We start from the raw sequence: 57,671 nt of genomic DNA, 5'->3' as shown, positions 1-57,671 counted from the left end.
TCTTCATGAATAGGAAGAGCATCCATATCGGCTCGAACCGCAACTGTTTTGCCCGGCTGTTTACCTACTAACTTTGCCATCACACTATATTTAGTCGGCCGTGACACTTCTAAATATGGGCATTTCCGAAGTATATCGAACACAAACTGCGATGTTTTTTCTTCTTGAAAAGATAACTCTGGATACTTATGAAAATGCCTTCTCCACTCAACTAACTGATTTTTTGACAAAACAAGTTCCTTTGCAACATCCATACCCCTTCACTCCTTCTTCACCAAGTTAAATGTTATTATAACGTGAATTGTTAACTTTTAAAAGAATCTTCTGAATTTTCAAATATGATAAACCAAAAAGAAAAAGCCATCCAAAAGATGACTTTTTCTTTATTATAAAATAGTAATCGCTTGTTTTCCCATTTGCTCCCAAGCTTTCTCAAATTCTGCTCGTGGAACAGCCAAACGTGGATTATTTTTCAGAGGATCATTTACATATACAAAGTTTTGATCATATCCAATTACTACTGCACTATGCTCATAATATGTAATTTTCACTTCGCCTGAACTCGTATTCCATGTTTCAAAACTACTTTCAGCTAGCGGCTTAAACGTCGTATTAATAATGACCCATACCGGGGAGCCAGAACTAATTACTTTATATATATCTTGCATGTCTCTACCTGTTAAATTAATTACTTTTTCAGGAACATATTTTTCTGCTAAATCAAAGATTGGTTTATTGTATACACCATATCCAGGCTTTGCCTTTGTATAAATATTTCCTACAAACCCCTCGTAAGGATTTCCACGCAAACCATTTTGTTCAAATGGAACACGATAAATTTCGCTAGCAAGTTGCATCTTATCTACTTGTACACCTTTATATTGCAGCAACATAGCTAAACTTGTCACTTCACATCCTCGAGGTAATTCTGGTAATTGTTTAATAAACGGAACATCTTCAATCATAGCTGCTTCTTTCATTTCAGATAGAAACTCTAAGCGTAAAACTTGCGCCTTTTGCATGATTTTATCTTTCCCTATAAAAAATGCAGCAGCAAGTATAATACCAAAAACAAAAAGATATTTTAACTTTTTCATTATAAACAAAACTCCATTAATTATTATTTTACAGACACAACTCTTATCATTGTACCCTTCTTCTTACTAGTTTACTAGAAAGATCATGTGAATTATCGCTCATAGAATTAATTATAAAAATTCTAATTATTTTTAATAAAAAGAAAAATAAATATACATTTCCAAAATTTTTTGCTAAAATCAAAATTGTTAACATGGTGAAGATATCACCATGTTAACAAACATTCTTAGAGTATTTAGTCATAGTTCATTTTTTACATACTCCATTCATTTCATAGCAAATAAACCGAGTGTGTGTTGCATCCCCCACTAATGATTAAAAACTCAGAATAAAATGAAGTTCACACATTCAAGAAAATACGGGGTGAGGGGCATATGAATCAACAAATTGAACAAACAAATTTAAAACGAACAATGAAAAGTAGACACCTATTTATGATTGCACTCGGTGGTGTTATCGGAACCGGGCTATTTATGGGATCTGGTCAAATCGTCCATAATGCCGGACCTGGTGGCGCTATTCTTGCATTTTTAGTCGGTGGATTTGTTATGTATTTAACGATGTTATGTCTTGGTGAATTATCTGTTGCTATGCCAGAAGCAGGTTCATTCCAAAGCTATGCAAGCAAATTCATTTCACCTGGTTTTGGATTTGTTGTCGGTTGGATGTATTGGTTAAATTGGGCTGTTACAGTTGGCGTAGAGTTAACAACTGTAAGTATTTTAATGAAACGCTGGTTTCCAGACGTTTCTTCATGGATTTGGTGCGTTACATTTGCAGCAGCGCTCTTCCTCGTAAACGCTTTATCAGCAAAAGCATATGCAGAAGCAGAGTTTTGGTTCGCAAGTGTAAAAGTTGCAACAATTGTTATTTTCATCGTACTTGGTGGCGCTGTTATGTTCGGTTTACTAGACTTTAACGGAAAGCCAGCTCCGATGCTTCATAATTTCACTGAAAATGGCGGGCTATTTCCAAACGGTGCATTAGCTGTTCTTCTTACGATGATTACAGTAAATTACTCCTTCCAAGGAACAGAATTAATCGGAATCGCTTCAGGAGAAAGTGAAAATCCTGAAAAAACAATTCCAAAAGCGATCAAAAATACAATTTGGCGAACTCTCTTCTTCTTCGTCTTAGCGATATCAGTTGTTGTAGGTTTACTCCCATGGCAAGAGGCTAATCTAGTCGAAAGTCCGTTTGTACTTGTTTTTGATGTAGCCGGTGTCCCATATGCAGCAGACATTATGAACTTTGTTATTATTACAGCTGTATTATCCGTTGCTAACTCTGGTCTATACGCAAATTCTCGTATGCTGTGGGCGATGGCAAAACAAGGAATGGCAAGCCCAGCATTTACGAAATTAACTAAAAAAGGTGTACCGCTAAATGCATTAATTTTCAGTCTGATTTTTGCTAGCCTTTCCTTATTAACAAGTGTATTTGCGGCAGATACTGTCTTTCTAGTTTTAACATCTATTGCAGCAATGGCTGCCGTTGTCGTTTGGATGTCAATTGCCGCTTCACAGTTTTTCTTCCGTAGAAATTTCGTAAAAAATGGTGGCGACATAAATGATTTAAAATATCGTACACCGCTCTATCCGCTAGTTCCAATCGTGGCGTTCTTACTCAATTTCATTACATTTGTTAGTTTGGCTTTCATTCCAGATCAAAGAATTGCTCTTTATTGTGGCATTCCATTTATGATTATTTGTTACATTTTATACCAATTTAAATATAAAAAAATTGTCACACTTGAACAGCCACGAACTATCACACAAAAAATAAACTAAATATACAAAATATTCAGCTATCTTTCTTATGATAAGATAGCTTTTTTCTATTTCTTGGATATCCTGGTATAACTTTATTTATCTTAAAATTTTCACAATCACGTTTTTCTCTGGAAAATAGTTTACAATGTAATCAAGTTACAAATGATATTCACCTTAAAAAGTGTGCATTTGTGTCTATTTTTTAACAATATATCAAAAACTATTGCCTTCTATAAATTAATAGGTTTATATTGTTTTATTGGCATAGTTTCAATCCAAGGAGAAAGGAGATTTTCAATCGTGCAACTAAAGAAAGCGTTTTGGAAGTTGGCTTCGCTTCTTCCGTTATCATTACTTCTGTTCCTCGGTGGCTGTGATAAAAAACTCGCAGTATTAAATCCGCAAGGACCTGTTGCAAAAGCACAGTATGATTTAATTGTTTGGTCATTCTTGCTTATGTCATTAATTATCGCAATTGTATTCATTCTGTTTACAGTCATCTTGATTCGTTATCGTGAAAAACCAGAGAATATGGACTATGAGCCACCTGAACAACACGGTAACACATTACTAGAAATTATTTGGACGCTTGTTCCTGTTATTATCGTTATCGCATTATCGATTCCAACAGTAAAAGCAACTTATGCTTCGGAAGAGGTTCCGAAAGAGTCCAAACATATTAAACCAGTTGAAATTTATGTTACATCTGCAAACTGGAAATGGTTATTCAGTTACCCAGAGGAAAAAATTGAAACCGTTAACTATTTAAATATCCCAGCTGGTGTACCAATTCAATTCAAACTGACTTCTGTCGGCCCAATGAATGCTTTCTGGGTACCAGAACTTGGTGGTATGAAGTACACAATGGATGGCATGATTATGGATCTTTATTTACAAGCTGATAAGCCAGGTTCTTACCTAGGCCGTAGTGCGAACTTCTCTGGTGAAGGATTCACACACATGGAGTTCGAAGTTGAAGCAAAAACTAAAGAGAAATATGACAAGTGGGTTAAAGAAGTACAAGAAAAGGCTGATAAGTTAACCGAAGAGAAGTACAACGAAATTATTAAACCTGGTGTAGTTGGACGCATGACGTTCTCTAGTCACCACTTAAGTTATGTAGATCCAAAATCACTTGAATATTGTGATTACAACTACTACAAAAACAAAAAATAATAGCTATTATTCCAACAGATTGGAGTGAACACAGTGAAGCTTGATGAATTCTTTGTCACAGGTGACCCGATTATTTACGGTGCAGACGCTTCTATCGTTCTTGTGACATTAGCAATCATTTTCGTACTAACAAAGTATAAAAAATGGAAATGGCTTTGGGACGAATGGTTGACAACTGTTGACCATAAAAAAATCGGAGCCATGTATATTATTTCTGCGGTTATCATGTTATTCCGCGGTGGTATGGATGGTTTAATGATCCGTGCACAGTTAACATTCCCAGAAACAACTTATTTAAACGCTGAACACTATAACGGAATCTTTACAACGCATGGTACAGTAATGATTCTTTTCATGGCAATGCCATTCGTTATGGGATTAATGAACCTTGTAGTACCATTACAAATTGGTGCTCGTGACGTTGCATATCCGTTCTTAAATGCTTTAAGTTTCTGGTTATTCTTTGTCGGAGCAATGTTATTCAACATCGCTTTCGTAATCGGTGGTTCTCCAGACGCTGGGTGGACTTCTTACTTCCCAATGGCAGGTACAGAGTTTACTTCAGGCGTAGGAAATAACTACTACGCAATTGCATTACAGATTTCAGGTCTCGGTACGCTAATGACCGGTATTAACTTCCTTGTTACTATCTTAAAAATGCGTACACCTGGTATGACTTTAATGAGAATGCCAATGTTTACTTGGTCAATCTTAATTACAACAATTATCATTATTTTCGCTTTCCCAGTATTAACAGTTGCTCTTGCATTAATGACATTTGACCGTCTATTCGATGCTCACTTCTTTACGATGGCGAGCGGCGGTATGCCGATGTTATGGGCCAACCTGTTCTGGGTATGGGGTCACCCTGAAGTATATATCGTTATTTTACCGGCATTCGGTATTTTCTCTGAAATCATTAGTACATTCTCACGTAAGCGTCTATTCGGTTACAGTGCGATGGTATACTCAATGGTTGCAATTTCTTTACTAAGTTTCGTCGTATGGCTTCACCACTTCTTCACGATGGGTGCAGGTCCAGCGGTTAACTCATTCTTCTCGATTTCGACAATGGCGATTTCGATTCCAACCGGGGTTAAGATCTTTAACTGGTTGTTTACACTGTATAAAGGACGTATTCGTTTTACAGTTCCAATGCTTTGGTCATTGGCATTTATTCCAAACTTCGTAGTCGGTGGGGTTACAGGGGTTATGCTTGGAATGGCAGCAGCTGATTATCAATACCATAACAGCTACTTCCTAATTGCTCACTTCCACTACGTATTAATCGCAGGTACAGTATTCGCTATGCTTGCTGGATTCACATTCTGGTATCCAAAAATGACTGGTCATATGTTAAATGAACGCCTAGGTAAATGGACATTCTGGATCTTTATGAGCGGATTTAACATCTGTTTCTTCCCAATGTACTTCTTAGGTTTAGACGGTATGACTCGTCGTATGTACACTTACTCTGAAAGTCTTGGATGGGGATGGCTAAACCAAATCGCATCTGTTGGTGCGGTAATGATGGGTATTGGCTTCCTACTTCTTTGCTACAACGTAATTTGGAGTGCACGTCACGGTGAACGTGACACAACTGGAGATCCATGGGATGGTCGTACACTTGAATGGGCAACTCAATCTCCTGTACAACATTACAACTTCGCAAAGCTTCCTGAAATTAAAGAAGCTGATGCTTTCTGGTACATGAAAAAACGCGGAGAAACAGTTACACCAGCAGCAGAAGATATCAAACCAATTCACATGCCAAGTAACTCTGGTGTGCCTATTATTGCGTCTTTATTCTTCGGTCTTGCAGGTTTCGCATTAGTATTTAGCTGGTTCTGGCTTGCAGCAATCGGTGGTATTGGTATTTTAGCTTGCTTAATCTATCGTTCATTCGATTATGACGATGGTTACTACGTAAGTGTTGATGAAATTAAAGAAACAGAACATATAGCATGAGAGGTGAAATGACATGGCGGCTTTAGATAAAAGCTTACCTTTGGAATATCAATCCGAACAAAGCAGATTGAATATCCTAGGATTCTGGATTTTTCTTGGGGCTGAAATTATGCTGTTCGCAACACTTTTCGCCTCTTATCTAGTCCTTGCTGGTCGTACGGCAGATGGCCCAACTCCAGCGCAACTGTTTGAACTTAAAACGCTTTTAATTCAAACATTACTACTTTTAACAAGTAGTTTCACATGTGGTATCGTAATTCACGAAATGCGTAAGCACAACCAAAAAGCGATGCTTGGATGGTTCGTCCTTACATTACTTTTAGGTGCAGGTTTCCTATTCTTCGAGATTGAAGAGTTCATTATGTATATTGGTGAAGGCGCAACAATTCAAACAAGTGCTTTCCTATCTGCATTCTTCGTTCTTCTTGGAACGCATGGAGCCCACGTAACAGGCGGTATCATTTGGGCAATTTGTGTTATTATCCAAATTTTAAAACGAGGTCTAACACCAGTTACAGCTCGTAAAGTATTCATTATCAGCTTATACTGGCATTTCCTTGACCTTGTTTGGGTCTTCATTTACACACTAGTTTACTTGAACGGGATGGTGGCGTAAATGGCTCAAAACAACAATCAAGCAAATGGGCATGCGCATAGCGGATTCCCTTGGTCACACGTTTTCGGATTTATTTTATCGCTTGCATTAACGTTTCTAGCGTTATACGTGGCACTTTACACAACATTGCCACTTTCAACAGTCTTAACAACTATTATCATCATGGCTGTTGCGCAAGCATTGTTACAATTAATTATGTTCATGCATTTAAAAGAAGGAGAAGGAAGAGTTCAAATTCTTACAATGATATACAGTTTCTTCGTTGCAACTGCAACAGTTGGTTTAACTGTATGGATCTTCTTCTCAATGTAATGTACATGAAAAAGACTGCTGAGATTCCTCAGCAGTCTTTTTTTATCCCCTCCCCTATTACATCCACATTACGGAATTAACAACAGAATCATGAAAAATATACTTATTATGACAAATGTTAAGAAAAGTCTTTCTTTATGAAATCGAATCCATATGCGTTGCTTTTCTACCTATTATATGGCTAAATAGGTACTATATTTATTTGAAGGGAGAGAACGCAATGGAACATCATACTTCTGTTCTATCACTTATGGTTGTCGTTGCAATCGCGTTTTTCGTTCCCCTTTTGTTACAACGCTTTAAATTAAAAGCACTTCCTGTTGTCGTTGCAGAAATTATTGCAGGAATCTTTGTAGGTAAAAGTGGGTTTAATATTATTGAGCCAGATATATGGCTTCAAGTTTTATCAACATTAGGATTTATCTTCCTCATGTTCTTAAGCGGTTTAGAAATTGATTTTTCTATCTTTAAACAAAAAGGGAAAAAAAATACGACAAACGAGCCAAATACATTTCAAGCAGCAAGCATTATCTTCTTATTTATTTTCATCTTATCTTATGCCCTATCATTACTATTCGTATGGCTAGGATTCGTAGATAATGCAATGTTCATGACTTTAATTATTTCAACTATTTCTTTAGGGGTTGTTGTACCAACATTAAAAGAGAACAACCTAGGAAAAACTGCAATCGGACAAATCATTTTATTAGTTGCTGTTATTGCAGACTTAGTTACAATGATTTTACTCGCTGTTTTCGTCGGATTAAATTCCGAAAGCGGCCAAAGTATGTGGCTCTTACTTCTTCTATTCGGTGCCGGTATTGTCATTTACTTTATTGCAAAACGCTTTAAAAACATTCCATACTTAGATAGTTTAAAAGCTGGTAGTGTACAAATTGATACACGGGCTGTTTTTGCACTCATTTTAATCTTAGTTGGTTTATCGGAATCTGTTGGAGCAGAAAATATTTTAGGTGCCTTCTTAGCAGGCGTACTTGTATCGTTATTATCACCAAATGAAGATATGGTTGAAAAACTTGATTCCATCGGCTATGGTTTCTTCATCCCTATTTTCTTCGTAATGGTTGGTGTAAATCTAGAGGTATGGTCTATTTTTAAAGAGCCTTCTAGCATGCTAATGATCCCAATCTTAATTGTAGGACTCTTTATTTCAAAACTCTTACCATCACTCGTCTTACGAAAATGGTATCCACGTAATATCGTACTTGGAAGTGCAATTTTATTAACATCGACACTTTCTTTAGTTATTGCGGCTGCACAAATTGGTGAAAAACTGGGGATTATCAGTCCAAGTTTATCTGCCTCTCTTATTTTAAGCGCAGTTATTACTTGTATTTTTGCACCTATATTATTTAAAAAAATGTTCCCAAAAGTAGAAACACCAAAACCAAAAGTAGCTATTATTGGCGCGAGCAGAATTACCCTTCCGTTATCACTAGATTTAAAACGAGAAGATTATGACGTAACGCTATATATGATGCGTCAAAACAAAATAAATGATGAAGAAGCGAAATCACATGACTTTCCTATCGTGAAATTAGATGACATCACAATTGCATCATTAACTGAACAAACAGCATTTGATGCAGATCGCGTCGTTGTTGCAACAAGCGATGATGAACAAAACTTATTATTGGCAGAACATGCAAAAGAGCTAGGTGTTGAACATGTTATTGCAAGTGTAGAAGATCCACTTCTACAAGAAAAAGCAACGCAAGAACATATCGCTGTATTCTCAACAATTAACTCTACACGTATTTTATTACGTGCACTTATTGATAAACCTAGTCTCGTTCGCTTAATTACAACAGCAAACGAAACAGTACGCGAAGTTGAACTGCGCAGCAATAAATATAACGGCATTGCGCTTCGCCGCCTCCCGTTTTTAGGTGATGTACTTGTCATTCAAATCTACCGCGTTAATAAAGCATTAATACCACATGGTGATACAAGACTACAACACGGTGATACATTACTTGTAACAGGTTCGAAAGAGCATATCGATACACTAAAAAACATATTAGAGTAAAAAAATGCCCCCCACATAATTGAGGGGCATTTTTTAATTTTTATATGGTAAAATGTTACTATCACATATTATGAGGATGGATTACATTATGTCTATTGTAACTTTAGCTCTCTTATTATTAGCAGAAGTACTCGTCGCCATTATTCTCATCGGTGTTAGCATTGAAATTTGCAGCTATGGTTGGAAAAAATCAAATGGAGTTAAATACTCATGCCTTTTTCTTTCACTCCTTCTAGGAACCGCTAGTATACTCGGCCTTCTCGCTGCACCTGCATACTTCTTTATACAACTTATAGAAAAAGGTTTATAAGAAAGGATGATAATATGATTACTGTGCAGTATATTGATGCATCCGAGACACACTTATTACGCCAAGCGGTGTTGCGTCCCAATCAGTCCCTAGCAGACTGTAAATACTCTTCTGACTACGAAAAAGACACATTCCACTTAGGTGCCTTTATAAACGATGAGTTAATTAGCATCGCTTCCTTCTCAAAAGAAATATATCCTGATTTGCAAAATGGTATCCATTATAGACTACGAGGAATGGCAACATTACCTAACTTTCGGAACAAAAGAGCTGGAAGCTCCTTAATTCAGAAGGCAGAACAAATTTTAAAAGAACGGAAAGCAAACATTCTATGGTGTAATAGCCGTATTACTGTAACTGACTATTACAAGCGATTAGACTTTCAAGAGCATGGTGAAATCTTTGAAATTGAACCGATTGGCCTTCATAAAGTTTTGTATAAAAAGATATAAGAAAAGCTTTCCTCAATACGGGAAAGCTTTTCTTATATTTCAATCTTCACTTTTTATCTTTTTCATATATATGTAGATAAATAAACTAGGAACTAAAAAACAAGCAAACATAATAAGTGCTGTTATATTTATTTCTTTTATCGAGATATCTGGTGTTACAATGATACAAACAGCTAATATCCCAATAATAATACCTACTGGAATTAATAATAATTTCATGAAATAGCTACGTGACACTCCGCCTGTGTGCTCATATACCTCTACAGAATGTTTTAAATTTAAGAAGTTAATAACTACGATCCCGCCAATAAATATCATTAATAAATCCGAAACACTTTCATATCCTGCCTCTTGCAAGACATAGCGGTAAAAGATGATAGCTAGTATGACGATATTTTGTAAGATGAAAGCCCATCTAATATGTTTTAACCCTTCAATCATTAAACGTTCATCTTTCACGATTTTCATCCTATCACTCCTTTTCCTCCCAAAACAACTCATTCAACGTTTTATCTACTGCATAACAAATTTTCAAACATAAATCTAAAGATGGATTGTATTTCCCCTTCTCAATTAAACTAATCGTTTGCCTTGTAACGCCTACTTTTTCTGCTAATTGTTGCTGTGTTAAATCTAACTGAACACGCGCGACTTTTATTTTACTTACAGCCATTCATGTTCCTCCTCTACCTTTATTGTAACATATATATTCCTTTAAGTGATTTATATTTTACAAAACCAATTAAGTTTTCACCTTATTCCAATTAGTGCGGGCTAATACACAGTGGGGATCCTCCCTACTGCCTATAGTCTCACTTTATTATACACAAAAAAGGAGCCTCTCATAAGAAGCTCCCTCTCCTATATCTATATTATAAGAATAAATGACATCCAAATAAAATTGTAAATAAGTATAGTAATGGATGTACTTCCTTTCCTTTACCCTTCACAATTTTCAAAACTGGATATACTAAAAACCCAATTGCGATTCCATTTGCAATACTAGATGTTAACGGAATACCTATAAAAATCAAAAATGCTGGTAACGCATCTTCAAATTCATTCCAATTAATATCTCGAATGCTTTGTGCCATTAAACTACCTACTATAATTAATGAAGGAGCTGTAATAGCGGCCACACTTGATAAAGAAGCAATAACAGGACTGAAAAATGCCGTTATAATTGTTAGACCAACAACTACAATCCCTGTTAATCCAGTTTTCCCACCTGCAGCAATACCTGCTGACGATTCAATCGTCGCTGCTGTTGGGCTTGTTCCAAAGATAGAACCTGTAGTCCCTCCAATTGCATCTGCAATAAACGCTTTACCAAAACGCTTCTCTGTATTGTCTGTAATTAAACCTGCTTGTTTAATTAAACCAAGTAATGCACCTGTTGTATCGAATAAAAGTACAAGTAAAAATGAAAATACAACACCATATAATCCGTATTCAATTACATCTGAAAATGCATTGGTTGGGTTTGAAACGATAATACCCTCTGGCAAATGAGGCATCGCCACAATTTTATCAGCAAACTTCAATTGCCCTGTAAAGAAGGCGATAATTCCTGTCACAATCATACTAATAAATAATGCACCACTCACACGTAATGCCATTAATACCGCCGCTAATATTAAACCAATTAAAGTTAAAATAACAGCTGGAGAATGAAAATCACCAATCGTAACTAAATTAGACGGATGATCTACGATAATTCCAGAAAGGCGCAATCCAATAAAAGCAATAAATAGTCCAATTCCACCTGCAATTGCATGCTTTAAACTATCAGGAATTGCTAAAATTAACTTTTGCCTAAACGAAGTAAAAGATAATAAAAGAAAAATAATCCCCGTTACAAATACAGCTGAAAAGGCAACTACATATGTAATCCCTTCTGCCTTCTGTACAACAGAATAAGCAAAATATGCATTCATTCCCATAGCTGGAGCAATAACAATCGGGTAATTCGCGAAAATTGCCATACCTACTGTTCCAACAACGGTGGCAATAATTGTTGCTGTAAACGCTTGGTCAAATGGTACACCTGCATCAGATAATATTTTTGGATTGATGACAAGAATATACGCAAATGTAAAAAAAGTTGTGATGCCAGCTAAAAACTCTTGCTTCACAGAAGTGTTATATTTTTGTAATTGAAACATGCTTATGTACCCTTCCTACACCTGAATTATTATCACACATTCTTTTCTTACTAGTATGTGAGAAAATATAATACTTAATCTTAACAATCAATAAAAAGAAGAGTCAATATATTCCCTAATAGTTCGAATTTTAAGTTTAAGTCTGACAAGTACAGATGTAGTACAGTTCATTATGATTATTTTTGTAGCATAACAGATAGAAATGTTTTATAATTTGAAATAGTTAAACATTTAACAAACGCATTCAAATATCGTTCACTCTACAAGGGGGATTCTTCTTATGCAGCACACAAACAAATCTGGAACTTTAAATCGTGGTTTAAAAGAACGACATATTACTTTAATGTCACTTGGCTCAGCTATTGGTGTTGGGCTATTTTTAGGATCCGCTTCCGCTATTAAACTAGCCGGTCCTTCTATTTTACTAGGCTATATGATTGCCGGACTCGTTATTTTTTTCATTATGCGAGCTCTCGGGGAAATGGCAATTGAACAACCTGTTGCCGGTTCTTTTAGTAAATATGCATATGATTATATCAGCCCACTCGCTGGTTATATTACTGGTTGGAATTACTGGTTCTTATGGGTTGTTACTTGTATGGCTGAAATTACAGCAGCTGGTATTTACATGCAGTACTGGTTCCCAGATATCCCGCGCTGGACTTGGGCATTACTTGCTCTATTGTTAATGAGCGCTTTTAACTTCTTATCAGTAAAAGTATTTGGAGAACTTGAGTTTTGGTTTGCTCTCATTAAAATTGTCACAATTATCTGTATGATAGTAGTCGGCGCTGGTATTATTTTATTCGGATTCGGAAACGGTGGTATCGCTACTGGTATTTCAAACCTTTGGTCACATGGTGGCTGGTTCCCAAATGGTTTTTCTGGGTTACTACTCTCCATGCAGATGGTACTATTCGCTTATTTAGGCGTTGAATTAATCGGTGTCACAGCTGGTGAAGCTCAAAATCCGAAGAAAACACTCGCAAAAGCAATTGATAACGTATTTTGGAGAATATTACTGTTCTACGTAGGAGCGCTATTCGTTATGATGGCAATTTATCCATGGAACGAACTTGGTGAGAAAGGAAGCCCATTCGTATTAACATTCCAGCAAATTGGTATCGCAAAAGCAGCAGGTATTATTAACTTTGTCGTATTAACAGCAGCTCTTTCTTCTTGTAACGGTGGTTTATTTAGTACAGGCCGTATGCTATTTACATTAGCTCAGCAGAAAAAAGCTCCTGAAAGATTTGGTCGTTTAAATAAAAACGGCATTCCAAGCCAAGGAATTGTAGCAACTGCTATCGTTTTACTCATTGGTGTTATATTAAACTATCTCGTACCTGCAAAGGTATTTACATGGCTTACTAGCATTTCAACTTTCGGCGCAATTTGGACTTGGGGAATTATATTAGTTGCTCAAATTAAATTCCGTAAAAGCTTACCTACTCAAAATAAACAAAAGTTATCATATAAAATGCCTTTATACCCATTAAGCTCATATTTCTCACTCGTTTTCCTTGTATTAGTACTAGGTATAATGGCGTATTCAGAAGATACACGAATTGCATTGATTGTCGGCCCAATTTGGCTTATCGGCTTAGCAATCGTATATTACATGAAAGGGTTTCATAAGATTGATGAAACACCTAACTCAAAAATTAGTTAAGCAAAGCACCCCTTCCTTATTACTTGGAAGGGGTGTTTTTATATCTATATAAATATTTCTCAACAAAATTCACGGTATTTTTACAATCTTTTAATATTTTTTATGTTTTCCGTCTTTATTTTTACAGAAAAATAAATTACATTATTAAAGCACATATATTTATTATTAGGGGGATTCTTCTATGAAGAATAAAAAATGGATTACATTTTCTTTAGCAACAGCAATTACACTAAGTATAGGGACCTCGTTCATACCGTCTACTTATGCCGAAAGCTCTGTAGACCCAGCTCCTGAAATTGCTGCAAAAGTTGTAAATCAAAACAATGGGAAGAAAGTATTATTCGATAATACACACGGTCAAACTGCTGGGACAGCTGACTGGGTTATTGACGGCGGCTTTTCTGACTTCGGAAACGGCATTGCAAAAAACGGATATCACGTAAAAGAACTTCGTAAATCAACACCTATTACGTACGAAGACCTAAATGGTTACAATGTATTTATCGTTCCAGAAGCTAATATTCCTTACAAAAAATCTGAGCAGGACGCTATGTTACAATATGTAAAAAATGGTGGTAGTATCTTCTTTATTGCCGATCATTACAATGCGGATCGTAATAAAAATCGCTGGGACTCTTCTGAAGTATTTAATGGATATAGACGCGGTGCTTGGGATAATCCAGCAAAAGGAATGTCTAATGAAGAAGCAAATTCACAAGCTATGCAAGGAGTAGAAAGCTCTGATTGGCTATCTGACAACTTCGGTATTCGCTTCCGCTACAATGCACTTGGTGATGTTTCAGCGAAAACAATTGTATCGCCTGAACAATCTTTCGGAATTACAAAAGGTGTTTCTTCTGTAGCAATGCATGCTGGTTCTACTCTAGCAATTACAAACCCAAAACTAGCAAAAGGACTTGTTTACCTTCCAGAAAATCCATCAAAATGGAATAACGCTGTTGATAGTGGCGTTTATAATGGCGGTGGTATTGCAGAAGGCCCATATGCTGCAATTGCAAAAATAGGACTTGGAAAAGCTGCCTTTATTGGTGACTCTTCTCCTGTTGAAGATGCAACGCCAAAGTACGTTCGTGAAGATTCTGGCCAAACAAAGAAAACTTACGATGGTTATAAAGAAGAAAACGATGCGATTTTATTAGAAAACATCGTAAATTGGTTATCGAATAAAGAGACATTTACAAGTTTAGATCAAGTAAATGGTTTACAACTTGATTCACCTACAGCTCTACAAACATTTGAACAGCCAAGCTTATCAACAGAACCACAACCTGAACCTTGGAGTGCACCAAATGCAGGTTATCAATGGTTTAATACAAATACTTTTAAACCAGGTTCATACGGTTATAACGGTGCGGTAACAACAAGCGACTACGTCGTTACACACCCTAGCATTCTACCAAACAATGAAATTTTCCAAATGAAGATTCAAGTAAACAACTTCCTACCTAATACAACTTATAACAACTATTCTTTAGGTATATTCACTACTGGTGGAACACAAGTAGCAAAAGTTCAAAATACAAACGGCACTTGGCCATCTGCTTTCGGATATAGTAGTGCATTCTCTTTCACAACAAACAGCTTAGGCTCTGCTGAAAAAGTTGTAAATGTACAGATTGATTCAAATACAACTGGACAAGCAACGCTTCGTCTACGTCAAAATACAACAGCGAAATATAATGAAACTGTAACGATTAATAAAAAATAATGAAAAAGGCAATCCATACATGGATTGCCTTCTTTTCACTTCTCTTCTTTTGAGAAAAACATTCTTGAAATAACGATACCTATACTACCGACGATTAGGAATAACACTGCCCTAATCATCATCGAAACCTCCGGTAAGTCAAGTAGGAATAACTTCCCTACCGTTACTACTAATACGATTAATCCAGCATATAATATTTCATTCATCTGTCTATAACGGCCAAACCAAACTGCAAATAACGCATATATCATCCATAATAACGATACAGATACGCTAATTATACTTCCATCTGTAGAAAGAACTTCACCAATTCTAGTGATTGTAATAAATACAATGACCATTAACCAGTAGAGCGCTATAGAGTACACATACTTACCAAAACTCGCTAACACTTCTTTCGCTTGTCTCATGCAATAATAGAATGTTCCTATTAAAATAATATGAGCAACAAAGCCTGCCGAAATAAATTGATCAAACGGACTAAAAATCGTTTGTATCATTCCAATCGCGTAAATCGTTGCACTAACATACAATTTTATCTGTTGTTTTCCTTTAATAGAAGTAACCATTCCAAGGAAACCTTGTAATAATAGTACGATCGCTGCATTCACTAAACTATACTCGTATAAAATCGCTAAACTAAATGCTCCCATTGTGAAACCAAATAAGAGATTTGTAAATGTAGAATGTCTATTCTTCCTATACTCAAGCACAAACATAGCAGCGTGCACAATTGCACTAATAATCAATCCCCATGTTGTAAAATCAGGTATTTTAGCAATAGCTAGTATAAAGAAAACTGCATTCGCACTAAATATCGCCAAACGCGGTTCTGGTATAAAACTTCTCTCCGTAAACATATGCCAAAATAATAGTAAATGAATCAAACCATATACAATCGTTAACTGTATTTGCAAGTTCTCTACTAACATTGACATAACAGCAAAGAAAACGAAAAGGACAATGGCAGCAACAGCATAAGAAATCATATATAAATATTTATAACGATTTTTCAACGCATACCATAATAAACTAAGTGTTAACACTGTCTCATATCCAAAGAAAATATAAGGATTAGGAGTCGTACTATTTAACAAAAATGGTACGAAGAACGCTCCGACCGCTACGAAAATAGTGAGATATTCCGATTGATATCTTTTCGCTAAATAAATGCCTAAAATAACCCATGCAATATTACAGAGAAACGCGACACTTGCCGGAATAAATCCGTATAAATAATGTGCTGCAAACGTTGTTAGAACAATCCCGGTAATACTTCCTCCAGCTAATACTAATCCTAACGCTTGCCGCTCTCTTTTAACTTGAATATCTCCTATATAATACAACCCGATAGATACTGCGATACCAAACACAATTCGTATCGCTGGTGTTAATAAACCAGCATCTACCCCTGCTTTAAATAACCAGATCACTCCAAGCAACATAATACCGACAAATACACGTGGTAACCACGTTTGACAAAACTTAATAATATTAAATGGCTCTGGTTTAAAAGCAGATATATCTACTTGTTTTACCTCACGTTCTTGCAAAGGCTCTTTTATCTTAACTATTTCTTCTTTTGGCTTTTCCTCCATTACCGTTTCAATATATTCTTTCTTATCCTTACTAACATGTTGCTGAGCGTTTTCTACTTCTATTTCCCTTTGCTTCACCTTTAATTCAGCAAGTGCTTCTTGAATCGTTTCAATTGCCGTTTCGAGTGCTTCTATTTTCTTATCCAAATCCTTCTTCATATGCTCCCCCCTTATTCGTAACTCTCATTAAACCTATATATTACCAATTACCTTTATCATACTCTTAGTCTATTCATTTTCAATAGTATTTTTCCAAAAAAAGAAAGGTGTCTTCCCAAAATAGGAAAACACCTTTTTACTCATTTATTCTTATTTAAAGCAATGCTAACGATGAAACCAAGACACATGCCTACAATAGCTGGAACAATCCATCCAACACCTTCTGTATAAAACGGAATGTATTTTAATACTGACGTCCACTGATTCATCATTACATTTTTATTTAAAATATCAATTGCACTAAATATTGCTACAATCCAAACAGTTACTGCATATACGTATGCATACTTCCCAATATACTTATGGAATAACCCTAGAATAATAAGCGTTAATGCAATTGGATAAATAAATCCAAGAATTGGTACTGATACTTTTAAAATTTGCGTTAATCCTAGCTAAGATCATACTAACAACGCTTACTATAAATGCCCACACTTTATAAGATACTTTCGGAAATGCACTCGAAAAAAATTGACTACAAGACGTAACAAGTCCAATTGAAACACATAAACATGAGATAGTAAAAATAAGACCTAATAAAACGACTCCACCCTGTCCAAATAATGTAGTCATAACTTGTGCTAACACTTTGGCACCGTTATCAAATGTTCCTAATGAGCCACTAATTGCCCCCACATATCCAAGGATGACATAAATAATCGATAATAATAGTCCTGCCCCGATTCCAGCAATACTCATATATTTCGCTAAACCTTTATCATCTTCAATACCCTTTGCACGTAATGCATTTGCAATAACAATTCCAAAGATTAAAGCAGCTAACGCATCCATTGTTAAATATCCATCTAAAAACCCTTGAAACATAGGAGCTTGGCCATAGTTCCCTATTGGTTCTTTCATATCTCCTACTGTTGTAAACATACTCTTTATAAAAATAAGTGCAATCATACATAATAATAACGGCGTCAAGACTTTTCCAAACAACCCCATTAGTTTAGATGGTGATAAACTTAACCAGTAAACAATACTAAAGAAAATAACTGTGTAAAACAATAATACTCCGCTTCCTGCTTCAGGGAATAACTGACCTGGCCCCATTTCAAAGGCTAAACTTCCCGCACGTGGTATACCAAGCCCAGGTCCAATAAATACATACACGATACATGGAAAAATAATTGCAAATGAAGAATGAACTCTACCCGCTAACGTTTGAAAACTTCCTGCTTTTGCAATAGAAATAACACCTAATATAGGAAGACCTGTTGCTGATATAATAAATCCTACTAACGAAATCCACACATGTTCTCCTGCTTCATATCCAAGAAAAGGTGGGAATATAAGATTCCCTGCTCCAAAGAACATCGAGAATAACATAAGACTAATAAGTAAAATTTCTTTTTTCTGTAACAATTTCATTTCTTTCTCCTTCTTTAATTTCATCTTTTATGAAATCAATTCCACATATAAAAAAAGTACAATAACCCGCTTCCTTACAAAGAAAACATAGTCCATAGTCTATCACAAAAGAAACACCCCTTCTATAGCTATTCCCTTTTTCCAATCTCTTCTGAAAAATCAACCTTTATTGACTTATAATAGTTAATAAGGTAAAATATTAAATGTACAAAATTATTAACTTTGTTTTTGTTTGTGTCAGGAGGAAAATAACATGGAATCAGCGATACAACTAGAAAGAGAACAACAAAGAAAAAAGAAACATCCTCCAGGTTTATACTTACTCTTCTTTACAGAAATGTGGGAAAGATTTAGTTACTATGGATTACGAGGATTATTAACATTATATTTAACGACAGCTTTAGTAAGCGGTGGTCTTGGGTTTAGTCCCGCATGGGCACTCTCTATTTACGGATTTTATACTGGAGCCTGTTATTTCACACCAATGATTGGTGGATACTTAACAGACCGTTTTCTAGGTAGAAGAAAAGCGATCACAATTGGTGGTATAACAATGGCAATCGGTAACCTTACACTATTTGCCTTGCAAAACCAATTAGGCCTATACCTCGGATTAGCGCTTATTATTATCGGTAACGGATTCTTCAAACCGAACATCTCTACACTGGTTGGAGAATTATACGAAGAGAACGATCCAAAACGTGATAGTGCATTTACCATTTTCTATATGGGTATTAACGTCGGGTCATTTTTAGCTCCACTCGTTTGCGGGTTTTTATCAGAAAATTTATTCAAAACAACAGTTGATGGCGTTGTACATTACGGATTCCGTTACGGTTTCTTAGCCGCTTCAATCGGAATGATTATTGGACAAATTTTATTTACAACATTATCAAATCGCTTCCTTGGTGATATCGGTAAAAAACCAACTCGCGATTTACAAACAACAGATGGACAACCATCAGTAGGAGATACACCGTTAACAAAAAAAGAAAAACAACGTACCGCAGTTATCGTCATTTTAACATGCTTCGTTGTCTTCTTCTGGGCTGGCTTTGAACAAGCTGGTAGCTCGTTAACATTATATACAAACAAATTTGTAGACCGCTCTGTGTTCGGATGGGAAGTTCCAACATCTTGGTTCCAATCGGTCAATCCATTATTTATTATTTTACTTGCTCCAGTCATTTCTGCATTATGGGCAAAACTTGCAACTCGCAAGCGCGGTGATTTAAAAATCCCAACTAAAATGGGACTTGGTATGATCTTGCTTGGTATCGGTTATATCATTCTCGTTATCGCTACATTAAAAACAGGTAGTGATGAACATAACATTACAGAAAAAGCAAACTTACTATTTATCGTCTTTACGTATCTTTTCCATACGTTAGGTGAGCTATTCTTATCACCTGTCGGACTATCAATGGTTAGTGCGCTTGCTCCGGTAAAATTAGCATCTTTACTAATGGGTGTATGGCTAGCAAGTTCAGGTATCGCCAACATTTTAGGCGGACAACTTGCAAGCTTTACAACCTCACTTGGATACGCTGAAGTATTCACAGTTATTGGCGCTGTGGCAATTATATTAGGTTGTGTTTTATTACTAATTTCTAAGAAATTAGTGAAATGGATGGATTAAAAAAGATGAGGAATTTCTCCTCATCTTTTTTTATGCCGTTTTACCTTTTTCTATTGCTTGTTCGTACAGCTCTTTATGTTCTTTATATTCACTTGGTACGAAACTCTTATAGAAGAATGAGAACCAGCTGTCTCCCTTTTTATACCCTTCTTCTCGAATTTCTGCTGCTTTTTTATTCAATTTAAACCCTTCAGTAAACCATTTCTTTAACAATTCATTTCTTTCATACTTAGCAGGAACTTTTAAATTATAGTTTTCAAATGCATACTTATAGCCAGCCTTTTCTACTGCCTTTTTTGTAGACTTATAGCCTTTTTCATACGCTGTTTCATATGCCTTCACGTATACTTCTTTCTCTCTATTTCCAGGATTCTTTTCAGCAAGTTCTTTCCCTGTCTTTTCTCCTAATTCAGCTTGTTCTTTTTCAATTTTTTCTGTTCTTTCTTTATTCCCTACTTTGAACCCGTCTACAAAGTTTACCTTAAACTCTGGAGCAACTTGACTATCGTCCATCGTCTCTTGTGCTAAACCTTGTTCTTTTCCTTTTTCAAAATGCGTTTTCTTCTGCTCTTCTAAAGACCATGCGGCTGCATAAGTCGCTTTAAACGCTTGTTTATATGCATCAGATTTTCCAGCTACATGCACTTCTGCATCATTTTTTCCTGCTTTAAAATCAGTTTCTCCATTCTTTTGACCTTCAAGTTGACCTTTTTCCATATCAGCTTGGCGCTGCGCTTCCTCTTGCTTACGTGCCTCTTCAGCTTTTCTTTGTTCTTCGGCTACACGTTGTCTCTCTTCTTCAGCTTTACGCTGTGCTTCTGCATTACGTTGTTTTTCAGCCTCAGCGTTGCGCTGTGCTTCTGCAGCACGTTGTTTTTCAGCCTCAGTATTGCGCTGTGCTTCTGCTTGTCTCTCAGCTTCTACAGCACTATTATTATTCTGGCTAGGAGCTGGGCTCGTTGCACCACTACTAGAAGCTGGTTTATTGTGATAATGATATTCCCCGTACTGTAATCCCCATTTCTCACAATTTGTACGACACGTATGTCCGCCGTTAGCATCTGTACGCCCTGGATGCCCATAAGCTGAAATTGGAGCTACCAATAACGCTATACTCGTTGTTAAAAGAAGTTTCTTCACCTGTTGTCTCACTCTTGTTCCTCCCAAAATATAGAATTATAACTTTATTATACATAAATAGAAGAATACTTAAATACAAACCAAAACATTCTATTTTTTCTCAACATTAGTAAAAAAGAAGGTGAACTCTTTAAAGAGTTCACCTTCTTTTTTACTTCTTCGCCTTCGTTCCTACTAAATCACCAGCAACAACATAACGCTTAGAATTATCCTTTACAGATACACATGTAATAAGCGTTATCTCATCTTTCCCATGATCCTCCACAACTTCCCACTTATCAGGAGTTACTTCAGATACACCAGTAACCGCATACTCATATTCATTTTCATTGTCATACAAATAAATTTTATCGCCTTTTTTCAAAGAAGCTATATCACTAAATAAAACACCTTTTTTAGACATGTTATGTCCTGCTAGTGCGTAATTTCCTTTTCCCATAACTTGATTCTCTTTTACTGTCGCTGCACCTGTTAATAAGTTTTTTTCAGTAGAAGCTTTCAAAACAGGCAGTTCTACTGAAACACTTGGAATCGAAATACGACCAATTACTTGTTTCTTATCTAATGATGCATTCGCTACTTCCGCCAAGTCTGGTTGATTAATTTTGGAAGCATCTACAAATTCCGTCTCATGCTTTTCATAATCCATCTTTTGAACAGCCTGCACATTTTCAGTCTGTTTCTTTTCAGCCTGATATCCATCATAAAATGGCTTTCCAATTAACACCCCACCTACAACAAATAGCAGGATTGCTACTATACTATAAATTCTTTGCTTATTCATATACAATTCCTTTCCCTTACAAAATCTTACTCTATATAAAATGATAAAATAATATCGCCATATGTACAAGTATTAGCTGAAAAGAAACCTTCTTGCCGGTGCAAGAAGGTTTCTTTTTAAGCTAATTTATTTCGGTATAGTGATACGTGAAAGATCGTCATCTGAATAAAGAAGATACTAAATGCAATATATATCGGATATGCAGGAACATATAGAATAACAATTGGAGAAAGAGTTAAAAAACCAACTGCACAAGGCAACACATACCATAATGACATAAATGTAGTACGACAAGCCTTTTCTGTAATTGCCTTTTCACGCTCATCTTCTTGAGGAAATAATAGTGGAAACATCCAATACGAGAGCTCTTTATATTTTTTCTTTTGAATTTTATAAATAACGGTCGATACAATACCAAATGTTAAAAGTAACCCGAGCGGTATTAAACTTATTGAAATTTCGAATGGTACTCTCTTCGTTTGAATAAAATTAGCGACTTCAATAGTAAAATAATATAACTCAATAAAAGCCCAGCCTGCTAATACCATTAAAAGTACATTTAGCATATAGGAAAATACGAGTCTATTCATCCTCTTCCCCCTCCTTATTTAAAACAAACACATCTTCCATCTTTAACTGGAACACATCACAAATCATAAGCGCTAATAACAACGAAGGAACGTAATCCCCTTTTTCAATTGCTGCAATTGTTTGTCTCGTTACTCCAACCTTTTCTGCTAATACACTTTGCGAAAAATTAAATCTTGCTCTTAATTCTTTTACTCTATTTAAAATGGTCAAATTTACCACATCTCACCATTATTGTATGCTTACCTTAACAAAATGTAAACTCAACTTAACATTAATATTATAAAAAAATCCAACTTTACATTGTAAAGTTGGATTTTATGTTAGTTTAAAATTGTCACTTTAACATTTTTTCTGCCCCAATTACTAGATGAAGCTTTATCTGGCATTAAAACATCGATTTTGTGACCTTTAATTGCGCCACCAGTATCTGCTGCAATTGCTTGCCCATAACCTTCAACATATACAATAGAACCTAATGGAATAACACTTGGATCTACAGCAATTAATTTCATTCCTGGGTTTGCAGTTAAATTATAAGGTTTACCACCTGGTCCCCATGCAGAGTATACTTGTTGACCTGATCCATAACCATTTTCAGATGGATCTGCTGTATAAGCTGTTGCGTGTACATAAAGTTCTTTCCCACCAGCAGCTGGTTTCGAAGGTTGTTCAGGCTCTACCTTCGAATTATTACTAACAACAGGTTCAGCTGGTTTAGCTGGTTTACTAGCTTTTTCTTGCTTTTGCTTTTCAGCAATTTCCGCTTGTGCTTTCGCTAAAGCTTCTTGCTCAGCCTTTGCAGCCGCTTCTGCTTTTGCACGCTCTTCCGCTGCGATTCTTGCTGCTTCTTGCTCACGAGCAATCGTTTCTTGTACTGCCTTCATATTTGACTCAATTTTAGCTTTCTCTTCCGTAGCTAAATTAAGTTGACTTGCAACCTCATTATATTTAGCTTGAACTGCTTGTAAGTTATCTTGACGTTTTTTCAAGTTATCTTGCAGTTCAGCTTGTGCTTTTGCTAATTTTTGTTTGTCTACTACTAAAGATGCTTCTTTTTCGTCAATTGTTTTCTTATCTTCTTCAATTTGACGAAGATCTTGTTCTTGTAGACGTAAAATTTCTTTATCAGCTTCTAGAATAGTAGAAACTGCATTCATACGTTGTAAGAAGTCTGCAAAGTTTTTTGACTCTACCACAACTTCTACTACTAAACTTGTATTTGAACTGTTTTGAACAGAAACCATACGTTTTCTCATAATATCTTTACGAGCAAGGACTTTATCCTCTAAAACGACAATTTCTTGCTTTTTTTGCTCAATCTGCTTATGTGTTTCATCGATTTTACGTTGAATAGCAGCTTGATCCTCTTTATTTTTTGCAATTGTATTATTTAAATTATGTAGTTCGTTTTCAATACCTTTAATTTCTTTACTAACAGCTTGCTTCTCTTGCTCTTTCTTTTGCATTTCTGCATCGTTTTGTTGCAATTGCTGTTGCATGTTGTTAAGTTTCTCGTCGTTTGACTCTGCTTTTACAGCGACTGTACTAGAAAGAACGATAATTCCTGCTAATACTAGACAGCTGATTCGCTTAAAATAGTTCATAATCCGACTCCCTTCTCATACAGTTATACATGATTTATTTTACAGTTTGTTTACAAAACGATTAAATACAGTTTATTTTTCGTGACGAAAAAAAGAGAATTATGAATAAAATGTAATAGATTCTTAAATATTTAACAATTCCTATATTTAAAAAATACAAAAGATGCTAAAATCCAAATATAGAGAAAATATAACTTTTGAAGGCGGTTGAAATAAATATATGTTTACTCAAAAGAAATCACTCCAACATACAATTGCTCAATTAGAAGAGCGTATACAAGAATTAGAAGCAGAATTGAAACAAAAAGATATTGAAAAACAAGAGACTATTTCGACTATCCACGATCGTGTACAAAGCGTTGTACAAGAGCATCAACTTGTAAATAACCAACACAATACACTCCAAAATTTAGTTCAACAATTAAGTTCATGTTTCGAAAATGTTTCAACACGTACGACACATTCCAATGAGTTAAATAATGAAATGTTGCAAAAGGAACAAAGCTTAATTCAGTCTATTGCAGAAATTATTGACTGCTCTAATGAAGGAAAAGAATCCGTTCACCGCTTACTTATTGTAATTAATAAATTAGGTGAACAATCTCAACGCACGTCTAATAGTATGAATCATCTAAGCGAACGCTCAAAGGAAATCGAGCAAATTGTAGAAGTCATTCAAAACATTGCAGCACAAACAAATTTACTTGCCTTAAATGCGAGTATTGAAGCCGCACGTGCTGGAGAGCACGGTAAAGGATTCGCTGTCGTTGCCAATGAAGTAAGAAAACTAGCGGAAAGTACAGCAGAAAGCACAAAAAACATCGGCAACTTAACGAAAAAAATTCAAGAAGAAATTGAAAAAGCATACGATAATACAAAAGATAATTTACATTTAGTTGATGAAGGTGTAGAAATGAGCGCCGATACAAACGCTAGAATTGAAAATATTTTAGTTATGATTCAAACGTTACAAAATGGCGCTACAAATGTTATTAAGGCTATTGAAAACCAAAAGTCTTGTAATGATGACATATTACGAGAATTCGCTAACACACAACAAATGTTCCAAAAATTAAATACTACTATTATGAATCATATTCATGATGCTGAAAAAGTCGATGTTCAATTGTCTAAAAGTCTTCAAGGAACAGTAACTTCTTAATTAAAAATAAAAATCCCTTATACTGCTATAAGGGATTTTTATTTTATTTCGAATATTTATTTCTTTTCAATATTCATCCATATCTTTGTTATAATGGAAAAGTTGTTTCTTTCAACTAATAAACAAGGAGGTTATTATGGAACAATTTTACTACGTTTTAAAATATTTAATTCTCGGTCTGTTCCAAGGACTAACAGAACCAATTCCGATTTCTTCAAGTGGTCACCTCGTTTTAGCACAACATTTGCTAGAACTAAAAATAGAAGGATTTAGCTTCGAACTACTTGTTAATTCAGCTTCATTATTAGCTGTATTACTTATTTATAGAAATGATTTAATTCGTCTGACGAAGAATGGTCTCTCTTATATATTTACAAGAGCAGAAGACGCGAAATCAGATTTCTTCTTTATTATTTATCTTGTTATTGCAACCATTCCAGCAGGTGTTATTGGTGTTTTATTTAAAGATTACATCGATCAGTACTTAAAAGGTGTGAAGATGGTTGGGATTTCCCTTCTTATTACTGCTGTCGGCCTTTGGATTATTAGAAATTTACGCGGTCGTAAAAATGATGGCGACCTTTCTATGAAAGATGCAATCATCGTCGGATTAGCACAAGCTTGCGCACTGATTCCTGGAATAAGCCGATCTGGTGCCACAATCGTAGCAGCAATGTTACTTGGTATGAAGCAAGAAACAGCTCTTCGCTTCTCATTCTTACTATACATTCCTGTTAGCTTAGGTGGCTTATTGTTAAGCATTACAGACATTGCAAATGATCCAAATCTAGACACATTATTCGTACCATATGTCGTTGCATTCATCGCAACATTTATCATGACGTATATTTCACTAAAATGGTTTATGAACATTATGGCAAAAGGAAATTTAAAGTATTTCTCTTTCTATTGTATTATCGTAGGTGTACTTACTCTTATTTTCTTATAAAGTGAAACTTACAAATCGAAAGCGAGTCATTCTATTACACTAGATGACTCGCTTTTTTATACCTTTATTAAGTTAAAACCTATCATTTACTTCGAATTTCCAGAATAGTATAATAACGATCAAGTTCACTATTATAGTAATTCTATCTTTCCTACTATTATCGTAAAAGAGGTGTTTATATGCTTATAGTTACTAAACTCATTCACATTAAGTACGGATATGAAAGTGAGCTACTTTGTGAGCTTAAACAATATTATCCTTCCCCTGGAACGAACGGTTTTATTAACATAGAGTTTTCACATGTTCATCGTACAAATGATAAGACAGAATATATGTTTCGTATGTTATGGAAAACACAACAAGATTACCATACATGGCTTTCTCAAAGAGAAGGCCATGTAACTTTGAAGTACAAAATACAAGGCTATATCCTTTCTTCCAAATCAAATGCTACCTATGTGCATTAACTCTTCTCTTTTTATTCCTTGCGAGGAGAAAAATGATAAAGTGAAACTTTAATCCTCACCAATCGTGCTTCCCACAAATAGCGGGATAAAGAGCCCTCTTACTTTTCATACTGTAAGAGGGCTTCTCTTATGCATACACTTTCTTTTCTTGACAATACAAACGAATAACATGTTTATTTTGTTGAAATACATCATGCGTCAGACGAATAATAATAAAGTTTCGTTTTGTTTGATCATCATGAACAAAAATCTGTTCTCCCTCCTGAAAACGCCATGCACTTTCAAAAGTCGTAATATGATCCCCACTTACAGAAAAAAGTTCATATCGCATCTCTTGTACCCTCTCTCAACTTACATAATCATAATATCCTTATATTAAATTTATTATAACTTAATTCCTATAAAATTAGTAATTATTTCTATTTCGAAAGATTTTAACTTTGTATTTAAATATTTTTAGCGCTATAATGATAAACGAATTTTTATTGAAAGGAGTTTCACTTTGACTGCATATTTATTTCCAGTAAAAACAGCATTTATTTTATTTCCTTTTTTAGCAATGTTTCTTTTAATCCCTTTTCTAATATTTAATTATCGAAAATACGGTTATTTAAATAAATGGCGCTCATTTATTTTATACTCATTATTACTTTACTTATTAAATGCCTATTTTCTTGTTATTTTGCCGTTGCCACAAACGTTTGATACTTGTAGCCTACAATCGGCTAATACACAACACATGCAACTCTCACCATTTTATTTCATACAAGAGATTAGTAGTCATACATCGGCAGTTTTAACGAAACCGGCTACTTATTTCTACTTATTAAAAGAGTCTGCTTTTTTACAAGTTGCATTTAATGTTCTATTAACTGTTCCATTCGGTATTTACTTACGTTATTATTTCCGACGTAGTTTCCTACAAACAATTTGCATTTCCTTTTTCCTTTCACTATTTTTCGAGCTAACACAAGTGACTGGATTATACGGTATATACAATTGTGCATACCGATTATTTGATATCGATGATTTGTTTTTAAATACATTAGGTGGCGTAATTGGTTTTATCATTGCACCAATATTTACGTACTTCCTTCCAAAAACAAACGAGTTAGATAGTCATATTGATTTGGAAACGAAACCAGTCGGATTCATTCGTCGTCTTATCGCGATGCAAATTGATTGGATTTTCTTATCTATCGTTGTACCTGTCATTAAAAACAAAGGAAATTCTTTCTTCGTTTCTAATATGCAATCTTACACCAATATGTATGAACTCATTTTCATTACGTGTTCAATCCTTATTTACTTTATTATTATTCCATACTTTACGAATGGAAAAACAATTGGGAAAGCATTGCTTCGCATTCACCTGAAAGGAAAATCAGATCGTATTACATTAAAAGAACTATTTATTCGATACGGTATATTTTATTTTGCGTTAGGCGGAATCAATTATATTCTTTCTAGTAGTTCTATGTTAAATCATACAGAACCTTTAGTATTACTCGTTACATTGTTATTCCTATTCATCATTAACGGCCTGTTTATTATTCATGTTTTACTGCATGTATTTAGCCGTGATAAACTACTATTTTATGAGCATATTAGTCATACAAGAAATGCAATTACACTAAAAAAAGCTGACAAATAATTATTTGTCAGCTTTTTCATATACATAATGTGAAACTTTAATCAACCCTCCCAAAACGAGCGGTTATCTCCCACCGAATTTTGAGATGGGAGTATTACTGCCCGTTAATGCGGGATAAATAACTTTTCTGCATAAGGATTAAAAAACATTCCAAGTTCATCTAGAGACTTCCTCGCCTGTAAAAACGAATGAAACTCTGGATATATATCTTGTAATTGCTCATACGATAATGTATGCATTTTCCCCCAATGCGGACGCCCTTCATACTTCAGAAAAATTTTTTCCACTTCGCCAAAGTAAGCAGCATATTTCATACCTTTATACATATGAACAGCGATATACGCTGAATCTCTTCCATAGGCTGGACTAAGCCATATATCATCACCTTTCACATAGCGGCATTCGATCGGGAAGTGCACCTTATACTTTTTCTTTTCAATAAGATTTGAGATTTCTTCTACCACAGTCCTCATATACTTTGAAGGAATGCTATACTCCATTTCATAAAATGGTACCGTACGTGATGTAGCAAATACTTCATAGCTCGGGCCAATTATTTTTGTGTTTGGTACAGCCTTAGCTGATAATCGACTCACTCCTTTACTTATAGAAGGAAACCATTTACACCCTTTAGATAGTAAAGAGAACATCCTATTTTCAAGTAACTCCACCTTTAGTTTATGCCATTTCAAATCACTGCCTGTATTCGTTGTTTCGTTCGTAAGTTTTACTTGTACTTCATCAGAATAAGGAAAAACGAAAAATTCAAAGTGACGATGCTTCTTATACTCTTCTAGTTTGTTCATTACAGTAGATAATGACTGTTTTTCACTTTCATAAACGAGTGAATACGCTGGAATAACCTTCAATTTTATCTTTACAATGATACCTAACATTCCAAGTGACAACTGAAACGCTCTCCAATATTCTACGTTCTCAGCTTCCGAACAAACTATACTCTCACCATTAGATAAAACTGCCGTAATCTCTATAACTTGTGTTGATAAGCTCCCAAAGGTAATACCCGTTCCATGAGTCCCCGTACTAATCGCTCCTGCAATAGATTGCGAATCAATATCCCCTAAATTTTCTTGCGCATAACCTTTTTCCTCAAGTAACTTCCCTAAATCATATAACTTTGTTCCTGCCCACACTTCAGCGACCATCTTCTCTTCATCAATATTCACAATGCCCTTCAATTCATCTAAAGAAACTAAAACTTCTTCCGTTTGCACAAGGGGTGTAAACGAGTGTCCTGAACCAACAACACGAATTTTCTGCCCCTTTTTTCGTGCAAGGCCCACTACTTCTACTACATCTTGTATACTTTCTGGATACATCGTATAATGCGGCGTTCCTTCTACATTCCCTGTCCAATTCCTCCACCTTTGTCCCTTTATAGAAAGCATTGGCCATCCCCCCGATATGTTGAATACTCCCCAACAATCTCTCCTTGTTTAACACGATACAAAAAAGGAAAGCGTTCACATAATTCACCAGCCTTACTATGACGAAACAAAATGGACTCTCCTATGTCCACTCGTTCCTCGCCGTTATAAAAAATTGGCGTTTGTACCTCGCCAGCACCTTCTAAAGCTAATAGTTTTGCACCCTTTGGTCTCCAAACTTCAGGCTCTTTATCTTTTCCAACTGCTCCTGAAGCAATATATCCACCACCTAGGCAAGTGTAAATAAACGGGACTGGTTTACGCACAACTGGTAAGGCAAATCCGATCGCTGGATGAAATTTCACCTCTTTATAATAATCAAACAGCTTCGGAGAATAAAAAGCAGAACCTATTGTAATCTCTGAAACTGAATTATCTTTCTCAGTTGTTTTTATGCTTCCTGTTCCGCCTCCATTTACAAACCTTAGCTCAATACCAAGGTTTTGTATTGCTTTTACAATATGTTCTCTTCTTTCTTTAACTTCTAACACTGATTTCTTCTTTAAATACGAAATCACCTTACTTTTCAGCCATTGATTTGGTATACGATCGCCTACCCCAGCAATTTGAGCTTCATAACCCATCACACCATCTAACATTAAATATGATGACCTTCTCACCTTTTCTACTACTTTCAACGCATCCTGCACATTTTTTACTGGGGATCTTTGTACACCAAAATGAAATTGAAAGAAACGACTACTCATATCAATATCCAAACAAACACGAAAACATCCTTTAGATTTCTCAGCAATTTTTTCTAAATACACAATATGCTCTTCACAATCCACCATACAAGTTATAATGAAACCTTTCTTTGTTAGCAAACTAATTTCATACAAAGCTCTTTCATCATAAGCAGGATATCCAAGCAATAAATCATTAAATCCTTGTTCTATTAAAAATAAAGTCTCTCTAGGTGAAAAGCACATAATACCTTGAAATCGATCATTTGCAGCTAAAATCTTTTGCATAATCGGAACAGAACGTAACGATTTACTCGCTATACGAATCTTCTTATTTCCACTTAACTCTATAATTGATTGAATATTTCTATCTAAAGCCACTTCATCCAAAAATGCACACGGTAATGGAACTTCTTTAAAAATTCCTCGATCCACATTTTTCTCTCCTCTTCTCAATATGTCTTATACATATTGGAAAGAAAGTGTGATTTTCCTGTTTGCAAATAAAAAAAGTTTCTTCTTTACGAAGAAACTTTTTGAAACTACTTCATAGAAATAGTCGCCTCTACTGGATAATGATCAGAGTAATCATTATACGTATATTTTTGGAACCATGATGTAACAGTCCATTGTGGAGATTTCGGCTGTAACACCTTATTCTCTATATACGATGGGTTCGCATGGTCTTTGCTTGCAATAATATAATCTAAATACTCGGCAGGACTATCAGGGAAATTATATTTTGCAATACTGTTTGTCGTTGCATCCCAAGTCGCTGTATGTCCAGTATAAGATGGTACAGAAGCGTTCAATGTTTTAAACATAGATGTATACTCTGAATCATTCTTGTTCTCTGCATTTATTTTATTTACGTTCATATCACCACCAATTAACACATACTCATTATTTGGTATATTTTTATTTTTAATAAAATCTTGAATTTCTTTTAATTGGTTCGTACGTACAGATGCAGGTGAAGTTTTTCCGCACATACTATCTTCAGCCTGCAAATGCGTCCCAATTACGTGAATGAAACGATCATTTTTCTTAATTTTCGTATATACAAATCCTTTATTCGATAAATTATCTGGCCCGCATCCTTTTGCAAATACATATTGAATCTTTTCAGCGATTGGCCATTTGCTGACAATCGCAACGCCACCATCTTCAGGAGTTGAAGATGAATAGTTCCCTAACGTTTTATCCCATTCGCTTCCACTACTACGACCTAATACTGCTGTTTGATTTGGATATTCTTTCTTCAAATTACCTAATAAACGATCTGATGCGCTATTATCAAACACTTCATTTAATATAACAACATCTTGATTCTTTATATAATCTGCCGCCCCAATTAAATCAGCACGCTCAGTTTGTCCCCAGTTTGGATATAAGTTTGTTGATAGCATATATACATTATGCGTCATCACTTTTAATGTATCATTTTGATTTGTAGATGCTTCTGCTTGAGCTGACGTTCCGCTATATAAAGCTCCTAAACCAACACCTAAGCTAAGTACACCTTTTAGCAATTTACCTTTCACGTTTCATACCTCCATGTATTGTATAGTGATAAAAAGGCCAAATACTCTATTCTGAGATTTGACCTTCTTCAAATACTTAACGATTTCCGTACGTATCAAACCAAAGCTGAATATATCCAGCAGTAACACGTTGTGCATCCATTAAACGCTTACCTGTCATTGGTGTAACTTCAGCGCGCCATTTATCTGCATATTCTTGTGATACAGCTGCTCTTACGAACCAATCTTTCGTATTATCATTTACAATGCCAGCATAATCTTGCTTCGCAACTACTGCCGCTCCATGAATCCAATCTTCTGGATTCGTACCTTTCCAGTTCCAATACCCATTTCCATCCGTTACTTTATAATTATCTTTTATCGTATCTACAAAGTTTTCATATTTAGAATGGAATCCTTGTGGATACGAAAGATTCGTAAAGTTTGCCGCATGCATCGGTTGGTTTACATCACCTAAATAATGAAGAGATAATCCTAAATAGAAGAATGCTTGTTTCATATCTTTATTTTTGTAAGACTCACCAGCTAATTTAAAATATTTAGCTCCAGTTTCCTTTGCCTGCTTTGCATACGGAATATAAGTTTTCCCATTGTCAGGGTCATAGAAATGTGAAGCAAATGTGCTATTATCATAATAAGGATTTTCATAGTCAGCAGCATAAATACCGTTCTCTAACTCAGTACGCCATTCATTTAATAGTGCAACTCGATCTTGTTTTACAAGTGTTGTATTACGAGACATAATATCAATTGCACGATTTACAATCCATAAATGAGAATTCACGCCTTCTTTATGTTTATCTTCAGCAGACCAGCGCGGAATAACTCCAAATCTCTGTCCCCCATCATTTTCATGAGCAAATGCAACACTTTGTAATGGAGCAACTAATGTAATAGCTGCCGCTAAAGCAAGTACTTTCTTTTTCATATAAAATCCTCCATTTTATAATTGAATTATTGTAAACATTTTGTTAGGATCCTATGATGTCATCCGGTTAACCTATGACTAGAATATCCCACCTTTCATGAAAATTCTATCATTAAATCAAAATATGCAAATGTTCATATCATTATAACTTTATACACAGTGAATATAATGAATGAATACACTTTCATTTTAATAAACTATTATTAAGGCTTGTCTAAACTAATGTAAAAAAAGAGTAAAGCATCTGAATGCTTTACTCTTTTTTTCTATTTGATAATATCGTTGGTAATTGTACATTAGTTGCCAGCTTACGAATAAATCCAAACACTAATCCCATTCCAATAAATATATATAATATCGTGAAAATCTTTCCAAAATCTGTCTGAGGACTAAAATCTTTATCTCCTACAGTTGTCAATGTCACAACACTAAAATATAACGCATCTAAAGGACGTAACCCTTCAACCGTACTATAAAAAATCGTACCCGATATTAAAGTCAAAATTGTTAATACGAATAATACTTGAAATTCTTTATCTTTCCACGCTCGTAAACAGGCTCTTAACATTCGCTTTAAAGTTAACAAAAATGAAAGCATTAGATTCTCCCTTCCAAACAAAAATACATTTAGTCAAAGGAAAGTCTATCACCTTTCAGTATAGAAAAAAAGTAGCCCTCTTCTATTTCTAGAAAAGGGCTACTCTTTTCGATTCTATCTTATTTAGGTGAAACAAGAATTTTCACTTGTGTTTTATCTTTTACAAGTGCTTCAAATCCTTCTTCAACAACTTGATCCACTGTAATTTTTTTCGTAATTAATTTCTCTGCTTGAATTTGACCAGAGCTAATTAATTTAATAACAGCTGGGAAGATGTGACGGTATCCTAAAATACCAATAACTTCTTTTTCTTTTAATACTAAATTATTCGGAGTAATTGTTGCGTCTTTTTCCCATACACTAACAATTACAGTTTGTCCTTCGAAGCTTGTACTTTCAATCGCTTGGCGTAATACAACTTCAACACCTGTTACTTCAAAGCTAACATTTACACCTAAACCATTTGTTAAGTTACGAATTTCAGCTAGCACATCTTGAGTTGCTGGATTTAATACATAATCTGCACCTGCTAATTTCGCTAACTCTTGACGTTCTTTAGAAAGCTCAACTGCAATAACAGGAGTTGCTCCTGCTGCTTTAGCTGCTTGGATAACAAGAAGTCCAATTGGACCGCAACCAAATACTGCTACAGCTTCCCCTTCTTTTAATTTACTTTGACGTACTGCATGAACTGCTACTGCTGCTGGTTCTACAAGCGCACCTTGTTCATACGTCATTTCATCTGGAATGTGATGAACCATATCTTCTGGTACTACTGTATATTCAGAGAAACCGCCGCCTTCTCCGCCAAGACCGTGGAAAACAAGTTGTTCACAAACATTGTAATGTCCATGTTTACAAGCTTCACATTTACCACAAGAATAAATTGGTTCTACAACAACACGGTCTCCCACTTTATGAGATGTAACTCCTTCACCAATCTCTATTACCTCACCACTAAACTCATGACCTAAAATAACAGGTGCTTTCACATGTGTTAATGGATGTTCTTCTGTTGGAATAAAAATAGGCCCTGCTAAATATTCATGCAAGTCTGTCCCACAAATACCACACCATTTAACTTTGATTTTCACTGTTCCTGGTTTTACTGTTGGTTCTGGTACTTCTTCTACTCGTACATCACGTTGATTATGCCAAAGTAGTGCTTTCATTTTATACATCCCTCTCTATGTATATACTTAACCTGGTGAAGTTTACAAATCTATTATAATACTTCTATCCATATATTTCAAAAAAACAATCACATCCCTACTAATTTTTTACAAATAACGTTCAATATTTTGTCACTTTGTACTTTTTTCCACATCTGTTAATTCAATTTCATTGCAGGTGAAATTAGCATTGTGCCATAATAGCATTGGAGAGGTGAATATCGCTTGAAATATTTTATTTACTTTATCGTTATCGTGGCATTTTTAGATACATTTTCACAATTACCTATTATGAGTACTTTCGCTCAAAGCCTTGGAGGAACTCCTCTTATTATCGGGCTAGTTGTCGGTATGTACTCATTCGCTAATATGATTGGTAATATTATTGCTGGAGCCGCTGTCGATAAATTTGGTGCAAAAAAAATCCTTTATATAAGCATGGGAATTACGAGTTTCATAGTCTTGTTATACACCGTTGTTCAAAGTGGTGAACAACTATTAGTTGTGCGCTTTATGCATGGATTTAGTGATGGCTTTTTAATTCCTGCTGCCTTTACATTTTTATCAAAACAAACAAATGCAAAAAGACAAGGAAAAGCAATGGCTCTATCTGGTGCTGCTGTTGGAACAGCGGCAATCGTAGGACCTGCTTTCAGCGGTATTATGAAAGCAACAGCTGGCGTAGAATGGGTCTTCATTACTATTTCTATTTTAATGGCTCTTGGTACAATCGTATCTCTATTCTTCTTACCAAATAACGTATCAAGAAAAGATACATCAAGAACGCAAATGATGAACAAAGAAGATATGATTGAACTGTTAAAATCAGAACCGTTATTACAAGCATATATTGGTGCTTTCACATTAATGTTTTCACAAGGAATTGTCACTTATATGTTACCAGTAAAAGTTGAGGCATTAGCGCTTAAAGCATCTACAACAGGCATGATGTTAAGTGTATTTGGTATTACTGCTATCCTCTTCTTCTTGCTTCCAACAAATCGTATTTACGATCGATTTAATCGTTCGAAACTAATGCTAATCGGAATTGCAGTTATGGCATTCGCATTATCTTTACTCGGATTATTTGCTACAAAAGGTATGCTCTTTATTGTAATGATGATTTATGGAATTGGATTCGCAATCCTCTTTCCGTCTATTAACGCTTTACTCGTTGAAAATACTACAGACGATAATCGCGGAAAGGCATTCGGATTATTTTATGCCTTCTTCTCATTAGGAGTTGTTGCTGGCTCCTTTACAGTCGGCGCAATCGGAGCATCACCTAGCATCAGCTTCATTATCGGGACAGCATTTTTATTAACATTTGCTGGGATGATTTATGTAAGAAGCAAAGTAAAAAAGACAATGATGGGATAATCCATCGTTGTCTTTTTTAAAATGCATATTGATATAATCCGTAATATAATGGAAGCGTTGGAATAATTCCAATTAATTTAAATATAAAAGGTAATGGCTCATCTCGCTCTTCATATAAACGAAAAACAAAAACTGCAGTTAAAGTCCAAATGACGCTAAACAAGAAGATACATTTCCAAACAATCGAGGTTAATATTTGTATATCAAATACAAAACCAAAGAGCCCTATCCACGTAATAATAGATACTACAAAGTCAAACTTTTGAATTGGTGTTTGAAACATACCCCTTACTAACGAAATAATAGCTAACATTGCTACAATAACTAAATATATTTTCCAAAGCATAATGATAATCTCCTATTCAATTCAACTTTTAACTTTCAGCAAACCATATTTAATAAACAATATAGCATTATATTTTTCATAGAAATAATACAATGGATAACAAAATAAAAAGAAAATAAGTACAGTTGGTACATTGTCTACAATAGAAAAATATTTTACTAGTAATTCCTTAATACTCTCTCCAATAATAATAAACAATGGAATTATACAAATCATCGCTAATATTAAACATGACGTTACCCTTATTTCTTTCAACTTCACCTTACAATGTGGACACCTTAATGAAAAAGGATGTGGGAGATCAATAATATGTTGTACAGTAATATCCCCTTCACACTGTGGACATCCAATAACTTCTTTCATTTATCGCTTACTCCTTTCTATCTATAAAAAGAGCCATATTGAATAGAACTCTTTTTTGCCCAATATATTACTTTTGTGTATAACCAAATAACAATGTAAATAAATTGAGCCGTAAAGGCAATAATACATTACTTCTTTTAAAAAGAAAGTTTATAAATAACGACGATACTTCGACAATTTCCTCGGAAATATTTCCTTTCTCCACATAATTTGATACACTACACATGAATAAACATTTGTATTACATAAACTAAAATAATAACTTACTGTACAAATTAAAAAGCACACTCTTCATATGAAGAATGTGCTTTTATGTTATTAACGTTTAATCCAAACAGCGCCTGCCGATTTATCTTCTGCCTGTCCAACAACTTGGAATTTAAGTCCAAGGTTTGGAACTTTTCTTCCTGAATCTACAATTTGCTTGTTACTATATACTTTTGAATCATCAAAAGTTGTAACACCTTGTAATCCAGAATAGTTAAACTGGCCACGTGTTAATGAATTTACACTCCATGCTGGTGTTTTATCAAATGAAAATGCAGCGTCTGCAATTTGCATGCCCGTATTACCGTACGCTGGTTTCCCGTTCAGATTACCAACAAGTGCTTCTGGATGAGAATCTACAACCCCAAGGAATCCTTCACCTGGATGCACCCCCACCCAGTTATCTTTAAAGCTATCATCTGCATACCAAACGACAAGACCTGTATTATACACTGGACCTTTTCCTGCTTTTAATCCATTATCTGATCCCGCATAGTTTCTCCATTCTAAGTAGTAATAATGAGCTTTCTTCTCTGTCCCATCAGAAACAACAAAACCATTTAAATTCATTTTAGACTGTCCTTCTGCATCATCAGAAAATACAACTTGTCCATCAACAGTTACATTTACATCGTCCATCGCAAAACCTTTATATGTTACAGCCGGATCTGTAATATAGTCGAATTGTAGTTTCACTTTTTTGCCTTTAAATTGACTTAAATCATATGATTTATCAATCCATTTCCCATCTGTTGTATCTTTATCTCCTTGGACTACTTTTTCTCCAAGTCTATCAATTAATGTTTTCGTTCCATCTTCTGTTACTGCATGTACTTCGACGAAATCGCACTCTGCTTCTAACTCATAATTTGCTTTATAATCGAATTTTGTATTTGTTCCTTTTGTTAAGTCAAAGAATGGTGTCTCTAACGTTGTATGCATATCATCGCCTCTTGTACTATAATATGCATGCTTTCCAAACGCCGGTTTAATCGTTTCAACACTTTTACCTGGTAAGTTAACACGTACAACGCCTGGACGATTTGATTTCGTAACACTTTGATCAATATATGTAGGAACTCCCACACCACTCTTAATTTTATCGTAATCTACTTCTAATATTTTTGCCCAGTTGCCACCCATATTCTTTTGTAAGAAGTCTTTATTTTGTGGTGAAAAACTTGTCGGCTCCGTTCCTGCGATTTTTCCTGTCCAACTACCTCCACTCATTAATGACCAAGCTTCGACAGGTGAACCATTTCCAGTATATTTCGTGTCATATTCATCTGGTAATCCAAGATCATGTCCAAATTCATGCGCAAACACACCTACAGCTCCATCTTCTGGTTCAATTGTGTAATCATGTGCTGCTACTTTTCCACCAAAGTAATCTACCTTTGATTTTGTACCTTCAATCGCTACTGGATCTACTGCTAATTTTGAACGATGTGACCAGATCGCACCATCACCTAATTTACCGCCACCAGCTTCTTGACCAACACCAGCATGGATTACCATTAAATGATCAATTACACCGTCAGGTTCGTTTTGATTCCCATCCCCGTTTGTATCATATCTATCAAACTGATCAAACTGAGATAAATCTAGTCCTTTCTCAGCAGCTGCATGCAAAGCTTCTTTCACTAAATCACGTGCACCTTTCGGACCTTTATTATCGTGACCACTGCTACCATCAGCTCCATAATCAGATGCTTTTCCTGGAACTGTTAGCCACTCCGTTACATATCCGTCTGTCGTATAACTACCACCAGACTGCTCTTCATAGTATTGTTTAAATGTTTTTACTTTTGAACCATCAAATAATGTATAAGGCTCCTTACCAAACAACATCTTTTGATAATGTTCTCTACTAAAGTCTTTCGAATACATATAACCTGGTGTTTGATCAATATTATTATGTTTATAATCACTAAATTCAACGAGTAGCACTAATACTTTATCTGATCGAACAGATCCTTTATATGGAGCTTGCTTTGCTTTTGAAGTTGGAACTTGCCCATTCAATTGCTTTTTATTTGGTTCTGGCTTTTGCTCAAGATTAATATTTTTTTCAGTCTTTTTTACATTTTCCTTTTCTTCCATCTTTTTCTCTTTTACTTTTTTTGTGAAATCAGACGTTTCTTGTGAGGGAGCATCTGGAAGAATTTCTTTGTTCGCCTGATCTCCTTGTTTCTTTTCAATATATTGCTCGACAGCCTTTTTCGTCTCTTCTTTAGAAGATGCTGGATTAATTGTTCCTCTTTCTTTCAAAGCTTCCGCTAAACGATCTTCTTGAATTAAATTGTAATCAATTGGCGTTGTAGACACATTCTCTTTCTCTTTTGCTGGCGTTTCTGCATATGCTAACGGCGCACTCATTACAGATGTGCATCCGATAATTGCTGCAATTGCTAATGATGACAACACTTTAAATGGGGCTTTTCTTCTCATTCCATTTCTCTCCTTTTATAAAACTTAAAATTCAGATAAATCGGTGCGTTTTTGTCGAAATCTCTGTTTACTACCCTCCCTATATAAAAAGACATAATTCTATAAACATTGAACTTTCTGTTATAGAATCATGCCCTCCAGTTTTCTGGTCAGACCCTCTATCTGTTTATCCCTTGGTTCAACTAATAATCAGTGTGCTGATGAACAAAGCCCCCACTGATTAAAGTTTCACTTTATATCGAAATATGAAAAATAAAGAGTTATGTGATATATATTAAATATCTTATATAACAAATTTAAAAGACAATATGCAAAATTGCATGAAAATTCTTTTAAATAAAAAAGAATCCTAGTCAATTAAACTAGGATTCTTGATTTTCTATTATTTCTCTTGTGTTTTTTCCCAATCAGCTAAGAATTTCTCAATTCCTTGATCTGTTAATGGGTGCTTCACTAATGAAGCAATTACGTTTGCTGGGATTGTTGCAATATGTGAACCGTTTAATGCTGCATCAGTTACGTGAACGCTGTGACGTACAGATGCTGCAATGATTTCTGTTTCGATGCCATGAATTGCAAAGATTTCTGCGATTTGACGAATTAAATCCATACCGTTATGACCGATATCATCTAAACGACCTAAGAATGGTGAAACATATGTTGCACCAGCGCGAGCTGCAAGTAATGCTTGAACTGCTGAGAATACTAATGTAACGTTTGTACGAATTCCTAAATCAGAGAACGCTTTTACTGCTTTTAAACCTTCTGTTGTCATTGGAACTTTTACAACAACGTTTGGAGCAATCTTCGCTAATTCTTTTCCTTCTTCAATCATTTTATCAGCTTCTAAGCTAATTACTTCTGCACTTACAGGTCCTTCTATAAAGCTGCAAATTTCACGAATACGCTCATGGAAATCTACGCCTTCTTTTGCTACAAGTGATGGGTTTGTCGTTACTCCAGCTACTACGCCTAATGCATTTGCCTCTTTAATTTCGTTAATGTTTGCTGTATCAATAAAAAATTTCATTTGTTATTCTTCCTTCCTAATTTTCATTTTATATTTATTTATTTTTCTTAATAAGCTCTAATTCAATCGGAATAGATTTGTCCACTTTTTTACCTTGTGTTATCTCTTTTGCTGTTTGCATCGCCTTCTCTCCGATTAATTCCGGTTTTTGAGCGACTGTTGCAGCCATACGCCCATCATTAACCGCTTTCACAGCATCTTCTGTTGCATCAAATCCAACAACGACTACATCCGTTTTTCCAGCAGACTTCAATGCTTCAAGTGCACCTAATGCCATCTCGTCGTTATGCGCAAACACGGCTTTAATATCGCTATTTGCTTGCAAAATGTTTTCCATAACAGATAATCCTTTCGCTCTATCAAAATCAGCCGCTTGTTTGGCAACTACTTGTAAAGACTTATCGGCTACGTTATGGAATCCTTTCCCACGTTCACGAGCAGCAGACGATCCAGGGATTCCTTCTAACTCAGCAACGTTTGCTCCATCGCCGACTAATTCACGAATGTAATCACTAGCCATTTGACCACCTTCGATATTATTAGATGCAATGTGAGAAACAACCTTACCTGAATTCGCAACGCGGTCTACTGTAATAACAGGAACATTCGCTGCATTTGCCGCACTTACTGCTGAAGCAACAGCATCTGAATCGGTCGGATTAATAACAACTACATCGACACCCTTTTGAATTAAATCTTCAACATCGTTCGTTTGCTTTGCTGCATCATTTTGTGCATCAACAGCAATCAATTCGATGCCGCTATCTTTCGCTTTCTTTTCTGCACCCTTTTTCAAAGTTACAAAGAAGGGATTATTTAAAGTTGAAACAGAGAATCCAACTTTAATAGTTTTATTTCGACCTTTATCGCTAGAATCCTTTGCCCATTCTGGTGGTTCCATTGAACAACCAGCAGTAATGACCATAATACATGCAACGAGTATAAGTAACCATTTCTTCATGAACTGTCCCTCCATTATGCTTCTTTTCGGCGATCAATTAATACAGCTAGTAAGATTACAAGTCCTTTTACAACTTGTTGGAAGAAAGAAGATACACCTAATAAATTTAAACCGTTATTTAGTACACCGATAATTAGTACACCGATGAATGTACCAACAATCCATCCTCTTCCCCCAGAAAGACTTGTTCCACCTAATACAACTGCTGCAATTGCATCTAATTCGTAAGAAGTACCTGCAGTCGGCTGTGCAGAATCTAGTCGTGATGTTAAGACAATACCTGCAAGCGCTGCCAAAATTCCGGAAAGACCGTAAATCATTACTTTAATTCTCGTAACATTAATACCTGATAGTGCTGCTGCTTCTTCATTTCCACCAATTGCAAATGTACGACGGCCAAATGTCGTTTTCTTCAAAATGAAGTACAGTACTGCGAAAGCGATCATCATTGTAACAGCTGGTACCGGAATACCAAGAAAATAACCGCGGCCAAACATTTGGAACATTAAATGATCACCAAGACCGGTGATCGGACGTCCGTCCATATAAACAAGCGTCAACCCACGAAAAATAGTCATTGTTGCTAAAGTTGCAATAAATGGAGCTACTTTTCCTTTCGCAATGATGATACCGTTTACAATTCCCATTACAAGACCTGCTAATAGTCCAACTGCCATTGCAAGGAACGGATCCATGCCACTTGCCATCATTCCAGCAACAAGTGCACTTGATAATGCTAAAATAGAACCTACCGATAAGTCAATACCCCCTGTTAAAATTACGAAGGTCATTCCGAATGCAATAAGCGCATTAATCGATACTTGACGCAGTATATTAAATAAATTTGGAATTTCAATGAACGCTGGATTTAAAGCTGTAATTACGACGATAATTAATACTAAACCGATTAAAGAACCGAGTTGTTGTAATACATTCCCCTTCTTAGCCATCCTTACTCTCCCCCTGTAGCTAGTGCCATAATAGACTCTTGTGATGCCTCATCTTTCCCTAAAATGCCGCCGACTTTTCCTTCATGAATGACAAGAACTCGATCACTCATCCCTAAAACTTCCGGAAGCTCAGATGATACCATAATAACGGCATCGCCTTGCTCTGTAAGCTTATTCATGATAGAGTAAATTTCTTTTTTCGCTCCAACATCTACACCTCTTGTTGGCTCATCTAAAATGAGTAATTGCGGATGAATGCCTAGCCATTTTGCGATTACAATCTTTTGCTGATTTCCACCAGAAAGAGATTTCACTGCCTGCTCCCCGCTAGATGCTTTCACATTAAGAAGCTTCATCATATCTTCTGTAAACTGCTGTTCTAGCTCGTTGCTCAGAACACTTCCTTTTGAAAGACTTTCTAAATTCGGTAACGATAAGTTTTCGCGAATAGAGAAATCTAACACTAATCCTTCAGATTTTCTATCTTCTGTAATGAAAGCAATTCTCTGTCTAATTGCATCTATCGGACTATCAATTTTTACTTCTTGTCCATTTATAAAAATTTGTCCAGAATCTAAAGGTTCATAACCAAATATCGCTTTCATAATATCAGTGCGTCCAGCTCCCATTAAACCAGCAACACCAAGGATTTCACCTTTTCTTACTTGAAACGAAACATTTTCAAATTTCCCTTTCTTCGTTCCGTTACGCATTTCAAAAATGACATCACCAATTTGACTATTTCGCTCTGGGTAACGTTCACCAATGCTGCGCCCCACCATCATACTCACTACTTCATCAAATGATGTTTCTGGAATTAATCTCTTTCCGACGTATTCTCCATCACGCAAAATCGTAATGGCATCACATATCGAGAAAATCTCTTCCATACGATGCGAAATGTACACGAATGAAACACCTTCTTTACGTAACTTATTGATTACTATAAAGAGCGTTTCGATTTCACGATCCGTCAGTGCCGCAGTAGGTTCATCCATAATAATAACGCTCGCGTTTGTCATTAATGCTTTCGCAATTTCGATAATTTGCTGTTGTCCAACCGATAGTTCCTCTGCTAACATAGCGCCTCTTACATGCAATCCTAGCTCTGCTAGTTGCTGCTGCGCAATCGCGTTCATTTGTCGAGTGCGTAAAATACCTGTTTTCCCATACATTAACTCTTTACCGAGAAACATATTTTCAGCTACTGTTAAATTCGGCAATATGTTTAGTTCTTGATGTATAAATGCTATGCCGTACTCTTCAGCTTCTTTCGCATTTTTAAAGGTACGCTCTTGCCCATCAATCGTGATTGTCCCACCATCTTTTTTGTATACACCTGTTAAAATCTTCATGAGCGTTGATTTACCCGCTCCATTTTCCCCCATCAATGCATGGACTTCTCCTGTTTCAATCATAAACTGTGCATTCTTCAAAACAGGATTACCATTGAACGCCTTTGAAATGTTTTTCATTTCAATATGCATTCCCATCACTTCCCTTTATTAAAAAATCACGCCTGCATGTAAAATTACATTTGCATAAGGCGTAGCCTCGCCTGTACGAATAATCGCCTTCGCTTTCTTTGTATGCTCTTTAAATTGTTCATGAGATACATACTCAAATGCTGGCTCTATTAATTTCAGCTCAATCTCTTTATTCACTTCCGCATTATTTATAATGACTTCTTCTGCTAACGTCACTTTTTCAATTGCCATATCATCAGCTACAACTTGTAACACCTCTAAAAAACTCGGTTTTCCAATCTCAACAGCTAAATCAATTCGTTTTACTCCATACGGAATCGGTAACCCGCAATCAGCAATTACAACCGTATCTGTATGCCCAAGTGAAGCAAGGACTGCCGCGATTTCACTGTTTAATACACCATGCTTTTTCATCCAACAATCACCTGCACTTCACGTACTCGATCTCTCGTTGGCATACCGCCCTGTGCTCCAAGTTTCGTTACAGAAAGACCACCGGCAATATTCGCGAAACGAATTGCTTTTTGAAGTGTCTCTCCTTCAGAAAGTGCAACTGCTAACGCACCATTAAATGTATCACCAGCTCCAGTTGTATCCACTACATCAACAGCAATGCTAGGAACATGTACAATCTCCGTGCCATTGTGGAAACGAACACCGTTAGAACCTTCTGTCATCAATAGTTTATTTGGATATTTAGCCAGTAAATCTTCAATTGGTGATTTAAAATCATCTAATACGATGCGGCACTCATGTTCATTTGGCGTAATATAAGTTGCTTTTTCTAAAATTTCTTCTGATAAAACTTGTGCTGGCGCTGGATTCAACATAACAGGAATATTATGTTCCTCACAAATAGCCAATACATATTTTACTGTTTCAAGTGGAATTTCTAGTTGAAGAACAACCATATCCGCTTTTACAAGAAGGTCTTTGGAGCGATCTACAACTGACTTATTTACAAGAGCATTTGCCCCTTGTACGACAACAATACTGTTATCTTCTTCTGCTAAAACGATATGAGCAATTCCTGTCGTTCTATCTGTAACCGGTACCACATAATCGATAAAAATGCGTTCGTTCTCTAAATTTTTTCTAACTACTGTTCCATAATCATCATTTCCTACCGCTCCAACCATTGCTACATTTGCTCCTAACCTAGCTGCAGCAACTGCTTGGTTTGCTCCTTTCCCTCCTGGGATTGTATGAAACGCTTCACCAATTACTGTTTCTCCTGCTTTCGGCCGTTTTTTTGAAACAGCCACTAAGTCCATTGAAATGCTTCCTACTACTGCAATATTTGGCATCTGTTTCATCTCCTTACTTCGTTGTATTTCGTTCTATAATTTCAATCGGCAAACGATAGTGTTTCTCTTCTAATGTATGTCCTTCCATTTGCTCTAACAACAACTCTGTTGCAATTTTCCCCATTTCATATATTGGTTGTGCAACTGTTGTAATAGATGGATACATCATTTCCGTTAAAGAAATCCCATCAAATCCGATAATTTGTAAATCATCTGGAATGGCAATCCCCTTTTGAAGTGCAGCCTTTACAATACCAATCGCAATTAAATCATTCCCAGCAACAATACCATCAATGTGCGGGTATTCTTCTAATAATTCCATGGCTACACGCTCACTATTTGCTGGATCAAACGTACTCTCTGCAATCATATACGAAAGACTATTTTGCGTAATAACGTCTACAAAACCTTCAAAACGTTCATTTGCAGTACTCACATCACGTGGACCGCGAATATGTGCAATATGTTTACATCCTTTATCTAGTAACAACTTTGTCGCAGCCTGACTTCCTGCATAGTTATCTGCATATACAGTAGGAATACGCTCATTAAACATACGGTCAATCGCAACAACTGGAACAGATAAATTCATGTAATTAACACTATTTTGTGGATTCGTTGCTACAATAAATCCATCTACATTATTTTGTCTAAGTACATCAATGTATTGTTTCTCTTTTTCTAAACTTTCATCAGAGTTACAAAGGACAACTGTGTAACCTTGTTTATGTGCTACATCCTCTACGGCACGTGCAACTTCTGGAAAGAATGGATTCACGATATTTGGAACAACTAAGCCAATTAAACGAGACTTTTTATTATACAGTGAACGCGCTACTGTACTAGGCTTATAATCTAACATCTCAATTGCACGCTCTACCTTTTTTAATGTATCTTCATGAACATATCCATTTTTATTTAGAACTCTGGAAACGGTCGCAACAGATACTCCCGCTAATTTCGCAACGTCTTTAATCGTACTCATTCTCTTTTCTCCCCATCTTATGTAACCGTTTACAGAAAATAATATAACGTATTTCTAAAAATACGTCAATCATTTCTCACTAAAAAGCTTTTAAGGTTATACTCAAAAAAAACACCACCATAAGGCGATGCTTCTTCATTACGAGTATGATACAGTTTTTTCTTTTTCTTCTACAGCAGGCTCTTCAGCATCTTTTTTACGATCTGATAGTTTAATTTTTTGTAAGAAAATCGTAAAGATGGCGCCTACTACGATAAATACTAATCCTGTTAAGAATACAGTATGAAGCGAGTCTACTAAAGAGTTTTTCAAAATAGGTACAATGCTGTTAGCGAAAGCTTCTGGCATTTGTTTTAATGCCTCTGGGCTAAATAGCATCGAATATAAACCTTGTGGATCTGTGTGAATCATATCTTTAAATTTCGTTACCATTTGTCCCGCTTCTTTCGGGAATGTATCTAATACAGGTACTAAATTATTTGTTAACGTTGTACCTGAAGTGTTATTCATAATTGATCCTAAAATTGTAATACCAAATGTTCCACCAATTTGACGGAAGAACTGACTTGATGACGTTACGACACCAAGGTCTTTTTTCGGGAAGCTTTCTTGTAATGCTAATGTTAATGTCGGCATTACAAGCCCCATTCCTAAACCGATAACCATCATATAAGAAGTAGCTGTAAGCTTCGTTGTGTGCATATCCATCGTTGTTAATAACCAGAAACCACCGGCCATAATAAGCATACCTGCGATAATTTGTGGTTTTACACCAACTTTTAATACAAGTTGCCCACCGATAATACTCATCACAATCATTGTAATCATCATTGGAGTCATAATTGTTCCTGATTCAGCAGCACTTACTCCTACAATACCTTGCATAAAGAATGGTACGAACATAATCGCGCCGAACATTCCAATACTCATAAAGAATCCAATCGCATTCAGTATTGTAAATGTGCGATTTTTAAAGAAATGCATTGGTAAAATCGGCTCTTCAGCTTTCGTTTCAACAATAACAAAGCTAACGATACCAATTACAGCTAGTGCAAATAAACCGATAATTTGCCAAGAATCCCATGGGTAATCTTTTCCGCCAAACGTTAGTGCAAGTAATAAACTTACAACACCGAGAATCATCGTAGAGATTCCAGCGATATCAATTTTAATTGGTCCTGTTTGTTTATGTGATTTTAATCCCATTGCAATAAAGATTGTTGCTAAAATACCAACCGGTAAGTTAATGTAGAATACCCATCTCCAGTTCACTGCATCTACAATCCAACCACCAACTTGTGGTCCAATTACAGAAGCAAGACCGTATAACGCACCAAAAATACCTTGCCATTTTGCACGTTCTTTTCCCGTGAACATATCTCCAATAATAATCATAGCCATTGGCATCATAATACCGCCACCAAGACCTTGAATACCACGGAAAATAATTAATTCTGTCATACCATTTGCCATACCACATAACGCCGAACCAATCATGAAAATAACTAGCCCTGTTATATATACGTTACGACGACCAAGTAAATCCGCTAACTTACCTGCAATTGGTACAACTGTCGTTGATGTTAACATATATGCTGTTGTTAACCATGTCATTAAACTTAATCCGCCTAGGTCACCGACGATACGTGGCATTGCTGTACCAACAATTGTTCCATCTAATGCAGCAAATAGCATCGCTATTACTAAACCGATTAACAACAACTTTCTATTTTGATTTTCTTGTTGCTCCATGTAATCTCCTCAATTCCTCTTAGTTATTCTCTTTTTTCTCTTGTGTCCCGCAAATAATGGTTTCTAACTTCTCAAAGAGACGTAATAAATCTTCTCTTTCTTGCAACTCTAAATGTGAAAAGTATTTTGCAATATGCTCGTTGCGAGCTGTCATTGCCTCTTCTACTCTAGCTTTCCCCTTTTTCGTTAACTCGATGATGACAACACGACGGTCATCTTTGTCGTGATAGCGTTCTACAAGTTCTTGATCGATTAGACGATCAATCATCACTGTAATCGCGCTAGGCTTCACATACATCTTTTTTGCTAATGTTGTCGCTCTTGAAGCCCCATAATGATCTAGAATCTTTAAAATATAAAACTGCGGTGGTGTAAGTCCTGTTGCTTGCATTTGTTCTAATAACTCCGTCTGCATTTTCTTTCCAATCGAAAAGGCTAGAGCTTGAATTTTATCGATATGCGTCATATCATTTGGCATGTTATCCACCTCTTATTTAAACAATAAAATATTTAACGTATTTAAATATTAATCCCGCGAACAAAATCCGTCAATACTTTTATTCATAAAAACGTTTACATTTTTGTCACAAAGTTGTATAATTTTCGACGAAGTTAATATTGACAGTCACGGAGAAACGGAGTACACGGCTATGAATCATAAAAAAGGAAACTTTTTTATATTTCATGGCCTTTTTATATTCTCTGTCTTAAAACGCTTCGAATTAATTAGGGGAGGATTTTCATTTTATGTTTTTCACACAATTATTTAAACCTGCGCCCCACGCGGAACGCTTACCAGCTGATCGCGTTGATAGCGAATACCGTAAATTACGTTTACAAGTATTCTTAGGTATCTTCATTGGTTATGCAGGTTACTACTTTGTTCGAAAAAACTTTTCACTAGCAATGCCATACTTAATCGAGCAAGGCTTTAGTAAAGGGGAACTTGGGGTTATCCTTTCAGCAGTATCTATCGCTTACGGATTAAGTAAATTTCTTATGGGTATCGTATCCGACCGTTGTAATCCTCGCTACTTTTTAGCAGCTGGGCTATTTTTATCAGGTATCATTAATATTATTTTCGGCTCATTTTCTTTCATTACAACGAGCATTATACTTATGTTTGTACTTCAGTTTTTAAATGGATGGGTACAAGGCATGGGATGGCCTCCTTGTGGTCGTACGATGGTTCACTGGTTCTCTATTAGCGAACGTGGTACAAAAATGTCTATTTGGAACGTCGCTCATAATGTCGGCGGCGCGCTGATGCCTTCTCTTGTAACATTAGGCTTATACTTCTTTGCAAATGACTGGCATAGTATTTTTTACTTCCCAGGTATTCTTTCAATTTTAGTTGGTATTTATGTACTAATTACAATGAAAGATACACCTCAATCTTGTGGACTACCTTCTATTGAAGAGCATACTGGAGAATATCCACCAGATGAGAAAATAAAAGATCGCGAACGCGAACTTTCGGCAAAGGAAATTTTATTTAAATACGTACTAAACAATAAATTTTTATGGTACATCGCTATTGCGAACGTTTTCGTGTATTTCGTACGTTACGGCGTTGTAGACTGGGCTCCTACTTATTTAGTAGAAGAAAAAAGCTTTACTCATAGTAGCTCACGTACTGCTTACGCTCTATATGAATGGGCTGGTATTCCAGGTACACTTCTTTGCGGATGGATGAGTGATAAACTATTTAAAGGACGTCGTGCACCTGCTGGTATTTTATTTATGATTGGTGTATTTATCGCAGTTCTTGTTTACTGGTTAAATCCTCCTGGTAATCCAATGGTTGATAGTATCGCTCTTGTCGCAATTGGATTTTTAATTTACGGACCGGTTATGTTAATTGGTCTACACGCTCTTGACTTAGCACCAAAGAAAGCTGCTGGAACTGCAGCAGGCTTAACTGGATTCTTCGGTTACTTAGGCGGAGCTGCTTTCGCTAGTGCCGCTATGGGCTTTATCGTAGATGCATTCGGGTGGGATGGCGGATTCATCTTATTACTTGCATCTTGCATACTTGCAATGTTCTTCCTTGCCCTTACTTTAAATACAGGGTCAGTAAAATCAAAACAAGCTTAAATAACATATAAAAATCATAAAAATAGCTCTTAGCATCTACATACATGCTAAGAGCTATTTTTTATTTTCATTGCTGTTCCTACTAATGATAACAACCAATTCCTTCCCTACTCTAATATTAAAAAATTTGATGAAACACCTTTATTAAAACAGCTAACGTAACAGATGCAGCAAATCCCCCTAGACAAATTAAGCTTACCCCTTGACTATATGACAAATTTTGAAATGATTTCATTGCTTCCATCCTCCCTATCTCCCCTGTGATACTTTTATTTTACCAATGGGAAAAATTTCATAACATCGATTTCTCTAACAACTAACTTACAAATTTGTAAGTTAACATCTTTTCAACTTATATATCTAGTATTTCCACAAATAAGAGTTATTTATACATAAAAAAGACCTCAGTTATACTAAGGTCTTCATTACATTCTATTTTATTTTATAATCATCACCGGACATTTCACTCGTTTTGCTATTTTATGACTGACACTACCAAGCACCATTTCTTGCAGTGTATTTAGCCCTCTGCTTCCAGCGATAACAAGATCTATATCTCCTGTATTTACATATTGAACAATTGTATCTCCAGGATCACCATGTAATATCGTAATTGTATAAGAAATGTTCTCTTTCTTTAATAGACCTTCAATCTCTTTTAATTTATCTTTTCGACTAGCTGATATTGTTTCTAAGTCTGTTTGACCTTGTATAATATCTGATTTTGCCGTTCTATTATCTACTACGTACACAACTTCAACATTTGTTTCTTCGCTACATTTCGCAATATATGTTGCATGTTCCGCTGCTCGAAGTGCATGTTCAGAACCGTCACATGCTAATATAATTTGTTTGTACATATGCTGAATCCCCTTTTCGTTATCCTACTCGTATTATATAATAAAGCCCCCTAAAAAGGAGGCTTTTAACTAGCAATTCTTTTATTATAAGTAGCCAAATTTGCAACAAGTTTTGAGCTACGTTCATTTAATCCTGTTATACTTACTTTCACACCACTTTGCTCATACTTCATGATAACTTTATCAATTGATGCCACTGCTGAATCATCCCATACGTGCGCATGAGTAAAATTCATTTCAATTTCTTTTACATCTTCATTAAATGAAAAATTATTTATGAAATCGGCTGTAGATGCAAAGAAAAGTTGACCGTGAATTTCGTATATTTTCTTATTTTCAATATATAAATGTTTCACGTGAATCTTTGCCATATTGAATGCAAATAACACCGCACTAATTACTGTTCCGATAATTACACCTAATGCTAAATTATGTGTAATTAAGACAATCACAACTGTTACAATCATAACAAATGCGTTTCCTTTTGGTACTTTATGAATCGTTGTTACAGAGTTCCAATCAAACGTTCCGATTGAAACCATAATCATAACCGCAACTAAAGCTGCCATCGGAATATGAACGACATAATTTCCTAAAACGAATAGTAATACGATTAAAAATCCGCCCGCTACAAATGTTGATAGGCGACCTCGTCCACCTGATTTAATATTAATAACAGATTGACCGATCATTGCACATCCTGCCATTCCTCCGAAAAATCCAGCAACGATGTTTGCGATCCCTTGTCCGCGTGCCTCTTTATGCTTATTACTTTCTGTATGCGTCATATCATCTAAAACTGAAGCTGTTAATAAAGACTCTAGTAAACCAATGATTGCAAGCATAACTGCATAAGGTAAAATAATCCCTAATGTTTCTAATGTAAATGGCACATCAGGAATACTAAAGAACGGTAATTCTTTCGGTAGGCTTCCCATATCCCCTACTGTTTTCAACTGTAATCCGCTCATAAGTGCAATACTCGTCACAATAATAATTGAAATAAGCGTAGAAGGTACAGCCGTTGTAATACGTGGAAATAAATATATAATTGCAAGTCCTAATACAACGAGTGCATACATTTGCCAAGTTGCATTTTTAAAATGCGGTAATTGCGCTGTAAAAACTAAAATTCCAAGTGAATTTAAAAAACCACTCATAACAGATTTCGGAACAAACTTCATAAATGAGCTCAGTTTGAACACGCCAAAAATAATTTGGACGATACCTGTTAATATTGTTGTAGCAAATAAATATTGCAAACCATGATCTTTAACAAGCGTTACCATTAATAATGCCATTGCACCTGTTGCAGCTGAAATCATTCCAGTTCTTCCGCCAACAAATGAAATGGTAACCGCAATACAAAAGGCTGCGTATAGTCCAACTGTCGGATCCACGCCTGCAATAACAGAGAAGGCTATCGCTTCAGGGATTAATGCTAAAGCAACGACAATTCCTGATAACACGTCCCCTCTCACATTAAAAAACCAGTCATTTTTTATCGTTTGAAACAAAATACCACTCCTCTACTCCTTTATAATTTGATTTTCTCCATAAGAAAATCTAGCCGACTGCACGAAAGCTATTATATAACGAGTAGAAGATTTTTTTCTATGTAAAAGTTTCCTAAAAAAGATGTTACCTTTGTAGCTTCTTTTCCTAGAATATCAGGAAGACTTTAAATATACTATCACCTATTGTTGATTTAACGTACAACGATTTCGGATTCTACCGTATGTCAAATGAAGAGAACTTTGTTTGGATGGATGAAAAATGCACATGTAATTCAGCTCATTTAATTGAGTAGTCCAAGGATCAAGATATTAGCTACTCAAGGAATTCATTTACATTTCTATGGATATTTCCACTTCATATATGAGGTTTAGTTTGGAGGGTTTAGGATTAGAGGAGTTTATGCTAATTTAATGAAATTAGTAAAAGCACTCTTTCGAGTGCTCATTTTATGCAGATACAGTTGCTTTATCCTTACGGAATATGCCCATTAATCCACCGATTAATAATAATACGCCTGGTAATAAGTAAATTATAGAAATACAAATAAATCCACCGATAGCAGCCACAGTCATCATAATACCGCCAACCTTCGCTTTACTTCTTACCATAACAGATCCAACAATTCCTAAGATTGATAGAGCCACAGCTCCCCAACCTAAGCCAATAACAGTATTTGCTCCATCAGCTTCAAAAGCAGCTCCCATACCGCCGATTAATAAAGCAACAAATGCACAAATAATACCAAAAATACCTCCAATAAGACCTAATACAAATTCAGCTGTTCTTTTCATCTTAATCTCTCCTTATTTAGCAACTTCAAATTCAAATTTCACTGATTTCTCGTCAAATGTAAATGTAGGTTTAAATGTACCAACAAACTTATCGCCTTCTGGTACATCAAATAACATTTTGTTTGTAATTTGGTTACCTGGCGCAATATTTTCGTTTATAAACGTATTTTCCCCACCAAAGTACTCTTTGAATTGGTTGCCGTTAGTATCAGCAATTTTTAATTCAGAAGTTCCAAAATATATATCTTTTTTGCCATTATTTTTAGCATTAAAAGCGATTTCTAGTACTTTCCCTTTTTCAGCTTTTACGTATTCGTTAGGCTCAACGAATTTAGCTGAACTGAAAGTAAGTTGTAGGCCATTAACTTCTACCGTATCTCCAATTTTATAAATCTTGCTTTCAGCTTTTTCCTTTTTATCTTTCTTTTCAGCCTGTTTAGGAGCATCGTTTTTACTCACTTCTTTAACTTCAGTTTCACCACAAGCAGCTAAACTAAAAGCAAGTGCACCTGTTAAAGCGATAGTACCCAATTTTTTATACATTTCTTTTCCTCCGATTATGTAAAATGTAAGATTTCCGAAACTATCATAACAGAAACAGTTACAACTTTTTTGTCATATTTTGTCGAGGGAAATAAAAAAAGACGCTATATCAGTAGCGTCTTTTCTCATTTTATTAATGTCCACCGTGTCCTTGACCACTTTCCTGAACAATTTCTAACCTCTCATCTAGTATTCCTTGTGTTTCAAATGAAATATCACTCGTACTTCCTAATAAGAAGCCATGATTATATGGTCCAAGTGTTGGATCATCTTTAAACTTCGGCTGAATAGTAGCAAGGAAGTCATACACTGGTTGTGAAGCTTTACCTTCTTCTAACAAGACAACAGGTGCGTGTTTACCCATATGTGAAAAAGGTGCCCCAGCAACTGCTAAATCTGGTGTTTTGCTTGAAACAAATGATAAACCGTGACCAGGTTTTGTGAATCCCCAGCCAAATTTTGTTTTTTCATCTTTAAATTTAGCGAACGCAATCGAGTTTTCTGTAGGGGTCTCTCCACTAATACGCGTTACTTTCCCGTATTTGCTTAACTCTTTTTCTACTTCTTTTGAAACAATTTTTTCTGGCCCTAATACATATATATTTGCTTTATCTTTTCTCATTTTTAATGCCTCTATTGTCGCTTCTGGCACTTTATTCTTTTCTGTATAGAGTAGTGGTTCCGGCATATGAGAAATCCAATTTACAGCGGGTGTTGTATATAAACGTCCTTCTTCTGCAGACGAACCGATAATAACACTATTTGGGTAGCTTCCTGTTATATCGGCATACTCCTTATCAACATCCTTCGCAAATATAGCTGGGTCCGTTTCTTTTATTTGTTTTACTTTATAACCTTTCAATTGTTCAAGCGCGCTAGTACCTACATCTCCCATCACCATAATTTGTGTTCCATCTTTCGTTCCGATTGGATTTAATCGTTTTATTTCTTTTAACGTCATTTCCGGTATCTTTTCTTTTTCTATAAATAAAATCGGCCCATTATTCGGATGATGAATAAGGTCTGCACTCGCAATACCTAATTGCCACTCGCTCACTGGTACTAAAATAACAGCACCTGGCTGGTTCTCTTTATGGGTTGCTGGCCATATCGTTTGCGAAGTTAACACTGCCATTTTTAGGGGGTCATTTGTATTTAACCTCGTTACATTTTTTAGACTTGTCGTTAATAAATCATTCGATGCCCCTTCGTTCATTTCTTTTGGCGCGGTTACTTCCTGATTCATTTTCATTTCCTTTTGCTCTGTTTTCTTCTCTTTTGTAGATTCATGATTTTTATGGTCTGTATTCGTTTGCCCACATGCAGCAAGACCAACTGCTGTAATTATTGTTATCCCAAAAATTCGGGTCATTTTTTTCACTATACCGCCTCCGTATTAATCATTTTTGAGCCAATATGATTACCTAAAATGTAATTTCAACTCCACAATAACAAGCAATTCTGAAGAAATTATGCAGACACATCATAATCTGCACCATTTCTTCATGATTTTGCATTACACTTTAAGTAACGATTATAAATATGGAGGGCTCTCTATGATTGATATACTGCTCGTAGACGATGAACCGAGAATGCTTGAATTATTAACGCTTTATCTTACTCCAATTGGATATAACTGCGTATGTGCGACTTCCGGAGAAGAAGCTATTTTACATATAGAAAATCGAAACTTTAAATTTGTTTTACTCGATATTATGATGCCAAAGATGGACGGATGGGAAACGTGCAAAAGAATCCGTTCATTTAGTAACGTTCCTATTATTATGGTTACCGCTCGTGATCAAACAGTAGATGTCATCCAAGGATTAAAACTCGGAGCGGATGATTACGTAACGAAACCTTTCCATGAAGAAGAACTTTTCGCAAGAATTGAAGCCGTTTTAAGACGTACAAATGAACATAAACAAATCCAATATCACGGTATTGTATGGGATGAAACAAAACACTTCGCTTCTGTACATAATGAAGAACTTCTTCTCACACCGATTGAATTCTCTTTACTCGGGTTATTTTTACGCCATGTGAATTATGTATTAAGCCGTGATCAGCTCATTGAACGAATTTGGGGATTAAACACAAATACAGAAGATCGCACAGTCGATTCACATATTCGTAATTTGCGTGATAAATTGCGAAAAGCAAATTTCCCTATTGATCATCATTTAAAAACCGTGTATGGAGTAGGTTATCGATGGATTGATACCGAACATTAAGGAGCAAAGTGATGAAACGAATCTCTATTCAATTCGGATTTTATTTTTTAATTGTTACAATTTTAATTGAAAGTGTTCTCTTTATTTTGCTTTATTATAGCCTCGTAAACACTAGAGTAAATGAAGAAATGACGGCTTTATTAAAGCGAGGAAATAGTCACCGGGATGTACTTGAAAAATATTATGATGAACAAACCATCTCTCACGTAGCATTAATGGAATCTGAAGCTGAAACAACTGTCGTTATTACAAATACAAATAAAAAAATACTAGCTAAATCTAACGAAATAAACTCGACTATCAAAGATCATATTAGTAAAATGCAAACTCGAACAGACCATAACGGAGCGATTATAGAAAATCACTGGAAAACATCTAATTATATATGTACAGTTAGCCCCATTGTAGTAGATGGAAAACATGAAGGCTATGTGTACATGTTTCTTGGAACAGGATCAATTGAAGAGCTGGTTAATGGATTAACGAAACAATTCATTATTGCTGGTGCCATCACGTTTCTACTCACAGTCATCACAATTTTCCTATTATCACGTTTATTAACAAAACCATTGTTACACATGAAACATGCCACTGAAAAAATGAGTAAAGGCGATTTATCTGTTTCATTAACAACTAGTCGAAATGACGAAATTGGTGAACTAGCATCATCTATTCAAACGCTCGCAAATGATCTACATTATATGAAAACAGAGCGAAGTGAATTTCTAGCAAGTGTTGCTCACGAATTACGAACACCTTTAACATACGTACGAGGCTATGCTGACATTGCTTTAAAAGAAAGCACCTCTCCTGAGCAACGTTTGCGATATTTATCGATTATAAAAGATGAATCTGATTACATTACAAACTTAGTTCAAGATTTATTTTCACTTGCACAAATGGAACAGCATAACTTTTCTATTCTAGTAAAGGAAGTGCATTTACACACCTTCCTTACTCGCATAGCTAAAAAAGTGAACGCCATATATAAAGAAAGATACATTAAAGTTTCTTTCTCTTGTCCTCCTACACTGCTAGTAAACTTAGATGAACAGCGATTTGAACAAGTGATAATAAACATTTTAAATAACGCTTATAGACATTCAAAAGAACATTCTCATATAAATATTTCTGTTACAGAAGAACATAAACGTATTTCCATTACAATTGAAGATGAAGGCGAAGGTATTCCGCCTGAAGACCTCCCTCACATTTTCGACCGTTTTTACCGTGTCGATAAAGCAAGAACACGCGCTACAGGCGGAACTGGCTTAGGACTCTCTATCGTGAAGGAAATCGTAGAACTACACGGCGGAAATATTACTGTAACGAGCGAAGTCGATTACGGGTCTTGCTTTATAGTTTCATTACCATCCATAAAGAAACACGACTATCATCAATAGTCGTGTTTTTTTATCCCGCATTAACGGGCAGTAAGACCCCTACATCAAAATTCAGCGGAAGCAAAG

54 protein-coding genes and 2 pseudogenes (1 of these 56 running past the window's edge) are annotated in these 57,671 nt (G+C 35.6%); 19 read left to right on the top strand and 37 right to left on the bottom strand.

The genetic code is table 11. The features are described 5' to 3' along the window. A protein-coding gene (locus DN403_RS16815; protein ID WP_000382122.1) for an amidohydrolase crosses the window boundary here: on the bottom strand, positions 1-254 show its beginning. 922 nt of this gene lie to the left of the window's left edge; 254 of the gene's 1,176 nt are visible here — the first part of the coding sequence; the start codon lies at positions 252-254; its stop codon lies beyond the left edge, outside the window. 132 nt (positions 255-386) lie between these two features. Then, positions 387-1,097, bottom strand: coding sequence for a C39 family peptidase (locus DN403_RS16810; protein ID WP_000734492.1), 711 nt, complete (start codon positions 1,095-1,097; stop codon positions 387-389). A 375-nt stretch (positions 1,098-1,472) separates the two neighbouring features. Here DN403_RS16810 and DN403_RS16805 point away from each other — a divergent pair, with 375 nt between their 5' ends. The 8 genes from DN403_RS16805 to DN403_RS16770 all read left to right on the top strand — a co-directional run bounded on the left by DN403_RS16805 (position 1,473) and on the right by DN403_RS16770 (position 9,754). Next, the gene (locus DN403_RS16805) at positions 1,473-2,888 is read left to right on the top strand and encodes an amino acid permease (protein WP_001075766.1); all 1,416 of its coding nucleotides are present in this window, start codon (positions 1,473-1,475) and stop codon (positions 2,886-2,888) included. A gap of 282 nt (positions 2,889-3,170) precedes the next feature. Further along, a complete protein-coding gene (locus DN403_RS16800) occupies positions 3,171-4,046 on the top strand; it encodes a cytochrome aa3 quinol oxidase subunit II (protein ID WP_001176164.1) in 876 nt (291 codons plus the stop codon). 33 nt (positions 4,047-4,079) lie between these two features. Continuing rightward, a complete protein-coding gene (gene qoxB / locus DN403_RS16795; RefSeq protein ID WP_000762373.1) occupies positions 4,080-6,014 on the top strand; it encodes a cytochrome aa3 quinol oxidase subunit I in 1,935 nt (644 codons plus the stop codon). Between the two features lie 13 nt (positions 6,015-6,027). Next, on the top strand, positions 6,028-6,630 hold the full coding sequence (qoxC, locus tag DN403_RS16790; protein ID WP_000729316.1) for a cytochrome aa3 quinol oxidase subunit III: 603 nt from the start codon (positions 6,028-6,030) through the stop codon (positions 6,628-6,630). Beyond that, on the top strand, positions 6,631-6,942 hold the full coding sequence (gene qoxD, locus DN403_RS16785; protein WP_000068425.1) for a cytochrome aa3 quinol oxidase subunit IV: 312 nt from the start codon (positions 6,631-6,633) through the stop codon (positions 6,940-6,942). 220 nt (positions 6,943-7,162) lie between these two features. After that, positions 7,163-8,992: a monovalent cation:proton antiporter family protein gene (locus DN403_RS16780; RefSeq protein ID WP_000399964.1), complete on the top strand. Its 1,830-nt coding sequence runs from the start codon at positions 7,163-7,165 to the stop codon at positions 8,990-8,992. Positions 8,993-9,044: 52 nt separating this feature from the next. Beyond that, entirely contained in the window at positions 9,045-9,302 is a 258-nt protein-coding gene (locus DN403_RS16775) for a DUF4022 family protein (protein ID WP_003260542.1), read from the top strand. 14 nt (positions 9,303-9,316) lie between these two features. Then, positions 9,317-9,754 carry a GNAT family N-acetyltransferase gene (locus tag DN403_RS16770; protein WP_000633848.1) on the top strand — a complete coding sequence of 146 codons (438 nt, stop codon included), beginning with the start codon at positions 9,317-9,319 and terminating at the stop codon, positions 9,752-9,754. Positions 9,755-9,793: 39 nt separating this feature from the next. Here the strand turns inward: DN403_RS16770 and DN403_RS16765 are convergent, their stop codons facing one another. The 3 genes from DN403_RS16765 to DN403_RS16755 all read right to left on the bottom strand — a co-directional run bounded on the left by DN403_RS16765 (position 9,794) and on the right by DN403_RS16755 (position 11,919). After that, positions 9,794-10,222: a hypothetical protein gene (locus tag DN403_RS16765; protein ID WP_000706646.1), complete on the bottom strand. Its 429-nt coding sequence runs from the start codon at positions 10,220-10,222 to the stop codon at positions 9,794-9,796. A gap of 4 nt (positions 10,223-10,226) precedes the next feature. Continuing rightward, positions 10,227-10,427, bottom strand: coding sequence for a helix-turn-helix transcriptional regulator (locus DN403_RS16760; RefSeq protein ID WP_000301184.1), 201 nt, complete (start codon positions 10,425-10,427; stop codon positions 10,227-10,229). Positions 10,428-10,626: 199 nt separating this feature from the next. Then, positions 10,627-11,919: an NCS2 family permease gene (locus DN403_RS16755; RefSeq protein ID WP_000487187.1), complete on the bottom strand. Its 1,293-nt coding sequence runs from the start codon at positions 11,917-11,919 to the stop codon at positions 10,627-10,629. A 280-nt stretch (positions 11,920-12,199) separates the two neighbouring features. Between DN403_RS16755 and DN403_RS16750 the strand changes: the two genes are divergently transcribed. Next, positions 12,200-13,591 carry an amino acid permease gene (locus DN403_RS16750; RefSeq protein ID WP_001164901.1) on the top strand — a complete coding sequence of 464 codons (1,392 nt, stop codon included), beginning with the start codon at positions 12,200-12,202 and terminating at the stop codon, positions 13,589-13,591. A 181-nt stretch (positions 13,592-13,772) separates the two neighbouring features. Further along, on the top strand, positions 13,773-15,320 hold the full coding sequence (locus tag DN403_RS16745) for a hypothetical protein (protein WP_000791515.1): 1,548 nt from the start codon (positions 13,773-13,775) through the stop codon (positions 15,318-15,320). Between the two features lie 35 nt (positions 15,321-15,355). Here DN403_RS16745 and DN403_RS16740 read toward each other — a convergent pair whose 3' ends face one another. Both DN403_RS16740 and brnQ1 read right to left on the bottom strand, forming a co-directional pair. Next, positions 15,356-17,077: a DUF2339 domain-containing protein gene (locus DN403_RS16740; RefSeq protein ID WP_000710908.1), complete on the bottom strand. Its 1,722-nt coding sequence runs from the start codon at positions 17,075-17,077 to the stop codon at positions 15,356-15,358. Between the two features lie 140 nt (positions 17,078-17,217). After that, positions 17,218-18,514: pseudogene (gene brnQ1 / locus DN403_RS16735) on the bottom strand (branched-chain amino acid transport system II carrier protein BrnQ1). Positions 18,515-18,767: 253 nt separating this feature from the next. Here brnQ1 and DN403_RS16730 point away from each other — a divergent pair. Beyond that, positions 18,768-20,153, top strand: coding sequence for a peptide MFS transporter (locus tag DN403_RS16730; protein WP_000443140.1), 1,386 nt, complete (start codon positions 18,768-18,770; stop codon positions 20,151-20,153). Positions 20,154-20,183: 30 nt separating this feature from the next. Here the strand turns inward: DN403_RS16730 and DN403_RS16725 are convergent, their stop codons facing one another. From DN403_RS16725 to DN403_RS16705, 5 genes are all read right to left on the bottom strand, one after another. Next, the gene (locus tag DN403_RS16725) at positions 20,184-21,305 is read right to left on the bottom strand and encodes a YHYH domain-containing protein (protein WP_001249825.1); all 1,122 of its coding nucleotides are present in this window, start codon (positions 21,303-21,305) and stop codon (positions 20,184-20,186) included. Positions 21,306-21,444: 139 nt separating this feature from the next. Further along, complete coding sequence (locus DN403_RS16720) at positions 21,445-22,077, bottom strand: class A sortase (protein ID WP_001041729.1); 633 nt, start codon at positions 22,075-22,077, stop codon at positions 21,445-21,447. 116 nt (positions 22,078-22,193) lie between these two features. After that, entirely contained in the window at positions 22,194-22,667 is a 474-nt protein-coding gene (locus DN403_RS16715) for a hypothetical protein (RefSeq protein ID WP_001081104.1), read from the bottom strand. Further along, positions 22,660-22,878 (bottom strand): helix-turn-helix transcriptional regulator, encoded by a 219-nt coding sequence (locus tag DN403_RS16710; protein ID WP_000154007.1) that lies wholly within the window; start codon positions 22,876-22,878, stop codon positions 22,660-22,662. Before DN403_RS16710 ends, DN403_RS16715 begins: the two co-directional genes overlap by 8 nt. A gap of 110 nt (positions 22,879-22,988) precedes the next feature. Beyond that, positions 22,989-24,272, bottom strand: coding sequence for a 3D domain-containing protein (locus DN403_RS16705; protein WP_001105792.1), 1,284 nt, complete (start codon positions 24,270-24,272; stop codon positions 22,989-22,991). A gap of 631 nt (positions 24,273-24,903) precedes the next feature. On the opposite strand from DN403_RS16705, the pseudogene DN403_RS32305 reads away from it, so the two are divergent. The 3 genes and pseudogenes from DN403_RS32305 to DN403_RS16690 form a co-directional block, all read left to right on the top strand. Continuing rightward, positions 24,904-25,434, top strand: a pseudogene (locus DN403_RS32305) (methyl-accepting chemotaxis protein); the annotation flags it as partial. Between the two features lie 136 nt (positions 25,435-25,570). Further along, positions 25,571-26,383 (top strand): undecaprenyl-diphosphate phosphatase, encoded by an 813-nt coding sequence (locus tag DN403_RS16695; RefSeq protein WP_000434788.1) that lies wholly within the window; start codon positions 25,571-25,573, stop codon positions 26,381-26,383. A gap of 179 nt (positions 26,384-26,562) precedes the next feature. Next, positions 26,563-26,850 (top strand): antibiotic biosynthesis monooxygenase family protein, encoded by a 288-nt coding sequence (locus DN403_RS16690; protein ID WP_000909751.1) that lies wholly within the window; start codon positions 26,563-26,565, stop codon positions 26,848-26,850. A gap of 127 nt (positions 26,851-26,977) precedes the next feature. Here DN403_RS16690 and DN403_RS16685 read toward each other — a convergent pair whose 3' ends face one another. Then, positions 26,978-27,181: a hypothetical protein gene (locus DN403_RS16685; RefSeq protein ID WP_001268332.1), complete on the bottom strand. Its 204-nt coding sequence runs from the start codon at positions 27,179-27,181 to the stop codon at positions 26,978-26,980. 171 nt (positions 27,182-27,352) lie between these two features. On the opposite strand from DN403_RS16685, the gene DN403_RS16680 reads away from it, so the two are divergent. Further along, on the top strand, positions 27,353-28,504 hold the full coding sequence (locus DN403_RS16680; protein ID WP_000128030.1) for a VanZ family protein: 1,152 nt from the start codon (positions 27,353-27,355) through the stop codon (positions 28,502-28,504). 104 nt (positions 28,505-28,608) lie between these two features. Here the strand turns inward: DN403_RS16680 and DN403_RS16675 are convergent, their stop codons facing one another. The 6 genes from DN403_RS16675 to bdhA form a co-directional block, all read right to left on the bottom strand. After that, positions 28,609-29,913 carry a D-arabinono-1,4-lactone oxidase gene (locus DN403_RS16675; RefSeq protein WP_000948961.1) on the bottom strand — a complete coding sequence of 435 codons (1,305 nt, stop codon included), beginning with the start codon at positions 29,911-29,913 and terminating at the stop codon, positions 28,609-28,611. Then, complete coding sequence (locus DN403_RS16670; RefSeq protein WP_000373750.1) at positions 29,901-31,073, bottom strand: amino acid deaminase/aldolase; 1,173 nt, start codon at positions 31,071-31,073, stop codon at positions 29,901-29,903. The genes DN403_RS16675 and DN403_RS16670 overlap by 13 nt, the downstream gene beginning before the upstream one ends. 107 nt (positions 31,074-31,180) lie before the next feature. Beyond that, a complete protein-coding gene (sph, locus tag DN403_RS16665) occupies positions 31,181-32,182 on the bottom strand; it encodes a sphingomyelinase C (RefSeq protein ID WP_000676793.1) in 1,002 nt (333 codons plus the stop codon). Positions 32,183-32,258: 76 nt separating this feature from the next. Then, the gene (gene cerA, locus DN403_RS16660; RefSeq protein WP_000730997.1) at positions 32,259-33,110 is read right to left on the bottom strand and encodes a phospholipase CerA; all 852 of its coding nucleotides are present in this window, start codon (positions 33,108-33,110) and stop codon (positions 32,259-32,261) included. A gap of 253 nt (positions 33,111-33,363) precedes the next feature. Further along, positions 33,364-33,708, bottom strand: a complete 345-nt coding sequence (locus DN403_RS16655; RefSeq protein ID WP_000948212.1) for a potassium channel family protein — start codon at positions 33,706-33,708, stop codon at positions 33,364-33,366. Between the two features lie 119 nt (positions 33,709-33,827). Further along, positions 33,828-34,880: a (R,R)-butanediol dehydrogenase gene (gene bdhA / locus DN403_RS16650; RefSeq protein ID WP_000645827.1), complete on the bottom strand. Its 1,053-nt coding sequence runs from the start codon at positions 34,878-34,880 to the stop codon at positions 33,828-33,830. A gap of 225 nt (positions 34,881-35,105) precedes the next feature. On the opposite strand from bdhA, the gene DN403_RS16645 reads away from it, so the two are divergent. After that, positions 35,106-36,260 carry an MFS transporter gene (locus DN403_RS16645; RefSeq protein WP_000873268.1) on the top strand — a complete coding sequence of 385 codons (1,155 nt, stop codon included), beginning with the start codon at positions 35,106-35,108 and terminating at the stop codon, positions 36,258-36,260. Between the two features lie 16 nt (positions 36,261-36,276). Here DN403_RS16645 and DN403_RS16640 read toward each other — a convergent pair whose 3' ends face one another. From DN403_RS16640 to DN403_RS16585, 12 genes are all read right to left on the bottom strand, one after another. Then, positions 36,277-36,606, bottom strand: a complete 330-nt coding sequence (locus DN403_RS16640) for a hypothetical protein (protein ID WP_000964465.1) — start codon at positions 36,604-36,606, stop codon at positions 36,277-36,279. A 21-nt stretch (positions 36,607-36,627) separates the two neighbouring features. Next, the gene (locus DN403_RS16635; RefSeq protein WP_000665762.1) at positions 36,628-36,969 is read right to left on the bottom strand and encodes a hypothetical protein; all 342 of its coding nucleotides are present in this window, start codon (positions 36,967-36,969) and stop codon (positions 36,628-36,630) included. A 318-nt stretch (positions 36,970-37,287) separates the two neighbouring features. Further along, positions 37,288-39,687 carry a M6 family metalloprotease immune inhibitor InhA2 gene (gene inhA2 / locus DN403_RS16630; RefSeq protein ID WP_149185638.1) on the bottom strand — a complete coding sequence of 800 codons (2,400 nt, stop codon included), beginning with the start codon at positions 39,685-39,687 and terminating at the stop codon, positions 37,288-37,290. 382 nt (positions 39,688-40,069) lie between these two features. After that, positions 40,070-40,717, bottom strand: coding sequence for a fructose-6-phosphate aldolase (gene fsa / locus DN403_RS16625; RefSeq protein WP_000667667.1), 648 nt, complete (start codon positions 40,715-40,717; stop codon positions 40,070-40,072). 34 nt (positions 40,718-40,751) lie between these two features. Then, the gene (gene rbsB / locus DN403_RS16620; RefSeq protein WP_000758971.1) at positions 40,752-41,678 is read right to left on the bottom strand and encodes a ribose ABC transporter substrate-binding protein RbsB; all 927 of its coding nucleotides are present in this window, start codon (positions 41,676-41,678) and stop codon (positions 40,752-40,754) included. A 14-nt stretch (positions 41,679-41,692) separates the two neighbouring features. Then, positions 41,693-42,628 carry an ABC transporter permease subunit gene (locus DN403_RS16615; protein ID WP_001074641.1) on the bottom strand — a complete coding sequence of 312 codons (936 nt, stop codon included), beginning with the start codon at positions 42,626-42,628 and terminating at the stop codon, positions 41,693-41,695. A 2-nt stretch (positions 42,629-42,630) separates the two neighbouring features. Beyond that, the gene (rbsA, locus tag DN403_RS16610) at positions 42,631-44,115 is read right to left on the bottom strand and encodes a ribose ABC transporter ATP-binding protein RbsA (protein ID WP_002083754.1); all 1,485 of its coding nucleotides are present in this window, start codon (positions 44,113-44,115) and stop codon (positions 42,631-42,633) included. A gap of 18 nt (positions 44,116-44,133) precedes the next feature. After that, entirely contained in the window at positions 44,134-44,529 is a 396-nt protein-coding gene (gene rbsD / locus DN403_RS16605) for a D-ribose pyranase (protein WP_017762791.1), read from the bottom strand. Continuing rightward, on the bottom strand, positions 44,526-45,422 hold the full coding sequence (gene rbsK, locus DN403_RS16600) for a ribokinase (RefSeq protein WP_001132863.1): 897 nt from the start codon (positions 45,420-45,422) through the stop codon (positions 44,526-44,528). The genes rbsD and rbsK overlap by 4 nt, the downstream gene beginning before the upstream one ends. Positions 45,423-45,435: 13 nt before the next feature. Next, the gene (gene rbsR, locus DN403_RS16595; RefSeq protein WP_016097714.1) at positions 45,436-46,407 is read right to left on the bottom strand and encodes a ribose operon transcriptional repressor RbsR; all 972 of its coding nucleotides are present in this window, start codon (positions 46,405-46,407) and stop codon (positions 45,436-45,438) included. 138 nt (positions 46,408-46,545) lie between these two features. Continuing rightward, positions 46,546-48,159 carry an MDR family MFS transporter gene (locus DN403_RS16590; RefSeq protein WP_016097713.1) on the bottom strand — a complete coding sequence of 538 codons (1,614 nt, stop codon included), beginning with the start codon at positions 48,157-48,159 and terminating at the stop codon, positions 46,546-46,548. A gap of 19 nt (positions 48,160-48,178) precedes the next feature. Beyond that, the gene (locus tag DN403_RS16585) at positions 48,179-48,637 is read right to left on the bottom strand and encodes a MarR family winged helix-turn-helix transcriptional regulator (protein ID WP_001132365.1); all 459 of its coding nucleotides are present in this window, start codon (positions 48,635-48,637) and stop codon (positions 48,179-48,181) included. A gap of 269 nt (positions 48,638-48,906) precedes the next feature. On the opposite strand from DN403_RS16585, the gene glpT reads away from it, so the two are divergent. Continuing rightward, positions 48,907-50,256 carry a glycerol-3-phosphate transporter gene (gene glpT / locus DN403_RS16580; RefSeq protein WP_000466386.1) on the top strand — a complete coding sequence of 450 codons (1,350 nt, stop codon included), beginning with the start codon at positions 48,907-48,909 and terminating at the stop codon, positions 50,254-50,256. 118 nt (positions 50,257-50,374) lie between these two features. Here glpT and DN403_RS16575 read toward each other — a convergent pair whose 3' ends face one another. From DN403_RS16575 to DN403_RS16550, 6 genes are all read right to left on the bottom strand, one after another. Continuing rightward, on the bottom strand, positions 50,375-50,491 hold the full coding sequence (locus DN403_RS16575; protein WP_000834733.1) for a DUF4027 family protein: 117 nt from the start codon (positions 50,489-50,491) through the stop codon (positions 50,375-50,377). A 202-nt stretch (positions 50,492-50,693) separates the two neighbouring features. Further along, positions 50,694-51,116 (bottom strand): universal stress protein, encoded by a 423-nt coding sequence (locus DN403_RS16570; RefSeq protein WP_000277998.1) that lies wholly within the window; start codon positions 51,114-51,116, stop codon positions 50,694-50,696. A 65-nt stretch (positions 51,117-51,181) separates the two neighbouring features. Next, positions 51,182-52,633, bottom strand: coding sequence for a SulP family inorganic anion transporter (locus DN403_RS16565; protein WP_149185637.1), 1,452 nt, complete (start codon positions 52,631-52,633; stop codon positions 51,182-51,184). A gap of 447 nt (positions 52,634-53,080) precedes the next feature. Continuing rightward, the gene (locus tag DN403_RS16560; protein ID WP_000831286.1) at positions 53,081-53,425 is read right to left on the bottom strand and encodes a DUF4064 domain-containing protein; all 345 of its coding nucleotides are present in this window, start codon (positions 53,423-53,425) and stop codon (positions 53,081-53,083) included. A 12-nt stretch (positions 53,426-53,437) separates the two neighbouring features. After that, positions 53,438-53,968, bottom strand: a complete 531-nt coding sequence (locus DN403_RS16555; protein WP_000277056.1) for a DUF4352 domain-containing protein — start codon at positions 53,966-53,968, stop codon at positions 53,438-53,440. Positions 53,969-54,101: 133 nt separating this feature from the next. Continuing rightward, the gene (locus tag DN403_RS16550; protein WP_063674904.1) at positions 54,102-55,349 is read right to left on the bottom strand and encodes a hypothetical protein; all 1,248 of its coding nucleotides are present in this window, start codon (positions 55,347-55,349) and stop codon (positions 54,102-54,104) included. 175 nt (positions 55,350-55,524) lie between these two features. On the opposite strand from DN403_RS16550, the gene DN403_RS16545 reads away from it, so the two are divergent. Together DN403_RS16545 and DN403_RS16540 are read left to right on the top strand one after the other, a co-directional pair. After that, positions 55,525-56,202, top strand: a complete 678-nt coding sequence (locus tag DN403_RS16545; protein ID WP_000565487.1) for a response regulator transcription factor — start codon at positions 55,525-55,527, stop codon at positions 56,200-56,202. A gap of 11 nt (positions 56,203-56,213) precedes the next feature. Then, the gene (locus DN403_RS16540) at positions 56,214-57,605 is read left to right on the top strand and encodes a sensor histidine kinase (protein ID WP_098437279.1); all 1,392 of its coding nucleotides are present in this window, start codon (positions 56,214-56,216) and stop codon (positions 57,603-57,605) included. Positions 57,606-57,671 lie beyond the last annotated feature (66 nt).

This window comes from Bacillus sp. AY2-1 (genome assembly GCF_008368965.1).
Classification (GTDB): Bacteria; Bacillota; Bacilli; order Bacillales; family Bacillaceae_G; genus Bacillus_A; species Bacillus_A thuringiensis_S.
Note: the sequence above shows the minus strand (reverse complement) of the source record. Positions and strands in the feature narration are given on the sequence as shown.

Excerpts from the sequence above, each read along its gene's own strand:
- DN403_RS16810 (WP_000734492.1), bottom strand. The coding sequence starts at position 1,097 with ATGAAAAAGTTAAAATATCTTTTTGTTTTTGGTATTATACTTGCTGCT.
- DN403_RS16805 (WP_001075766.1), top strand. The coding sequence starts at position 1,473 with ATGAATCAACAAATTGAACAAACAAATTTAAAACGAACAATGAAAAGT.
- qoxC (WP_000729316.1), top strand. The coding sequence starts at position 6,028 with ATGGCGGCTTTAGATAAAAGCTTACCTTTGGAATATCAATCCGAACAA.
- qoxD (WP_000068425.1), top strand. The coding sequence starts at position 6,631 with ATGGCTCAAAACAACAATCAAGCAAATGGGCATGCGCATAGCGGATTC.
- DN403_RS16780 (WP_000399964.1), top strand. The coding sequence starts at position 7,163 with ATGGAACATCATACTTCTGTTCTATCACTTATGGTTGTCGTTGCAATC.
- DN403_RS16775 (WP_003260542.1), top strand. The coding sequence starts at position 9,045 with ATGTTACTATCACATATTATGAGGATGGATTACATTATGTCTATTGTA.
- DN403_RS16770 (WP_000633848.1), top strand. The coding sequence starts at position 9,317 with ATGATTACTGTGCAGTATATTGATGCATCCGAGACACACTTATTACGC.
- DN403_RS16765 (WP_000706646.1), bottom strand. The coding sequence starts at position 10,222 with ATGAAAATCGTGAAAGATGAACGTTTAATGATTGAAGGGTTAAAACAT.
- DN403_RS16760 (WP_000301184.1), bottom strand. The coding sequence starts at position 10,427 with ATGGCTGTAAGTAAAATAAAAGTCGCGCGTGTTCAGTTAGATTTAACA.
- DN403_RS16755 (WP_000487187.1), bottom strand. The coding sequence starts at position 11,919 with ATGTTTCAATTACAAAAATATAACACTTCTGTGAAGCAAGAGTTTTTA.
- DN403_RS16750 (WP_001164901.1), top strand. The coding sequence starts at position 12,200 with ATGCAGCACACAAACAAATCTGGAACTTTAAATCGTGGTTTAAAAGAA.
- DN403_RS16745 (WP_000791515.1), top strand. The coding sequence starts at position 13,773 with ATGAAGAATAAAAAATGGATTACATTTTCTTTAGCAACAGCAATTACA.
- DN403_RS16740 (WP_000710908.1), bottom strand. The coding sequence starts at position 17,077 with ATGAAGAAGGATTTGGATAAGAAAATAGAAGCACTCGAAACGGCAATT.
- DN403_RS16730 (WP_000443140.1), top strand. The coding sequence starts at position 18,768 with ATGGAATCAGCGATACAACTAGAAAGAGAACAACAAAGAAAAAAGAAA.
- DN403_RS16720 (WP_001041729.1), bottom strand. The coding sequence starts at position 22,077 with ATGAATAAGCAAAGAATTTATAGTATAGTAGCAATCCTGCTATTTGTT.
- DN403_RS16715 (WP_001081104.1), bottom strand. The coding sequence starts at position 22,667 with ATGAATAGACTCGTATTTTCCTATATGCTAAATGTACTTTTAATGGTA.
- DN403_RS16705 (WP_001105792.1), bottom strand. The coding sequence starts at position 24,272 with ATGAACTATTTTAAGCGAATCAGCTGTCTAGTATTAGCAGGAATTATC.
- DN403_RS16695 (WP_000434788.1), top strand. The coding sequence starts at position 25,571 with ATGGAACAATTTTACTACGTTTTAAAATATTTAATTCTCGGTCTGTTC.
- DN403_RS16690 (WP_000909751.1), top strand. The coding sequence starts at position 26,563 with ATGCTTATAGTTACTAAACTCATTCACATTAAGTACGGATATGAAAGT.
- DN403_RS16685 (WP_001268332.1), bottom strand. The coding sequence starts at position 27,181 with ATGCGATATGAACTTTTTTCTGTAAGTGGGGATCATATTACGACTTTT.
- DN403_RS16675 (WP_000948961.1), bottom strand. The coding sequence starts at position 29,913 with ATGCTTTCTATAAAGGGACAAAGGTGGAGGAATTGGACAGGGAATGTA.
- cerA (WP_000730997.1), bottom strand. The coding sequence starts at position 33,110 with ATGAAAAAGAAAGTACTTGCTTTAGCGGCAGCTATTACATTAGTTGCT.
- DN403_RS16655 (WP_000948212.1), bottom strand. The coding sequence starts at position 33,708 with ATGCTTTCATTTTTGTTAACTTTAAAGCGAATGTTAAGAGCCTGTTTA.
- bdhA (WP_000645827.1), bottom strand. The coding sequence starts at position 34,880 with ATGAAAGCACTACTTTGGCATAATCAACGTGATGTACGAGTAGAAGAA.
- DN403_RS16640 (WP_000964465.1), bottom strand. The coding sequence starts at position 36,606 with ATGCTTTGGAAAATATATTTAGTTATTGTAGCAATGTTAGCTATTATT.
- DN403_RS16635 (WP_000665762.1), bottom strand. The coding sequence starts at position 36,969 with ATGAAAGAAGTTATTGGATGTCCACAGTGTGAAGGGGATATTACTGTA.
- inhA2 (WP_149185638.1), bottom strand. The coding sequence starts at position 39,687 with ATGAGAAGAAAAGCCCCATTTAAAGTGTTGTCATCATTAGCAATTGCA.
- fsa (WP_000667667.1), bottom strand. The coding sequence starts at position 40,717 with ATGAAATTTTTTATTGATACAGCAAACATTAACGAAATTAAAGAGGCA.
- rbsB (WP_000758971.1), bottom strand. The coding sequence starts at position 41,678 with ATGAAGAAATGGTTACTTATACTCGTTGCATGTATTATGGTCATTACT.
- DN403_RS16615 (WP_001074641.1), bottom strand. The coding sequence starts at position 42,628 with ATGGCTAAGAAGGGGAATGTATTACAACAACTCGGTTCTTTAATCGGT.
- rbsA (WP_002083754.1), bottom strand. The coding sequence starts at position 44,115 with ATGCATATTGAAATGAAAAACATTTCAAAGGCGTTCAATGGTAATCCT.
- rbsD (WP_017762791.1), bottom strand. The coding sequence starts at position 44,529 with ATGAAAAAGCATGGTGTATTAAACAGTGAAATCGCGGCAGTCCTTGCT.
- rbsK (WP_001132863.1), bottom strand. The coding sequence starts at position 45,422 with ATGCCAAATATTGCAGTAGTAGGAAGCATTTCAATGGACTTAGTGGCT.
- rbsR (WP_016097714.1), bottom strand. The coding sequence starts at position 46,407 with ATGAGTACGATTAAAGACGTTGCGAAATTAGCGGGAGTATCTGTTGCG.
- DN403_RS16590 (WP_016097713.1), bottom strand. The coding sequence starts at position 48,159 with ATGGAGCAACAAGAAAATCAAAATAGAAAGTTGTTGTTAATCGGTTTA.
- DN403_RS16585 (WP_001132365.1), bottom strand. The coding sequence starts at position 48,637 with ATGCCAAATGATATGACGCATATCGATAAAATTCAAGCTCTAGCCTTT.
- glpT (WP_000466386.1), top strand. The coding sequence starts at position 48,907 with ATGTTTTTCACACAATTATTTAAACCTGCGCCCCACGCGGAACGCTTA.
- DN403_RS16575 (WP_000834733.1), bottom strand. The coding sequence starts at position 50,491 with ATGAAATCATTTCAAAATTTGTCATATAGTCAAGGGGTAAGCTTAATT.
- DN403_RS16570 (WP_000277998.1), bottom strand. The coding sequence starts at position 51,116 with ATGTACAAACAAATTATATTAGCATGTGACGGTTCTGAACATGCACTT.
- DN403_RS16560 (WP_000831286.1), bottom strand. The coding sequence starts at position 53,425 with ATGAAAAGAACAGCTGAATTTGTATTAGGTCTTATTGGAGGTATTTTT.
- DN403_RS16555 (WP_000277056.1), bottom strand. The coding sequence starts at position 53,968 with ATGTATAAAAAATTGGGTACTATCGCTTTAACAGGTGCACTTGCTTTT.
- DN403_RS16545 (WP_000565487.1), top strand. The coding sequence starts at position 55,525 with ATGATTGATATACTGCTCGTAGACGATGAACCGAGAATGCTTGAATTA.
- DN403_RS16540 (WP_098437279.1), top strand. The coding sequence starts at position 56,214 with ATGAAACGAATCTCTATTCAATTCGGATTTTATTTTTTAATTGTTACA.